This is a genomic window from Flavobacterium sp. SP2, assembly GCF_057626655.1.
In genome coordinates this window covers 1-57,671 of the sequence record NZ_JBVHBT010000003.1, presented here as the reverse complement: position 1 = coordinate 57,671, position 57,671 = coordinate 1, and the positions used below count along the sequence as shown (strand labels likewise).

The window sequence follows — 57,671 nt, the reverse complement described above, 5'->3', positions numbered from 1 at the left end:
TATATTGATTTCTAATGTTTTATTTTATTAATGAATGATGTTTTTATATATTTGTCGAGAATTGAATCTTTTAAAAATACTATGCAGACACCCAAATCTATTTTTATAATCTGCTTACTTCTAATTACTTCAGTAAATAAAGTAATTGCTCAATTTGGATTTTCTCATGAAATTGGGGCAATTGTTGGTCCAGTTGCATTTCAATCGGATTATGGTGAGCGGTATGATTTTTCTACCAATTCTGGCAATACCGGTTTTGGAATTGGATTAATACACTACTTGAATTTTTCTTACAAAGCCGAATGTAATTGTTATACTCCAGAAACCTACTTTAACGATCACTTTAAATTGCGAAGTGAAATTTCTTATAACAAAACCAATTTACAACATTTTGGAAAATGGGTTGAACCACAAAGAACTTCACTAACAGCTAGACAGCTTAGAGCAATGAGAGGAAGCACTGCCGTTACAGATATCGGTATGCAACTTGAATTTTTCCCGTTAAGCATTAGAGATTTCACGGCAACAATAGGAAGTTGGGCACCATTCATCAGTTTAGGAGGACATTTTAGCTCTTACAAACCAAAATCATATTCAGAACTTGGTCCAGGATTAGGTGATTTGCCAACTGTAACTCCAATTAAATATATTGATGCTTTTGATAGAAAAGGTGGAACAACCTGGTCTGTAGTATCGAGTGTTGGAACACGATATAAATTGACCGAGCTTTCAGATTTGATGGTAGATTTACGATTTCAATATTATTTCTCTAACTGGGTAGATGGTTTAAATCCCGACCCACGAGTTTATACCGAAAACAAAGCTAACGATTGGAATGTTTGGTTGAACTTTGGATATATTTATTACCTTCAATAAAATGAAATAGTAAACATAAAAAACCCGATTCATAATTTTTGAATCGGGTTTTTATTTTTTATTTAAAAGCTTGTTCTAAATCAGAAAGTAAGTCGTCAATATCTTCGACACCTACGCTTAACCGTACTAAATCGTCGGTAATTCCGACTTCCAAACGCTTGTCTTCTGGAATGGATGCATGAGTCATTAAAGCCGGATGATTGGCTAAACTTTCAACACCACCAAGAGATTCTGCCAATGTAAAAACTTTTAGACTTTCGAGGAATTTAATAGCGTCTGCTTTTAAAGTTGATTTGAAAGTGAACGAAACCATTCCGCCAAAACCACTCATTTGCTTTTTAGCAATTTCATGAAACGGATGACTTGGTAAACCTGGATAATAAACTCGTTCAACCAATGGATGATTACTTAAAAATTCAGCAACTTTCATTCCGTTTTCGCAATGTCTTTGCACACGTAAATGCAAGGTTTTTATTCCTCTAAGCACCAAGAAACTGTCCATTGGCCCGAGTGTTGCGCCAGTTGCAAATTGCTTGAAATGCAATTCGTCACCAAGTGCAGCGTCTTTCATAACCAAAGCTCCAGCAATAACATCGGAATGTCCGCCAAGGTATTTTGTAGCCGAATGCATTACAATGTCAGCACCTAAATCTAATGGTTTTTGTAAATACGGTGTTGCAAAGGTATTATCAACAGCAAAAAGAATTTTTTTAGCTTTTGTGATTTTCGCGATTTCTGCAATATCTGCCAATTTCATTAATGGATTGGTTGGTGTTTCTACCCAAACCAATTTGGTATTTTCATTGATTAAAGATTGAAATTTCTCCAAATCATTCATGTCAACAAAATGAAATTTGATGCCTGAATCTTTATATAATCTTGTAAACAAACGATACGTTCCACCATATAAATCGTCCATTGCTATAATTTCGTCACCGGCTTTGAACAATCTTAGCAAACAATCGGTTGCAGCTAATCCTGATGAAAATGCTAATCCGCGCGCACCGTTTTCGATACTTGCTAAGGCATTTTCTAATGCTGAACGTGTTGGGTTTGCCGCACGTGAATATTCGTAATCAGGATTTACTGGTTGTCCTGGACTGTTTTGTACAAAAGTTGACGTTTGGTAAACTGGTGGCATAACCGCTCCTGTACTTGGATCGTGATGTTGCCCACCGTGTATGGTTTTGGTATTGAATTTCATTTTTTTTATTTTTTGCAAAGATATAAAGATTGTTTTTAGCCTCGAAGAAGGTAAGTCACAAAGTTGTTTTAAAATTGAACATGAATTGAACTACAAAAAACCTAGCCCAGAAAGTAATGAAAAGCTTTGTGCAAGAAAATTACAATTTTTCTTGACTGAAAATTGCGACCAACGGAAGCGCATTTTTAGTCGTAGAAAAATGTAATTTTCCTGTACAAACTTGCAATGGATAGCTGGAAATAGCTTCTAATTACAATTGCGTAAAATCGTCTGATTTTGGCATTAAATTCATAACATCAATGGCAATTTGCGGAGTTGGATTGGCAATTTTTCTTAGTTTGGTATCCATCCAAGCGCCATCAACAGTGATGGTTGCGAGCAATTCGTCTTTGTCGTTTTTAAATTCGTGAATTAGAGTCCAACGTGAAGCATCTTCTTTAATTTTGCCCACTTTTGTAGATATAAAAACTTGTTGATTCATTCGCATTTCTCTTCTAAAAACACATTCTTCGCGAAACAATATTGGTCCAAAATGTTGTTCTTGCATGATGCGCATTGTCATTCCTAATTGTTCGAGAATTTCGACACGATGTTGCGCTCCAAAATCGTAATATGCCGAATGACGGACGTGAAAATTTGGGTCTAAATCGGCCCAACGAATGTGTATTTCTTTGGTAAAAGTGCTCATTTATTATAATTTTTTTACAAAAATAGCGAGTTTTTTGTTTTTTAAACCATTAAGAAAGTTAAGTTCATTAAGAAAAATTGTAAAACTTAATTTTCTTAAATATCTTAATGGTTAACATCTTTGAAATGAATTGAAAATCTTACTTTTGCAAAAAGAAAAAATTATGACTGATACCATATACTATTTAGCGAGTTGCGATACGTGTAGAAAAATTATAAAATCGTTGCCGAAAAGTGCGAATTTGAAGTATCACGACATAAAGCAAGACCCAATTACGGTTGAAGAATTGGAATACATGCGCTCACTTTCTGGAAGTTATGAAGCTTTATTTAGCAAAAAAGCACAGTTGTATAAGTCGATGGATTTGAAAAATAAAAACTTGACAGAAGACGATTATCGCAAGTACATTTTAGAACATTATACGTTTATTAGTCGACCAGTTTTTATAATTCAAGACCAAATTTATATTGGAAACACGCAACAAAACATTTTGCAAGTAATGAAAGCGCTTGAAAATGTCTAAAAGAACTTGGGCGTTAATCGCCGCGACATTTGTTTCCATCATTTACGGATTGACTTTTACCATTGCCAAAGACGTAATGCCAAAGTACATTGAACCGTTTGGGTTTATTGTAATTCGGGTTTTTGGTGCTACCCTATTATTTTGGTTGGTTTCTTTTTTTGGTCCAAAAGAAAAAATTGCACTTGGTGACTTTCCTAGAATTATTGCAGCTGCTTTTTTTGGTGTGGCGTTGAATATGCTTACGTTTTTCAAAGGATTGAGTTATACATCGCCAATAATGGGTGCGGTTTTAATGGTAACAACCCCAATGATTGTGCTGGTTCTTTCGGCAATAATCATGAAAGAACGCATGCTAAAACGTAAAGTTTTCGGATTAATTCTAGGGCTTATCGGAACTGGAACTTTAATTCTCTATGGAAAATCGATGGTGAATGCTCCAAATGCAACTTTAGGAAATTTATTAGTTTTTATAAACGCCGTTTCTTATGCTTTTTATCTAATTATCGTTAAAAAATTAATGGATAAATACAACGCTTTTACCTTTGTAAAATGGATTTATACCTTCGGATTTATTATGGTTTTACCTTTCGGATGGAATGAATTTCAAGCTATAAATTGTGCAATAGTTCCAACTGATATTTACTGGAAAATTGGATTTGTTATTTTGTTTTCAACCTTTTTTACATATTTGTTGAATTTACTTTCTATGCGCGAATTGAAACCAACAACTGTTGCTGTTTTCATTTACTTGCAACCATTATTTGCTACGATTTTTGCAATCAGCTTGGGGAAAGATGAACTTACTTGGATCAAAATAATTTCGGCAGTTTTAATATTTGTTGGAGTTTATTTGGTGACGCAGAAAAAGAGTACTTAGATTTTTAGTGCTTAGTCCTTAGCTCTTACTTCGCATTTCTTGATTCTTTAGTTTGTAGTAGAAAATAGTCCTTTTGTAAAGACTAATTCCTATTGATTAGGCTTTAAAAACTAAGGACTAAAAAACTAAGGACTAAGAACTAAAAAGCAAACTACTAAAAACATTTTCATATATTTGAAGTCTATAAAATAAAAGAATGATACAATCCATGACTGGTTTTGGGAAAGCCTCTTTGCAATTACCTACCAAAAAAATTACCGTAGAAATAAAATCGCTAAACAGTAAAGGTTTAGATTTAAATACTAGAATGCCATCTGTTTTTAGAGAAATGGAATTGGGTTTGCGCAACCAGCTTTCGCAAAAATTGGAACGTGGAAAGATTGATTTTTCGTTGTATATCGAAATTACTGGCGAAGAAACATCGTCTAAAATCAATGTGCCAATTGTAAAAGGTTACATCAACCAAATGAAAGAAGTCGTTCCAAATGCAGATGAAACTGAATTGATGAAAATGGCAGTACGAATGCCTGATGCCTTAAAAACCGAACGCGACGAGATTGACGAAAACGATTGGAAGGAAATTCAATCGGTTATTGATCAATCGCTAGAAAACATGATGCAATTTCGTAGAGACGAAGGTGTTGCATTAGAAAAAGAATTTCTACATCGAATTGCCAATATCATGACGCTAATGAACAATGCAGTTGCGTATGATGCCGAACGAATTGAAACGGTAAAAACCAGATTAAAAACTGCGCTTGATGAACTTCAGGCGAATGTAGATCAGAATCGTTTTGAGCAAGAATTGATATTTTATCTAGAAAAATACGACATTACGGAAGAGAAAGTTCGTCTGGAAAATCATTTAAATTATTTCATAGAAACTCTTGCAGGAACAGAAGCCAACGGAAGAAAGCTTGGTTTCATTACGCAAGAAATGGGAAGAGAAATCAACACCATGGGTTCCAAATCTAACCATTCTGAAATGCAGAAATTGGTGGTGATGATGAAAGATGAATTGGAGAAAATTAAGGAACAAGTTTTGAATGTTTTGTAAGTAAATAGATTTTAGTCCTTAGTTTTTTAGTCCTTAGTACAAAGTTCTAAACACTAAGGACTAAGCACTAAAAACTAAGGACTAAAAAGTTTAAGAATGAACAAAGGAAAATTATTAGTGTTCTCAGCGCCATCAGGTTCGGGAAAAACCACTATAGTACGGCATTTATTGGCTCAGGAAGATTTGAATTTAGAGTTTTCAATATCTTGTGCAACACGCGAACCACGAGGTGAAGAAGTAGATGGAAAAGATTACTATTTCATCACTTGGGAAGAGTTTAAAAAACACATCAAAGCCGAAGAATTTGTTGAATGGGAAGAAGTGTATACCAATAATTATTACGGAACTTTAAAAAGTGAAGTCGAACGCATTTGGGCAAAAGGCAAGAACGTAATTTTCGACATTGATGTTTCGGGTGGTTTGCGCATCAAACACAAATTTCCTCAAGAAACCTTAGCTGTTTTTGTAAAACCACCAAGTGTTGACGAACTCAAACGAAGACTAAAAGAACGTTCCACCGAAAGTGAGGAAAAAATTAATATGCGTATCGCAAAAGCACACGTTGAATTAGCAACAGCACCACAATTTGACACGATTATCAAGAATTATGATCTGGATGTGGCTAAGGACGATGCCTATCAGTTGGTGAAAGAATTTATTTCAAGATAAAATTATTGCACAAAGTCTCACAAAGTTTACACGAAGAAACACAAAACTTGGTGATACTTTGTGAAAAACTTGGTGAAACTCTGTGATAAAAAAATGAATATAGGACTTTACTTCGGAACCTTCAACCCAATTCACATTGGACATTTAATCATCGCCAATCACATGGCAGAACATTCCGATTTGGAGCAAATTTGGATGGTGGTTACGCCACACAATCCGTTGAAACAGAAGAATACTTTATTGGATGATTACCATCGATTGCATTTGGTGAATTTGGCTACTGAAGAGTATCCCAAAATTAAACCTTCGGATATTGAATTCAAATTACCTCAGCCTAATTATACGGTGAATACTTTGGCACATTTGAAAGATAAATTCCCACAACACGAGTTTTCTTTGATTATGGGTGAAGACAATTTGAAATCGCTTCATAAATGGAAAAACTACGAGTATATACTTGAAAACCATGACATTTATATCTACCCAAGAATTTCAGAAGAATTAGAAAATTTAGATTTAAAAAATCACCCAAGAATTCATAAAATTGAGGCTCCAATTGTAGAAATATCGTCTACTTTTATTCGCAACGGCATCAAAAACAAACAAAATATTCGTCCGTTACTATCTGAAAAAGTTTGGCACTATGTCGATGATAATAATTTTTACAGGAAGTAAATGAACTATTTAAAAGAAAATTGGATTTCATCGATTGTAGCAATTATTGTGTGCGTGGCAATTATTTTAAATTTGCAATTTTCAAAACTAATAGAACCTTCTTTACTTCAATATTCTATAATTTATATTCCATTCGTTAGTATCATTTTATTAATAGTATACGGTGAAATTTTGTATGGAATTGAAGAAAATTTATGGGATGAATTTAAAAAAGGAAAGGATTTTCATATTGATAGAATGATGAACAATCTAAAAAGAACAATTATTTTGATTTTATTTTTTAACTTAATTTATGTAGCAGTTCATTTATACGCTAGTTTTTATTTAATTCAGAAAAATAATTTTTACGCTTGTTTCCTACTACTTTTATTTCCTTTGGCTACATTATTATACTTGTCAATTCATTACATAAAATTGAAAAGAGACTACGAGGAATAACTCCTTTTATTATCAAAAACCCTATTACAACTCATTATAATAGGGTTATTTAAATAAATATTTTTAGTTTGATAGACAACTAAATAATATTTTTTCGAATAGCTGCCAACGAATGTTCTATCAGCAATTTTCCATCTCTAAAAACTTCTTTCAGTTCGCCTTGTTGTTCTTCTTCCCAAGAAACTTCGTCAATAAGTTTATAACGTCCGTTTTCGAGTTCGATTTTCATCAAACCTTTGGCTGATTTTTTAGTTCCATCATCGGTAATTGGATCTTTAAAAATGGCTCTTCCTTCGCCGTTTACTTCGCCATAAGTGGCTTTCATTGCAAATCCGAACGTGTCGCGTGTATTGTATTGATAGGTAAATGAACCAATTCCTAACACAATATTAGTTGATGCAAATCCTTTTAATTTTAGTCGTTCACAAATTTGCGTAGCTCTTTCAACTGTAATGCTATCGCCATAAATCGCGCCAATTTGCGGAATCAATTCTTTGTAACCTTTTGCATTGGTGCTTCCGCCAAAAACATCCCAAAGTAATTCAATAACACCTTTTTGTTCCTCACTAGTTTTTCCGTTTGGATTTCCGCAGATGATGTCCACTGGATCACCACTGTCTGGACGCACTACCACTTTTCCTTCGCGAGCAACAATTTCGTTTTTCAATCGTGGTAAATAATCAGTTAATACTTTCCACAAATCCCACGTATCAGAAACTATTGACACAATTCCTTTTGGATAAACCTCGGTTATCAATCGTTTGAAAGTTTGGTATTCGCCTTCAGTTGTTCCCATACACATCACTGAGTGTTCTGTTGCAGCAACTGAACCGCCAATTAATTCTGTATCGGAATTAGCATTATAATAATCTTCAAAAAACTCAATTGCCGGGATTGTATCTGTTCCCGTGAAGCTCAATAAATGCCCGGCTGCCGATGTTACCGCAGCTTCAATTCCGCCCATTCCTCGCATCGAGAAATCGTGTCCTTGCCAATTTACAAATTCAGGAATTGAAGAAGTTTCTAAAGCATATTTATCTAAAACTTTTCGGTATTGTTTTGCAATTGTAGCCGAATTACAAGGCAACCAGATTACCGCCGAAAGTAAGGTTTCAAAATAATTGGTCAACCAAAAAAACTCAGGTTTGGTATTGTACATCGTAAACATCGGAACACGGATTGGAACCGAAACGCCTTCTGGCAAAGCCTTGAAAACCATCGGAATGTATCCTAAATCGTGTAAGTCTTCAATGTGTTTTGTACCAACCAGATTTTCACCTAAATAATTATTGATTCTTCTGGAATATTGAGCTACAACTTCGGCTTTTGGTCGTTTGAAAAAGTATTCTTCAAAATCGTGGATGATGTATTTTTTTAAGAAATATTGTAATCCGAAGAACACGACTTCTTCTACGCCATCAATTCTTGATTTTCTTGGTGTCCAGTTTGAATAAACTAGTGTTGTATTGTCTGGATATTGACGTCTGTGGTCAACTTTGTAACCGTCGGTTAATAATAGTGGGTTCATGGTTTTATTTTATGATGTTTTTATATAAATCGTAATTTTCATCATCAAAGCAAACAAAAACAACTTCGTCAATTTTATCTTTTTGATTAAAATTAGAAACAGTTTCAATTGCGATTTTCGCAGCTTTATCCTTTGGAAAATGATAAATTCCAGTACTAATGTTCGGAAATGCGATTGTTTTAATTTGGTTTCTCACTGCCAATTCTAAACAATTTTGATAACAATTTTTTAGTAATTTTTTCTTTTCTTCTTTGTCTCCATTCCAAACTGGACCAACGGTATGAATAACATATTTAGAAGGTAAATTTCCAGCAGAAGTTATCACAGCTTCGCCCACATTACAACCGCCTTGTCTGTTTCGAATGTCATTACATTCTTCTAGAATTTTAGCGCCTCCTTTTCTATGAATTGCACCGTCAACACCGCCGCCACCAAGTAAAGAAGTATTTGCAGCGTTTACAATTGCATCGGTTTCGATTGTGGTTATGTCTCCTTTTATGACTTGAATTTTCATTAAACTGTTTTTTACTTTCTTAATTCATCTCGAACTTCCATCAATGCGAAACCTAATAAATTTAGCCCACGCCATCTTTTCGGATTATTTATATCTTGATGACCGCTTGCCATTCCGATTCCCCAAATAGCATCAACTGGACTCGCTTCAACTAAAATTCTCTCTTTGGTATTTAGCAGAAATTCTTTTAAATCCTGATGCTGACTGAATTTGTGGAGGTTACCTTCTTTTACAATTTCATACCGGTTTTTCAACCAGATTTCATCATTGTAATTTTGAACTTCTCGCCCTAATTTCTTTGCTTCCGCTGGAGATTTTACTTCTATTATTATCTTAAAAATAGTTTCATCGTTGAATAAAAGTGCTTTTTTGGCCATCATCCAATGTTCGGCTGTTTTATATTCGAGCCCATCAACTGTAAAAGAACTTTCCCTCCATTGACTTAAACAGGTTTTTGTTACCGTTCCATCTTTTGAAGGTTGATGACCCCAAAAAAATAGAAATTTGTTGCTTGGATTTATATTTTCAATATTATATTTCATAAGCTTTGCTAAATCTATTGCACAAATCTTCAATAGAATTTTTTCTAACTAAAACATTCAACCAATCATTCGGAATAGCATCAATTCCATAAATTATTCCAGCTAATCCGCCAGAAATAGCAGCAGTTGTATCAGTATCTTCCCCAAGATTTACAGCTTTCAAAACCGTTTCTTGATAAGACTCTGAAGTTAAAACACACCAAAAGCTAGCTTCAAGACTGTGCAAAACATATCCTGATGAATAAATTTCTTCTTCTGCTAACTCATTAATAGAACCTTTTAAAATCCTATCAAATAATTGAATTTCCTTTTTGTTGAAATCATTTTTTGAAATAAAATCTAAAATAATACTTTTAGCTTTATTGTAAGCTTCAAATTTATTTTCGCCTTTAATCAATTCAATTGCATAAATTATATAGATAAAACAAGCGAAAACAGAGCGAAAATGAGCATGGGTAATTGATGAAACTTCTTTTACTTTATCAAAAATGACAGTTGTGTCTTGCTCATTTTTAAGATAAAAAGCTAGCGGTAAAATGCGCATCAAAGAACCATTTCCATTATCTTGCTCTGAAATACCGCCGCACAATATGGGTTGTTCTCCTTTAGAAATATTGTTAATAGCAAAGTGAGTGGCAATTCCAATGTCAAAAACGCGTCCGTGTGGCGTCCAGATTTCTTCATTTTTCCATTGAAGGAATTTTGCAGCAATATTTTCTAAATTATAACCATTGCAAAGGCTGTCTGCTAAGCAAAATGTAAGCGAACTATCGTCACTCCAAGTTCCAATTGGTTGTCTGTGCGTGCCATTTTCCTGCATACTTTTTACTGGGAAACGTTTTAAAGTTTCTCTACTTTCAAATTCAACCGGAACTCCTAAAGCATCACCAACTGCTAATCCGAAAAGTGCGCTATGTATTAATTTATCGTTCATGTTGCAATTCCATATTATATTTCATAAACTTTATATTATTGTAAATTCTCAACAAAAGCATTATAAGTTTGCTTTTTTTCTGAAGTATCGTAAACTGCAAAAACTATTTTTTTAAAGGCTTTTGAATACTTTTTTTCAATAACTTTTTTAAACAACTTTGCAACATTTGCGGGCTCATTTCTGAATACACCACAACCCCAAGCTCCGAGAATTAAACACTCAATATTTTGCTGATTTGCCAAATGTAGTACATACTCTATCCTTTTTAAAAACTCGGTTTCAATTTTATTGATTTCGTAGTCTCTATTATGTTGCATCATTGCTCCTTTATTTGGTGCTGGAGCAGTTATAACATCAACAGTTACAAAATTTTGTAATGTATTGCCAGTGTCATCAAACCAAAAAACAGTATTTGGACTAAAAATCATATAATCTGAATATAGAAAAGTACTAATCTCTCTATTAAAATCATACATCTTTTTATCTTTAATAAGTGATGAATATAAACTTGATGAACGCGCCAAACTTTCTTCTTGCGCTGATGCACCACCAAGAAATCCGCCACCAGGATTCTTTGCCGAAGCAAAATTCAAAACTCCAACTTTCAAGTAACTTTCAGAAACAATAGCCTCAATCGACGAACAATTTTTTACTTCAATTACACTTTGGTCATCGTTTTCTTTAATGGATTTTGATACAATATCAGTCCAATCATTGGGTGAAATTGTAAAAGTGTTATCAATATTATTTTTTATTTCTTGACTGACATCAATCTTGTTCTCATTAACAAAATAATATCCGTTTTCTATAATTTTTAGTGTTTCCTGTGCTATTTCTAGCCTGTTATTCTTGTTCATCCTACAACTCAATTTTAATCACTTCCACCTTCTCTTCATCAAAATCCTTAAACGAATTTGTAGTAAATATTCGTTCGAAAATGGCATTCATTTCGTTAAATCCTTTGTTGAAAATTCCGTGGCTAACGGCCAAATATAATTTTCCTGCATTTTTATTTTTCAATTCTTCGGCCAAGCCAATAAATGTTCCTCCGCCATCGCAAATATCATCTACAATTAGGCAATCCATTCCTTTTAAATCGTCGATATATACTTTAAATCCTGATAATTTTCCCGTTTTTACATCACGACTTTTACTGCATTCTACCACATCAATTCCGCCAAGATATTCAGAAACTTTATAGATTTTTTTCAATGCACCACCATCAGGAGAAATTAATTTGATGTTTTTTCCAATGATTTTCAGAACCTTTGAAATAAATTCATGATTGTAAATTACTTCTACGTTATTCAATAAGGCAGGTGTAACTTCGCTGTGCGGATCAAAAACAGTTATTTTATTTAATTGCAATGCATTGATAATATCAGCATAAACTTTTACTGAAAGTGGTTCGCCAGCAATCATCAATCGGTCTTGTCGCGCAGCCGGAAAATAAGGAATAAATGCATTAATTACTTTTACATTCATTCGTTTTAACGCATCTACTGCCAAAATTAAAAGTCCGAAATCATTGAACGAATTTAATCGATGCGTAATTGTAACCTCTTGATTTACATCAAAATTGGAATTGATTTTAATGTGTGGTTCACCTCCAGAAAATGTAAAACTTTGAAATTCGATCTCTTGTTCTGATGCAAACGGTTTGAAATTTTTATCTAAATTAAGTACCATAGTTTTTTAGTTTGTGTTATTATTACGCAAATATAGAATGTTATTTTTATTCTGCAAAATATTTTGCGTAAAATTTACGCTAATTTGATTTCAAAATGAAAACCGTTGTCAAGAAATGCTTTATATTTTATAGAATTAAATCGAAATAATTTCGCTGGACGTCCTGTTTTTATTGGTGAAAATTGATTGGTTTCTTCGATAATTCCGAAACTTAAAATCTTTTTTCTAAAATTTCTTCGGTCAATCTCTTTCCCTAAAATGATGCAATATAAATTTTCTAATTCTGAAAAAAGAAATTCCTTTGGCAATAAGTCAAACCCAACAGGTTGATACGATAGTTTGGCTTTTAATCTATCTACAGCATTTTTAATCATTACATTGTGATCAAATGCCAATTTTGGAATTTCATCAACAGCAAACCATTGTACGTTTTCGGCATCAGAATCGGCTTTGATTTTAAATTTCGATGAATCAACTAAAGCAAAATAAGCCACCGAAATGACACGATTTCTTGGGTCACGATTTACAACATCGCCAAAGGTGTACAATTGTTCTAGATAATTTACTGAAACGTTGGTTTCTTCTTTCAATTCGCGTTGTACCGCGTCTTGAAGCGATTCGTTGTTGTGAACCAAACCGCCAGGCAAAGCCCAATAGGAGGTTGCGCTTCCAAATTTTTGTTCAATTAATAAAACGTATAATTTTCCGTTTTGATATCCAAAAACTATGGCATCAACTGCAACTTTTATATTTTGATTTTCAGTCATTTTAAAATGCGTATATGTTACACAAATATAAAAGATTTCTATTAATAAAAGCTATCTGTTATCTTTGTAAAACAAATACTAAAAAATGCATATTCTCCGTCAACAAATAGAAGAAATAACATCCTTAACCGATGAAGAATTTGAGTACGTCTTGTCTCATTTTGAAACCAAAAAACTCAAAAAACACCAATTTCTTATTCAGGAAAATGACCTTGTAAAAAATGACTATTTTGTTCTGAATGGTTGTTTAAAGTCCTATCATGTTGATTCCAATGGAAAGGAACACATCCTTCAATTTGCTACTCAAAATTGGTGGATTACTGATTTTCAGGCCTATTTTAATAAAACCAATGCTACACTTTTTATTGATTGTATTGAAGATTGTGAGTTACTGGCATTGTCACTAGAAAACCGAGAAAAACTATGTTCAGAAATGCATAAAATTGAACATTTTTTTAGAAGGAAATCCAATTCAGGTTATGTCGCTTTGCAACAGCGAATTTTATCAATGCTTAATAATAATCCGCAAGAACGTTACGACAAATTATTGCTTTCAAATCCTATACTTTTTCAAAAAGTACCCAAAAAATTCATTGCTTCTTATCTTGGTGTGTCACGCGAAACATTGAGTAGATTCAATTCTGGCTCAAAAAAGTGAGTTGCATCACACTAAATTTGTGCGTTGCATCATTTCTAAACACTACAAAACAAAGTAATTTTGTAACAAATAATTGAAGATATGAAATATATAAAACTCTTGGTATTACTACCTTTGTTATTCTCTAGTTGCAAAAACCAATCGGAAGATAACAACACATCACAAATTAAAAATCAAAAAGAAAAAGTTATGAAAAAAGTATTATTCGTGGTTACATCTCACGACAAATTAGGAAATACAGGTGAAAAAACAGGATTTTGGACCGAAGAATTGGCTGCGCCATATTACGAATTATTAGATCAAGGAATCGAAATTACAATTGCAACTCCACTTGGCGGACAACCTCCAATTGATCCAAAAAGTGAAGATCCATCGGCTGCGACAGAAGATACAAAACGCTTTGATAAAGATACCGAATTGCAATCAAAATTAAAAAACACCTTAAAATTAGCCGATATAAATCAGGCAGATTATGATGCTGTTTTTTATCCTGGTGGACACGGACCATTGTGGGATTTAGCTACAGACAAAAACTCCATTGCTTTGATTGAAGCATTTTATACCAACAACAAACCTGTCGGATTTGTATGTCACGCACCAGCAGTTTTGAAAGATGTAAAAGTTAACGGCGAATTTTTGGTAAAAGGAAAAAAAGTTACTGGTTTTTCAAACGATGAAGAAGAAGCTGTTGGATTGACAAAAGTAGTTCCGTTTTTATTGGAAGATGCGTTAAAACAAAATGGTGCAAGTTATTCTAAAGTAGAAAACTGGCAACCTTACGCCGTTGAAGATGGTTTATTAATTACTGGACAAAATCCGGCTTCATCTAAACTTGTAGCGCAAAAATTATTAAATCAATTAAAATAATACAATGTTAAACTTTGAATTATACAATCCTGTCAATTATGTTTTTGGCAAAGGACAAACAGAAAAATTAGCTACATTAGTTCCAAAAGATGCTAAAATTCTATTGGCTTATGGTGGCGGAAGTATCTTTAAAAACGGAGTTCACGAAGCGGTAACTGCAGCTTTACAAGGATTTAAAATTGTTGAATTTGGTGGCATCGAACCCAATCCAAGATTTGAAACGTTGATGAAAGCGGTACAAATTATTCGCGAGCAAAAAATCGATTTTATTTTGGCAGTTGGTGGCGGAAGCGTAATTGATGGTGTGAAATTCATTTCGGCAGCTGTCAATTTTGAAGGCGATGCAGTTGACATTCTTAAAAAGAAAATTTTATTCACCGATTTGTCAAAAGTGATTCCTTTTGGAACCGTTTTAACATTACCAGCAACAGGTTCTGAAATGAATTCTGGCGCCGTAGTAACCATTGAGGCAACGCAAGAAAAACTGACACTTGGCGGAAGCGCTTTGTTTCCAAAGTTCTCAATTGTTGACCCAACTGTAATTACTTCTTTACCAAAAAGACAGTTACAAAATGGCGTTGTTGATGCCTTTACTCACGTAATGGAACAATATTTAACTTATCCTCACGATGCATTATTGCAAGACAGATTTGCCGAAAGCATTTTGAAAACTCTAATCGAAGTTGGTCCAAGTGTAGTTGAAAATCCAAGTGATTACAAATTAGCTTCTAACTTTGTTTGGAGCGCAACAATGGCGTTAAACGGATTGATTCAAAAAGGAGTTCCGAGCGACTGGGCAACGCACATGATTGGTCACGAATTAACGGCTTTATATGAAATTGACCACGCAAGAACCTTAGCTATTATTGGTCCAAACTTATACAAAGTAATGTTTGAAACCAAAAAAGACAAACTAGCACAATATGGCGAAAGAGTTTGGAACATCACAGGAACTTCTGTAGAAGAGAAAGCTGAAAAAGCGATCGAAAAAACAGTCGAATTTTTTCATACGATGGGAATGAAAACCAAAATCTCAGAAAACGCTGAAAACATAGAAAAAACAGCCGATTTTATTGTAAATCGTTTCGAAGAAAGAGGTTGGAAAGCTATGGGTGAAAAACAAAATATCACTTTAGAGAAAGTAAGAGAAATTGTAGAAATGAGTTACTAGAAGTACAAGTAATTATATTAAATCAAAAAGCGTTCAAGAAGTAGTTCTTGAACGCTTTTTTTCAACCCCAAAACAAAAATTTAACTCAATATATTTTCTAACTAACTCTATTATAAACGTCGATAAAATCACATTATTACATTGAAAATCATAAAATTAAGTTAAATACTTTACAGCTAGTCCAGCCCTACATTGCAAGTTTTTTACCAACCAATCTGTTTTTCTAAAACCAAAAACGTGCTTCCGCTGGTCGCAGTTTTTGGTTAAGAAAAACTAGACCGTTTGGCAAAAAAGCTTGCCATTTCGGTCTGGGCTAAACCATCAATAAAGGTCATTTCTAAATTTAATGTATTGGCAAACCCATAAATTATCGTTATTTTTGGACAATCAAACGATATAGTAATGACAAAATATCCAAAATTTGCAGTAATTGGTGGCGGTAGCTGGGCAACAGCAATAGCCAAAATGCTGTGTGTAAACCTTCCCGAAATTTCGTGGTACATGCGCAACGAATCTGCAATAGAACACCTACAAACACAGCACCACAATCCCAACTACCTAAGTTCGGTTGAGTTCGATATAAAAAAACTAAAACTTACCAGCAACATCAACGAAGCAATTGATTATGCTGATTATATAATATTCGCAATACCGTCAGCATTTCTTGGCGCCGAACTACAAAAACTAACAACTAGTTTGACTGGAAAAGTTATTTTCTCAGCCATAAAAGGTATTGTACCCGAAACAAGCTTAATAGTGGGTGAACATTTTAATAAAATCTACAATATTCCATTCGAAGATATTGGCGTTATAACTGGACCATGCCATGCCGAAGAAGTGGCACTTGAACGACTTTCCTACTTAACTATTGCCTGCGGTGATGCATCAAAAGCCAGAATTGTAGCCAAATGTTTATCAGGTAATTACATTAAAGCCAAAATCTCTGATGATATTATCGGAACCGAATATGCTGCCATGCTCAAAAACATTTACGCTATTGCAGCAGGAATGGCTCACGGCTTGGGTTATGGCGATAACTTTCAATCGGTGTTAATGAGTAACGGAATTCGTGAGATGAAAAAATTCATTCGAAAAGTACACAAAATGAAGCGTAATATCAATAATTCTGCCTACTTGGGTGATTTATTGGTTACAGGATATTCTGTTTTTTCTAGAAACCGAATGTTTGGCAACATGATTGGTAAAGGTTATACTGTAAAAAGTGCCATGATGGAAATGAGTATGGTTGCCGAAGGATATTATGCCACCAAAAGCGCTTGGGAACTTAACCAAAATTATGGTGCTAAAACACCTATTATTGATGCCGTTTACGAAATTCTTTATGAAGGAAAAAATGCTAAAACCGTATTTAAAAAACTTACCGATAAACTAGATTAGATATGAGTGAAAGATGGAAATATCAAATAAAAATGGGAGGTTTTTGGGGCATATTTATGACTATATTCATGACATTGTTCGAACTTAAAGAAAAGCCTTTTTTAGAGCAAATTTCAAGTTTCAATTTCTACTTTCGGGCGGCAGTATATCTAATTACTGGAATTTTTATATTAGGCTATTTTAATTGGAAAGGAAAACAATCCCGAGAAAAAATTGACAAACAATAGAGGTTTACCTAACCACAAATCCATCAACAAATAAAAGTGGTACTTCTTCTATTTCCATCGAAGTATCAAAATGCTTTTTGAAAATAAATTTTTTATCATACAACGTGTTACCAATAAAATAAGTAACCATAAACTCATTGTTTAATTGTACGACACTTTTTTCTATCATTTCTACCTTAACGAAAGAAATTGGCGGTATTTCGATAAAGGCATGGCGTAATAATGATGTTTTCTTCATTTCGCCATCTAAAGTTCCAGATGCTTGAGAAACTACCATTACGGATTCTATTTTAAAGTCAGAATCGTTTATTAAATATACATTCCAAATTTTTTCCATGAAGTCATCGCTCCATTCGTGGATTGCTGCTAGGAATACGTTTTCTACTTCTGGTATGGTGATGTCTGCTTTCATTTTTGAGTGAATAGAGGATAGACTAAAAGATAATAGACAAGCAGATGAATCTATCATCTATCTGTCAATTATCTATTGGTCTTTTATATATGTGATTTGAATTGCTCTAAGAAACGAACGTCGTTTTCATAAAACATTCTGATATCGCCAATTTGATAAAGTAACATTGCAATACGCTCAACTCCCATTCCGAAAGCGAATCCTGAGAACTCGTCTGGATTGATTCCGCAATTTTTTAGAACATTTGGATCTACCATTCCGCAACCTCCTATTTCCAACCAACCGGTTCCTTTAGTGATTCTATAATCGGTTTCGGTTTTTAAACCCCAATAAATATCAATTTCGGCACTTGGTTCGGTGAACGGAAAGTAACTTGGTCGTAATCGTATTTTAGATTTTCCGAACATTTCTTTGGTGAAATATAACAAGGTTTGTTTTAAATCGGCAAACGAAACGTCTTTGTCAATATACAAACCTTCTACTTGGTGGAAAATACAATGTGATCGTGACGAAATGGCTTCGTTACGAAAAACTCTTCCTGGAGAAATGGTACGAATTGGCGGTTTATTGTTTTCCATGTAACGCACTTGAACCGATGAGGTGTGTGTACGCAATAAAACATCGGGATTGGTTTGGATGAAAAACGTATCTTGCATGTCTCTTGCAGGATGATATTCTGGCAAATTTAATGCAGTGAAATTGTGCCAATCGTCTTCTATTTCTGGACCTTCAGAAACATTGAATCCTACGGTTGAAAAAATATCGATTATTTGGTTTTTTACAATAGATATTGGATGACGTGAACCGATTACCAATGGTTCGCCTGGACGCGATAGATCGCCATAAATGCCTTTTACTTCTTCTTTGCTCTCTAGTTCCTCCTGAATGGTTTTTACGCGTTCTTCAGCAACCGTTTTTAGCAAATTAATTACTTGTCCGAAATCTTTTTTCTGCTCGTTAGGAATAGTTTTAAATTCGTTGAAAAAGTCTTTCAAAAGTCCTTTACTTCCTAAATATTTAATACGGAAATGCTCTAAAGCTTCTTTGTTTTTGGTGTTGAATGCTTTCGCTTCTTCGATATGTTGTTTAATCTTATCTATCATCGGTCTTTTTGTAAAGGTGCAAAATTAATTAAAAGTTGCGAGTTTCGTGTTGCGAGTTGAAGGTTTTTCTAAAAAAACAAAGCTAATCTATAAATTCTTTTTCAAGAAAATAGTTCACTATAGCGTCTTTCATTAAGATAGTTTGTTCCCCAGCTTTTAAAGGTGGTAACTCTTCTTTTATTTTGTAATGAGGCCAACCGTCTTTATCTACAAAATCGAATTCGTAATATCCGTAGGGTTCTAATAATCGGCAAATGGCAATGTGCATTAGATTGACCTTTTCATCTTTCTTAAAAAGCTGTTTGAATTTACCTAATTCTTGAACTCCAATTAGATAAATTATGGCATCTAAATCAAGATTTTCTCCTTGCGAAAACTGATCTGATAATAGGTTAACGAGCTTTTCCCATCGCTCTTTTAGTTGTATATCTCTTGACATGTGATTTTTGATTTCAGATTAACGATTTTGAAAATGTGATTTTGTTAAAATCGAAAATGATTTGCAAAGATAGCGTATCGAAATTGAATTTTTGGAATTTGGAATTTGTCTTTTGGATTTTCGACTATATTTGTAATTTGAAAAATATTCTATGGATTTTATTGATATTGTATTTGCTGTTTTACTTGGTTTTAGCGTTTTTAAAGGTTTAAAAAACGGTCTTTTTGTAGAATTTGCTTCGCTGGTTTCCTTTTTTATCGGAATTTATATTGCCGTAAAATTCTCTTACATTGTTGGAAATGCTATTGGCGATGGAACTTCCAAATCGGTGAAAGTTTTCGCTTTCGTACTAACTTTAATTATCGTAATTATCGCCATTTACTTTTTTGCAAAAGTGCTTTCTAAAGTTGCCAGTTTTGTGTTTTTAGGTTGGTTGAACAAGCTTGGTGGTGCCGTTTTCGCGGTATTAAAAATGATTTTACTACTCGGGATTATTCTGAGTTTATTTCAAAAAGTGAATTTTGACAATGTATTAATTAGTAAAGAAACTCAAGAAAAATCCCTGTTTTTTAATCCGATTTTAAAAACGTCTGAATTTATGTTGCCTGTTTTGACGAATTGGTTTAAAGACTTGAGAGCGAAGTCTTAAAGGTTACACTTTCGCTTTTTGATAGTTCCTTTTTGTAAAAAAATAAATTAAGGAACCCAAAAAAGGAAGTGCAAATATTATGAAATAATAATTTGTTTTGTGTTTGACAGCTAAATATTTATTGTTGTATAGTTCATATACTGAGTAGAGTATAAACAATAAATATATTCCTAAGATAATGTAAGCGATAGCATCCATATTGAAAGTTTTTTTGGTTTTGAGAAATCTAAATTACACAAAATATGCAAAATATGGTAAAACTTATTTCAATTCTCGAATAGCATCGCTTTCAACCCAACCAATAGTCTCGTCGGAAAGTTGTACTTTTTTCCATGTAGCTCTGCTTTCTAAGACTTGAACTTTCGTTCCTTCATGCAACGTAAATCGGGTTTTTCCTGAAATTTTAGGTTCACTTTTTAGCAACGTAATTTCAGCAAATACAATGGCTGGTTTATCATTATAATAGCTATTCTTTTCAAATATTCCTGCCGAAACTGTTGCAATAATTCCAAGTAATACAACAAACATTCCTGTGAAAAAAGTTCTTTTTACAATGGCTTTGGGCGAGAAATAATAACCAATAAAAAACAGTAGAAAAACAAACGCTAAAGCTACAGCAGTCCAAGCCCAAGCATCATAACTATAGCTTGAGGTAAAATCTTGAATAAGTTTGCTAAATCCAACTTTTGGAACTTCTTTTATTTCATCTATTTTTAATTTCTTGGCGTATTCTAAATTGGTTTTAGCATCCGCATACTCAGGATTAATCAGCAATGCTTTTTCAAAATTGTAAATAGCTGGCGCAACTTGATGCAACTTGTAATAACTATTTCCTAGATTAAAATACAATTCTGCCGATTGTTTTCCAGTTGCCAAAACACTTTCGTAATTGACAATTGCTTCCTGAAAATTGCCGTTTTTGTACAATTGATTTCCTTTATCAAATGCTGTTTGAGCAAATGAAAGTTGGAAAAGGAATAGTAAAACAATTATTTTTTTCATATTTAAAAATTTAACCACAAAGTTCTCAAAGAAGGCACAAAGGTCACTAATTTATATTGTTCCATTTATAACTCTTCTAACTCCATTTTTTAATAATTTTACATTGAAATTGATAAGTAAACCTAATTTACAATTTGTTAGTCTTAAATAAGTTAAAAGTTGTGCTAAATGAACATCATTTAAAACCTCAACAGATTTAATTTCAACAATAAATTTATCTTCAATAATTATATCAATACAGTAACCTATTTCTAATCTAACTTCTTCATATACAAGCTGAAGTGGTTTTTGCTTTTCGACTTTTAAATTAGATTTTTTTAATTCATAAAATAAACATTCTTCATAGGCACTTTCTAATAAACCTGGACCGAGAACTTTATGCACTTTTAAAGCTGCTTCAAAAACAATTCTAGAAATACCGTCTTCTGTCATACTGTTTATTTAGTGAACTTTGTGCCTACTTTGTGTACTTAGTGGTTAAGCTATCTGTTTTTCTAATTCAGAAATTATACTTATCGCTTTTTCAAAATCTTGCTGAATACTAACACTAGTTGCTGGTGCATATCGTGCAATTTCGCAGTTTTCTGTAAGATTTATAAATTCGGTTACCGTTTCTGGATTTGCTTTGCGCGAAAGCAGAATATCAGTGATTTTTTCCTTACTCATTTCGGTAGTTTCAATACGCAACTTGGCTTTTAAGAAATTGTGCATCGCTCGTTCCAATGCAATGTAAAACGCTTCTTTATTTTTAAGTTGCTTCTTGGCTTCTGATAAATATTTCTTAACCAATCGGTTGGAATTCTTAATTCTATTTCCAACAATATCGGCGTCATTAGCTTCTTTTATTCTTCGAATAATTACGATTACAGGAATTAATACAAAGGGTAGAAACAATAACATGTAAAACAATTTAGACCCTAAAAAATCGTCTCTTTTAGTTGCTACAAAAACAGTTTTTGCTTTAATAGTTGCAAATGGTTTAGAAACTTCTTGTTTACCTTTTGCATTTTTCAAAGTATCTTTTTGTGCTGAAGCAAAATCTGGTCCGTCTAAAACATTAATCACAATTTGTGGTGAAGTTATCGTTTTATAGGATTTAGTTTTTAAATCAAAATAGCTAAAACGCATTGGTTTTATCGGATAGTTTCCTTTATACTGCGGCACTATCGAGTATTTATCACTTATAGAACCTATCATTCCCGAAAGTGGCGTTTGCACATTTTCGTCGTGTTTAGGATCGTACAATTCCAATGCTGCGGGAACAATTGGTTTTGGAAGACTGAATAATTTTAGATTTCCGTTTCCAGATACTGAAACATCCAAATCTAATGATTCGCCACTTTTTAATGTAGTTTTTGAAGGCGTAACATCAAAACTGAAACTTCCCACAGCACCCGAAAAATCATCAGGTTTACCAGCAGTTGGCAATGCTTTTACGTTTAATAATTGTGTTCCAGATGACAATCTTTTTCGAGTTTTGGCATACACTGGATTTCCTATTATATCCCGTTCATTTGTTGGATATTCTATTTCAGCTTCAAACGAAAAAGGTTCAATGGGTTTACTTCCAGATTCTAATGGATACAAAATTGAACTTCCCAGAATTGACATTCCATATATTTTTCCTTTATAATTGGCTTGAACTGCTGGACGATTAAAATCATAAAACTGACTCCAAAAACCGTTGTACTTTGGTTTTTTTACATCACTAACATTGCCAATTTGAACTCGTGGATCGAAATATATTTTGTAAACTACTTTTATAGGTTCGTTTACGTACGGATTTTTATTAGAAACCTCAGCGACAAGAAATACACCTTCGCCATAATTAGTTTGTGCTTGTTGCTGGTTTTGACCTTGATTAAAAAACGGGTCGTCAAACGGGTCGTAATACTGATTGTTTTGGTTGTTCTGATTCGGATTTTTAGGCATTGGAATTGCCTTGGTAATCTTAATTTTTATGGGATTTGTGGTGAAGGTTTTACCGCCGTATTCAATTTGAGCTTCCTTGATTACAAACTCACCTTGTTTCTTCGCGGTTAAAAAATATTTGTACGTTTTAAGAAATCCGCGACGCCCATTAATGTTATAATTTTGCATCACTAAAAATGGTCCTTCAACTTTAAAAGCGTCCATTTTAGGCAATCTAAAATTATCGGCATCCACATTCATTTCGAATGCTATTTGGATGGTTTCGTTTAGTGCATAGGAATTTCTGTCAGTTTCGGCAGTAAATTTTACCTGTGCTGAAACAGAAAATGTAATGATTGTAAAAAACAATAAAAGTGCCTTCTTCATTTTCAATTAATTTTACCAGTCTTTTTCGTTCTTAACTGGCGCTTTTACTTTTTGTGCTTTTACTTTATCTTGAACTTTCTTTTCTTCATTATTTACGGCATTCAACAAGTTTTCGATTTTTTGTTTCGAAACATCATTGGGTTTAGGTTGCGGATTTTGACCTTGATCTTGGTTATCTTTCTTGTCGCCTTGGTCTTTTTTATCGTCTTTCTTGTCTTTCTTAGGATCGTCTTTTTTGTCTTCTTTCTTATCCTCTTTTTTGTCTTTATCCTTATTTTTATCTTTTTTATCGTCCTTCTTGTCGTCTTTTTTAGGCGGATTTTCTTTTAGCATTTTCTTAGCTAAAGCATAATTATATCGTGTTTCTTCGTCTGCTGGATTATTACGCAACGCATTTTTATAAGCTTCAACCGCGCCGTCATATTTTTTTTCATTCATTAAAGTATTTCCAAAATTATGAAATGCTTTGTGTTTTTCTGGTCGTGTTTTGGCATCGACAATCGCTTTTTGAAATTGATACTTCGCTTCCGAAGATTGTTTTTGTTTGTAAATTGTAGTTCCTAAATTATAAGATGATTGTGCTTTTTTGGCAAATTTTGCCTGAGACAACCTGTATTCAGTTTCAGCATCAGCATACTTTTTTGCCTGAAATTCTTCGTTACCTTTTGGCAAATTTTTATCTTTCTCTTGCGCGTTTGCTGCAAAAGTTATTAGAAATAGTATGTAAAGTATTTTTCTCATTTTCTTGCCACGAATTACACTAATTTTCACAAATTATTGGTGTTTAATTTATTTCGTTAATTTTTAAAATATTTTATTTTTTTACCACAAATTACACAAATTGTTTAAATCTTTAAATTTCTATAATCTGTCATCTTTATTCTTTTCTCTCTATACGATTATCTCTTTTCCTCGTTGAATAAATTCATCTTTTTAACCCATTTTGTCTTGCGTTCTAAGAAGAAAATATCTAAAAACAGAAGTATAAATCCGAAACCCAAGAACCATTGAAACTGTGACTTATAGTCGGCCATTTGAGTTCCTTCGAAATCAGTTTTTTGCGTTTTATCCAACAAATCTTTTATTTTTTCGAGAACGACTTTGGTAGTATTACCATCGATGTAAATTCCGCCGGTACTTTTGGCAACTTTATCAAGAACATCAGCATTTCGCTTAGTTACCACTACATTTCCGTCTTGATCTTTTTGCAATTCGCTTCCTTGTCCTAAACTTTTTAACGGAATTGTTCCTCCTTTTTCTAACCCAACACCAATTGTAACAATTTTTATACCATCTGCTTTGGCATCCTCGGCAGCGTCAACAGCTTGCTCTGAATGGTCTTCACCATCCGAAATAATAATTAAGAGCTTGCTGGTTTTTTCTTTTTTTACGAAGAATTTTTCTCGTGCTAGATTTATGGCATCGTCAATCATTGTTCCTTGCGATGATATCATTCCGGGATTCATACTCTGCATAAACATTTTGGCAACGCTATAATCTGACGTCATTGGCAAAACTGGAAAAGCACTTCCTGAATAAGCAATGATTCCTATTTTATCACTTCCCAACTGGTTTATTAATTGCGAAACCAATTGCTTACTTTTCTCCAATCGATTGGGTGCTACATCTTCGGCAAGCATACTTTTAGAAACGTCTACAGCAAAAACAATATCAATTCCTTGTCGTTTTACTGTTTCAATTTTTGTACCCATTTTTGGATTAACCAATGCTACTATCAAAAAAGCAAATGCGAGAAGTATAACCGAAATTTTTAAAACTGGCTTGAACACCGATTTTTCTGGACTCAACTTTTCAAGTAAAGCCAAATCACCAAATTCTTTTTGTTTTTTGCGTTTCCAAACTTGTACATATAGAAATAGTACGACCAAAATTGGAATTACTAACAGTAAATAAAAATATCCTTTTTCTTCTAATTCGTACATAATTTTTCAATTAAAAGCTAAAAATTAAAAATTAAGAATGATTACTAATTCTTAATTCCCAATTTTTAATTTTCTTTAAATAAAACTTCTAAAAATAGTATTTCGCAAACCAACTTCTACAAGTAGCAAAATTCCTGCAATCCATACAAATGGTCGGAATTTTTCATCGTAGTCGTAAAATTTAAGTTCTTCTATTTCAGTTGTTTCCAGTTTATTAATTTCGTTATAAATACTTTCTAGTTTGCTGTTGCTGCTTGCTCTAAAGTATTTTCCGCCAGTATTAGTAGCAATATTTTTCATGAGTTGCTCGTCGATTTCAACTTTCATGTTTTTATATAAAAAATCTCCATTTGGTGCCAAAGCATATGGAAATAAGGCCATTCCATTACTTCCTATTCCAACGGTGTACACTTTTATTCCAAATTCTTTTGCAATTTGAGAAGCCATTTCTGGTTCAATAAAACCCGAATTATTTACTCCATCGGTTAGTAAAATAATAACTTTACTTTTAGCTTTACTGTCTTTTAATCGGTTTACAGCTGTTGACAATCCCATACCAATTGCAGTTCCATCTTGTAAAACATTGTCAAATTTTATGTCTTTTATGGCTTCTTGAACAATAGCTTTGTCACTTGTAACTGGCGTTTTAGTATACGCTTCACCTGCATATGCTACAATTCCTATTCTATCGTTTGGTCTGTTTTCAACAAATTTTGAAGCTACGTCTTTCAACGCTTCCATACGATTTGGCTTTAAATCTTTGGCCAACATACTACTAGAAAGGTCGATTGCCATTACAATATCAACACCTTTGGTAGTTTTGGTTTGACTGCTTATATCTACAGTTCTTGGTCGTGCCAAAGCTATAATTATAGAACTTAAAGCAATTAATCTTAAAACAAAAAGATACGGTTTTAAGGTAGCTAAAAGTGATTTTGATGTTTTAAAACCTTTTACCGAACTTATTTTCAAGGTTGCCGATTGTTCTTTACGTTTCCAGAAAAGCCACGCTATTGCTACTGGAATTAACAGAAACAACCAAAAGAATTCTGGATTTAAAAATGATATTGTTCCCATTATTCTTGCGCGTATTTAAGTTCTACTGAATTCAAAATTCTTCCCGAAACTTCAGCTCCATATTTATCACCTTCTTTGTAGGTAATGGTTATTTGTTGAATGCCGCCATCTTGTTTGAAGAACAGCATTTCATAATATAATTTCTCACTCGATTTATTTCCTTTATCAATCATTACAAAGGTTCCAAACGCTTTTTTACCTTCAACGCCTTGATTGGTTTTAAAATCTTCTTGTTTCAAAATAATATTCGACGCGCCTTGCGACTCCATGACTTTGATACTTTCATCGGCCAATTGTTCTAAATTGATTTCAACTGGTTTTTTAAGTTTTTTAGTAGCTAGTGTTATTGAAAAATCAGAATTTAAACTTCCATAACCAAACAGTTGCATTTCTTTAATTAATGCCATTGCGTTTTTAGGAAGTACTTTTTCGGCATCCAATCGTTTTAAAACTTGTGGAGTTTCTATTTTAATTCCTGGATTTCCATAATCGCTGTAAAGCCATTCACCTTCTAATAACTCTTTGGTCGGATTTCCTAAAACTAAATCTTTGGTATAATCGAAACCTTTAACTAAAATTGATATAGTTGTTGAAACAAAAAGAACTGCAAAGAAAATTCCAAAGGCGGTAATAATTCTTTTTTTCCTTCTATCGGCTAACTTTTTTAAACGCAAGATTTCAAGTTGTTTCTCGTTAAAAGCAATAAGTTCGTCTTTTTCTTCAACAACTACAGGAATAGAATCGTGGATTTTTACAACTGCAGATGTGATGCGTTTTTTATCTTCTTCAATTTCAAAATCCAAAGGCTTTACTTTCGCAAATTTTACTAAATCGGCTTGTTTTAAAACCTTTTCCAAATTCTTCAACGTTTCAGGAGAAAGTTTCATTTTCTTTTGTGAAGCCGTTTTTTTCAAACTTAAAATTAACTCCGACGTTGTACTTTCCATTGCTGGAATTTGAATTTCTTCTTCGATGTACGTTCTAACGATATCGGTTAACTGAGAATAGTACTCTTTCACTTCACCTTGTTGCCAAAGCTCTTTACTTTCTAATGATTGTAGTAATGAGGTGGCTTTTTCTATTGGCGATTTATAAACTACTACTTCTTGTTTTGGACGATTTTTATATTTCTTATACAACCAAATTCCCAATAGAATCAAGCCAATGAAAACTAAGGCTACAAGAACGTAAATCCACCAAGTACTTTGTTCCTTAACTGTTTCGATACTTTTAATATCAAACATTTTTTGACGTAAAGTATCTACTTTTACATTGCTAACCTCAACTTTTATACTGTCTGAAAAAACAGGTTTTCCGTTGATTAACACTCTAATTCTTGGTATGGTATATGTTCCTGAATCAAATTGTGTTAATCCGTATTTTTTGACCAATTCGTAGCTGTCGTTGTTTTTGATAGTATCAATTTTATACGATTGAATAACTTCTAATGCTCCGAAATTTTTGGCGTCAGGAAATTTTACCTTTTCAGATTGATTTACCGATGTTTTTAAGGTTAGCTTGAATTCGGCACCAATTTTATTTTTAGTTGTATCAACAGAAGTAGTCACTTTTTGAGCAAAAAGCGAAGTTGATATCAGGAAGAATAGTATATATATTTTGAACTTCATTTTATTTTTGATTGAAGATTAACGATTTTTGATTTCAGAAGTGAGACGAACAACCTTGATTATTTTTTACTTCTGGAACTTTGTCGCTCTTCATTTTTTATTTTTTGTCATTATTGTTTTTAGCAGTTTTAATACTTGAAACAAATATTGAAATTAATTCATTAACCTCTATTTTGGCAGCATTAATTTGTTCTGTTTTAGAAGTTAATTTTGCCTTTTCAATAATTTTTAAACAATTAAAAGTTTCTCTTAATTCTTTTAAGCATATTCCCATTTTATGAATAAAATCTCTTTTACTTTCTGCACTTTGAGCTTCACCATAATTTAATGCAGGAGATGTTGATGAACGAATAATTTGACCCATTAAATGATTTCCTGCATAACACTTTTCAATATCTTTTGTAAACAAAATAATCAAAGCTGCAAAGTCAATTAATCGTTCTACCAATTCTTGTTTATTCATTTTTATTTTTTGATTCTTGATCAACGAATTTTAATTGCAGAAGTAGTACAATCGACAATGATTAATTTTATGTTCTGGTATTGTATCGTTTTTCAGTCACTTTTTAATCTTTTTTACTTTTTAAAATCCATTTGCTATTAAAATTCCCAAAACTCAAAATTAATCACGAACGACGCCAAAAATCTTAAATCTAAAATCGTTAATCATCAATCTAAAATCATTATCTAGATTTAAAATATCCTAATAATTTGGTTACATAACTTTCGTCAACTCTTGTATTAATGACACCCGAACCACATTTTGAAAATAAATCTTTAAACTGATTTACTTTTTGTTGATAGTGCTTCTCGTAGTTCAATCGGTTTTGTTTGGAACTCGTGTCTACTATCATAATTTCACCAGATTCGGCATCTTCCATTTCGACAATACCAATATTTGGCATTTTCTCTTCTCGGATATCGTAAACCCGAACTCCGGTTATATCGTGTTTTTTACTAGCAATTTTCAGTGTTTTCTCGTAATCATCATCCACAATAAAATCGGAAATCAAGAATACAATAGCTTTCTTTTTTTGTGTTCCAGATAAAAATTTTAATGCTTGCGATAAATCGGTGTTTTTACTTTTAGGCTGAAACTCTATTAATTCTCGAATAATTCTTAATACGTGCGATTTTCCTTTTTTAGGCGGAATGTACAATTCGATTTGGTCTGAGAACAAAATCAATCCAATTTTATCATTGTTTTGGGTTGCCGAAAATGCCATTGTTGCTGCAATTTCAGTTACGATTTCGCTTTTCATTTGGTTTTGGGTTCCAAAAGTTTCAGAGCCAGAAATATCAACCATCAGCATCATGGTAAGTTCTCGTTCTTCTTCGAAAACCTTTACATGCGCTTCGTTATATCGTGCAGTTACATTCCAATCGATATTTCGAATATCATCTCCATATTGGTACTGTCGCACTTCAGAAAAAGTCATACCGCGACCTTTAAAAGACGTGTGGTATTCGCCCGAAAAAATATGATCGCTCAATCTTCGGGTTTTAATTTCTATTTTACGAACTTTTTTTAATAGGTCTTTTGTTTCCATTTTTTTCAGATTGCAGAACGCAGAACGCAGATTTCAGATTAAACGTATTGTAATCTGAAATCTGCCATCTGATTTAAGGTACTTCGATTTCGTTTACAATTTTATTGATAATATCCATTGAAGTCACGTTTTCAGCTTCGGCTTCGTAAGTAACACCAATTCGATGACGCAATACATCATGCACTACGGCGCGAACATCTTCAGGAATTACATATCCGCGACGTTTTATGAAAGCGTAACATTTGGCAGCTGTTGCCAAATTGATACTTCCACGAGGTGATGAACCAAAACTGATTAATGGTTTTAAAGATTCTAATTTATATTTTTCTGGATAACGCGTTGCAAAAATAATATCCAAGATGTATTTTTCTATTTTTTCATCCATATATACTTCGCGAACAGCTTCTTGCGCTCTTAGAATTTGCTCTACCGAAACAACTGGATTTACTTTTTCATAACTTCCTTTTAAATTCTGACGAATTACCAATCGCTCTTCATCCATTTTAGGATAATCGATAACCGTTTTTAGCATAAAACGATCTACTTGTGCTTCTGGCAAAGGATATGTACCTTCTTGCTCAATTGGATTTTGAGTGGCTAGAACTAAAAATGGTTTGTCTAATTTAAAAGTAGTATCGCCAATGGTAACTTGCTTTTCTTGCATCGCTTCAAGCAAAGCCGATTGTACTTTTGCTGGCGCACGATTGATCTCATCTGCCAAAACGAAATTGGCGAAGATTGGACCTTTTTTTATAGAAAATTCGTTGGCTTTGATGTTGTAAATCATGGTTCCAACAACGTCTGCAGGCAATAAATCGGGTGTAAACTGAATACGGCTAAAACTTCCTTGAACGGCTTGTGATAGTGTATTAATTGCTAAAGTTTTTGCCAATCCTGGAACACCTTCAAGCAAAATATGACCTTGACCTAAAAGCCCGATAAGTAATCGTTCTATCATGTGCTTTTGACCTACAATCACCTTGTTCATTTCCATGGTCAATAGATCAATAAATGCACTTTCTCTTTCTATTTTTTCATTGATTGCTCTAATGTCTAAAGCCGCAATATTCTCTTCCATATTTCTTTTTTTAAAGGCTGCAATTAAGTGTAAAATTTTAACATTTCAAAATTGATTATTTTATTATAAAAGAGATGTTAAGAATGCGTTAAAACTTATGCAGTTAAGCGCTTTTTAAGGATGATTTATGATTTTGTTTTAGTAATTTTAGAGTTTTAAATCAAATCGCTCTTCATTACACTATTTAAATATTTTTACATTGACAACTACAAAACTTTCACCTATTGTTGCCGGAACCATGAATTGGGGAATCTGGGACAAAAAATTATCTACTCAAGAAATGAGTCATTTAATGCATATTTGCATTGAAAACAAAATCACCTCATTCGATCATGCCGATATTTACGGCGATTATACAACCGAAGCCGAGTTTGGAAAAGCATTTGCAGAAAGTAATATTGATCGAAATAAAATTCAGTTTATTTCAAAATGCGGAATTCAAATGGTTTCGAAGAACCGAACTACCAAAATTAAGCATTACGATTATTCTAAAAAACACATTATTTGGAGTGTTGAAAATTCGCTAAAAAATCTTCAAACCGATTTTCTTGATGTGCTTTTATTGCACAGACCAAGTCCGTTGATGCAGGCTGATGAAATTGCCGAAGCGATTGAAAAACTCAAATCAGAAGGAAAAATTATTGATTTTGGACTTTCTAATTTTACACCATCGCAATCGGAATTGATTCGTCAAAAAACCGAAATTGGATTCAATCAAATTCAGTTTTCGGCAACACATTTGGAGCCAATGTTAGACGGAAGTTTAGATTATATGCAGCTTCACAACATCAGACCGATGAGTTGGAATCCGCTTGGAACTGTTTTTAGAGAAGATTCGGAACAAACTAGAAGACTGAAAAAACTGCTGGCATCTTTGGTTGATAAATACCATGTTGGCTCCGACACTATTTTGCTTTCGTGGATTTTGCAACATCCGTCAAAAGTGATTCCTGTTGCTGGAACTGTAAATGTGGCACGAATTCAATTATTGCAGAAAGCAACCGATTTACAATTAGACCAAGAAGATTGGTTTGCCATTTGGACGGAAAGTATTGGGAACAGAGTACCTTAACGATTTATGAATGATGATTAGCGATTTTGGATTTTAGATTTGCAACCGTGATTAATTAGAAATTTTGAATTTTAAATTAACGTAACTATAAAAAAAACAGAATAATGAAAATATTTTAGAAGTAAAAGTTAATCACAGACTCTAAACATCTGAAATCAGCAATCGTTAATCTACTATCTTAAATAATTTTGATAAACAAGCGTCTTTTGATTAAAAACCTTTTAGCTCACAACGATGAGTGCAGTTTTTATGATAAAAAGCGTCAGTTGAACTTGCATTCTCGCGAAGGAAAAGCCAAGTTTTTAAAACACATTTGCGCTTTGTCCAATTCTAATCCAACTAATAATTCCTATATTGTTGTAGGTGTTGAAGATCAAGACAATGAAATAGTAGGCGATGATTTTTTTGACGACAGTCGCATACAAAATCTAGTGAATGCTTTTTTGGAAAATCCGCCTAAAATTCAGTACGAAAATGTACCTTTTCCTAATTTGCCCAAAGATAAAGTAGTCGGATTAGTAACTATAAAACCTAAATCTAAAGTTTCCTATTTCAAAAAAAACATTCATACCATTTTCGCCAATCAGAAATTTATTAGAATTGGCAGCAACTCCATTCCATTAGAAACTGAGATTGAAACCAATTATCAAAATACGTCTTCAGTAATTGATATTGAAAACAATTCTAGAAATAGTATTGAGTATACCTTGGATGGCGTAATTGATTTTATGAATTTTAGACATAAAGACATTTCGCCAAAATATAAAGTTTTTAAAGAATTATTTGTCATCTGTTGGGCTGGAAATCCAAAACGGATTCGAAACACCAATTACCTTTCACGCGTTGATATTGAATTGATAAACGAGCAAATTAAACTTTTTTATTCGGCTTTGGATGTGGTTACGATTACGTTCGACGATGACAGTTTTACCATTGTAGAGCACGTTCCGCTTGGGCTGAATGACAAAACTAGTTATTATCCTCTGGAGAAAGTAACCATTCGCTTTTATGATAACGGTTATTATAAAATGGAAAATCAATTACTGTTTGAACCACCTGAATACAACCGGAAAATGTTGTATCACATTTATAATTCTAATTTGGTATTGCTTTCTAAACTATCGAAAGGACAACCATTATCCGACCGAGAAGAAAAAGATTTGGAAAATTTACCTTCTACCTTAATGATTTGTTACCTCAACGGATTTGGTGATGCGCGGCAATTATTAATTGATGCAAAACCGTTATTAAAAAATCATCCGAAAAGTGTTGTTTATTTGAGTTTTAAAGAAGTTATGCGTATTTTGCGAAAGATGAAATATGGAAAAAATGAATAGAACATTAGTAATTGGAGACATTCACGGAGGTTTACGAGCAGTACATCAAATAATAGAACGAGCCAAAGTTACCACCAACGATACTTTAATATTCCTTGGCGATTATGTTGACGGCTGGAGCCAATCGCCACAAGTAATTGATTATTTAATTGATTTAGGCAAAAAGCAAAACTGCATTTTCGTTCGTGGCAATCATGATGAATTGTTGCTGAATTGGTTAAATGAAAGCAGCGATAATTTGCAATGGTACAATCATGGTGGTGAAGCAACAGTTAACGCATATGCCAGCGTTTCTGAAGCCAAAAAAAAAGAACATATTGAATTCTTAAAATCATTAGTAAACTATCATTTGGACGACCAAAACCGATTATTTGTACATGCAGGTTTTACCAACATGAATGGCGTAGAATACGAATATTATCCAAGATTTTTTAGTTGGGACAGAACCCTGTGGGAAACCGCACTATCATTAGACGAAAATCTTGATAAATCGAGCGACTTTTATCCAAAGCGGCTTACTTTGTATAAAGAAATTTATATTGGCCATACGCCAACTACAAGAATTGGAGTGACACTACCAGTGCAAAAAGCCTGCATTTGGAATGTAGATACAGGCGCAGCTTTTAAAGGCCCATTAACGATTATGGATGTAGACACCAAACAATTTTGGCAAAGCGAACCACTACATACTTTGTATTTTGACGAAAAAGGAAGGAATTAAAAAAAACAGAACTTTTAGAATCTGAATTTCATTAATTTTTTTTAAAATCAATAAGATTGATACTTTACAAATACTGCTATTTATATAACAAAGATTTGAAATTATGATACTAATTTTTGTACTGAATTGCTATATTTGTTACCTATTTATAAATTTAATATCATGAAAAAACAAATAACTACATTCCTTTTATTACTATCCGTAGGGTTTTCTTTTGGACAAGCGTTTACAGGAAAAGGTGATGCCAAGTTTCAAATTGGAGCGACAATGCAAGAAAATGCAACTGGAATTGGAGCCACATTAGACTTTGGTGTTGGCGAAAATATTTCCTATGGTTTTGCAACGTCCTATTTACTAAACACAACTAAAGCAGCTGGAACTCCAAAATTTGAAGATCGATTCGATATCAAAGCACGTTTTAATGCTAATATTGGAAACGTTTTAGACATTAGCGATAAATTTGACTTTTATCCAGGTTTGGACATAGGGTTGCGTAATTTTGGAGCACACGTTGGCGCAAGATATTTCTTTACCAATGGATTCGGTTTATATTCTGAAGCTGGAATTCCGTTAGCTAAATTCAATCCAGATGCAATTGGATATGAGCGTTTTAATAATCAATTTGTATTTCAAATTGGTGCCTCTTTCAACTTATAAAGATGAGTATAGTAACCGAAAAAAGATTAAAAGACAGAAGTGGTTCTAAATGTGAAATCAGCGGAAGCGACGAAAATTTAGTTGTGTATTTAGTAGAACCAAAAACCGAAGACATTCCAGAAAACTGTATTTTAATAACCAAAACATTAAAAGATCAAATAGAAAATCCCGAAACTACCAATGCTAACGATTGGCGTGGTTTGGGTGATAGTATGTGGAACGAAAATCTTCCGGTTCAAATTGTTTCTTGGCGTATGCACGCACGATTGAAAAACAACGACATGTTAGAAATGATGTATCTTGATGAAGATGCTCTAGAATGGGCAAAAGCAACAGGAGAAGCCGATGATGACGAAGGGAAAATTATGCACAAAGATTCTAACGGAAATATTTTAAAAGATGGCGACTCTGTAGTTTTGGTGAAAGATCTAGATGTAAAAGGCGCAACATTCACTGCAAAACGTGGCGCTGCTGTGCACAATATAAAACTAGTTTGGGACGATGCCAACCTTATTGAAGGACGTGTGGAAAACCAGAGTATATTTATTTTAACTCAATATGTAAAGAAAACAAAGTAGTTTTTACACAAATATTTCGAGTTGAAATTACACAAATAAAAAAGCGTCCCAATAATTTCGGGACGCTTTTACATTATATATAAGCAATTGAATTTAATTAGCCACTAAAACTACATGAATTTGTTCCGGAATCACATGACACTCGTCTCTTGTTATGGAAATAATTTCAGAAGTGTAGGTTTGATAACCCTCTTTTGAAACCGTAATGGTATAATTTCCTTGTCGTTCATAAGCGCCGACAAAGATGGGATTGTTAACATCATTTACAATTAATGTTTCTGAATAATTACCATCGGTTGCAACAACAGTTACACCATCACTAGTAATCGCACTAGATGCTCCTAAACTTACAGATACATTTAATGCAGCAACTGCTTCTGTAGTACAAAAAATTTCCTCTTCATTTTCATCTTCACAAGTCGATGCCAAAAGTAAAGGCATGCAAAATAACAGTACAATAATTTTTTTCATATAAGTAAATTTGTTTGTTTAATTGTAAGATGCAAATTTCTAAAAATAGTTGCGTTTTAAATCAAAAAAAACGCCCTAAAATGATTTTCAGGACGCTTTTTCAATATTATGTTCTTATTAATTTATCAAAATTACAAGTCAAATTTAATTCCTTGTGCCAATGGCAAACTTGTTGTATAATTGATGGTATTGGTTTGTCTTCTCATGTAGATTTTCCAAGCATCAGAACCTGATTCTCTTCCGCCGCCAGTTTCTTTTTCACCACCAAAAGCACCACCAATTTCTGCTCCAGAAGTTCCTATGTTTACGTTAGCAATTCCACAATCGGAACCAGCAACAGATAAAAAGGCTTCTGCTTCTCGCAAATTGTTGGTCATAATTGCCGATGATAATCCTTGAGCCACTCCGTTTTGAACTTCAATAGCACTGTGTACATCACCAGAATATTTTAACAAATATAAAACTGGAGCAAAAGTTTCGTGCTGTACAATTTCGAATGAATTATCTGCTTCTGCAATAGCAGGTTTTACGTAACAACCACTTTCGTAACCTTCGCCAGAAAGAACACCACCTTCAACAAGTATTTTTCCACCTTCAGCAACTACTTTTTCTAATGCTTTGTTGTACATTTCTACGGCATGTGTGTCTATAAGCGGTCCAACGTGGTTTTTCTCGTCCAATGGATTTCCAATTTTTAACTGTCCGTAAGCCGAAACAATAGCATCTTTTACTTTATCATAAATACTTTCGTGGATAATCAATCTTCGAGTTGAAGTACAACGTTGACCTGCGGTTCCAACAGCTCCAAAAACTGCTCCGATTACCGTCATTTTAATATCTGCATCTGGAGTTACAATAATGGCATTGTTTCCGCCTAATTCTAATAATGATTTTCCTAAACGAGCAGCAACAGTTTGCGCCACAATTTTACCCATTCTAGTAGAACCAGTAGCCGAAATTAAAGGAACTCTTTTATCTGAAGTTAGTAATTCTCCAATTTTATAATCGCCATTGATAAGACACGAAATTCCTTCTGGAAGGTTGTTTTCTTTGATAACTTCTGCGATGATATTTTGACAAGCGATTCCACAAAGTGGCGTTTTTTCTGATGGTTTCCAAACGCAAACGTCACCACAAATCCATGCTAACGCTGTGTTCCAAGCCCAAACTGCTACTGGAAAGTTGAATGCCGAAATGATTCCGACAATTCCTAGCGGATGGTATTGCTCGTACATTCTATGACCTGGACGCTCTGAGTGCATTGTTAATCCGTGTAATTGACGAGAAAGTCCAACTGCAAAGTCACAGATGTCGATCATTTCTTGTACTTCACCATAACCTTCTTGTAATGATTTACCCATTTCATAAGAAACTAGTTTACCTAGAGCTTCTTTGTTTTTGCGAAGTTTTTCTCCAAACTGACGTACAATTTCTCCACGTTGTGGCGCTGGCATTAGTTTGAATGTTTTGAAAGCCTCAATTGCAGATTGCATTACTTTTTCGTAATCCGCAGGAGTTGAAGTTTTTACTGATGCTATTAATTGTCCGTCAACTGGTGAATAACTTTCTAAGATTTCTCCGTTAGAAAAATTCTTTTGTCCTGTTGATGTACCTTCGTTGATGGCTTTTACGCCTAGTTGAGCCAAGGCTTCGGTCATTCCGAATTGTTGTGCAATTGATGCCATTTGTATGTTTTTATTAGTAATTTATAATTTTTTGGTAAAAATAGTGGATTTTACACAAATTTCACGAATTAACACGAATTAAAATTCCTTCAAAATTTCACTAATTGTCAAATTTTGTGTGCTTTTAATTATGATTTATATGATTTTGATAGAAAAAAGATTGTTTTTATAGGAGTTTTACGAATTAGCCCAGATTACCTCACTGGAAATTATTTTCATTTATATCAGTTGAACTTCATTTGAAATGGAAAGCCCAGAACAATGAAAAAGTTACCGTTTCCAGTTTTATAAAAGCGACCAACCGAAGCTCTTTTTAAAGCAATAGATATGGAACTTTTTTGTGAGGACTTGAAATGTATAACTGGAATAGCTTCAGAAAAAACTTAAAACATTAAGGAAAGTAAGGACGTTACCATTTTAAACTTATGATTCGTAGTCTTTGTCTTTATCGATAAATCTTGGGTCGGATTCCATTGTTGTTCCGCAATTTTCGCAAGTTCTTAATTTTTTAGAATTGTAAAACTGCTTGAAATGGGGTAGGAAATCTTTTTCGATGTCGTGCAGTTCAAAATAGACTTCATGCAATTTGTGGTTGCAATTCTCGCAATGCCAAAGTAATCCATCGGTGAAGCCTTTTCCGGCGCGTTTTCTTTCAATTACCAATCCTATTGAACCTTCGGATCGTACAGGCGAATGTGGTGTTTTGGCTGGATTGAGATACATATCGCCTTTAGTCATACTCATTTCTTTGCGTTCGCCGTCTTCTTGAATGATGACTTTTATGTCGCCTTCGAGTTGGTAAAAAAGTTCTTCAGTTTCGTTATAGTGATAATCTTTTCGGGCATTTGGACCAGCAACAATCATAACAATGTAATCGCCAGAATCGACATAAATATTTTTATTTCCAACTGGTGGTTTTAGTAAATGGCGGTTTTCTTCTATCCATTTATTGAGGTTGAACGGTTTTGCAATTGCCATGAGAAATTTGTTTATACGAAGTTACGTTTTTTTGCCATAAAGACGCAAAGGCACAAAGGTTTTTTGTCTTTTTAAAATAAAAAAAGGTTAGCGTGAACTAACCTTTACAACTATTATTTAATTTCAATTTCGAGTGGATTGAAAATTTGTGGAATCTTTTTTGGATCTTTTTCATAGACTGAAATTGTTCCTTTCACGGTTATTTCTTTTCCAACGGAATTGGAAATGTCTAATTTATGCTCTTCAAGATATTTATTGGTAAGTACAACTGTGAAAATATTGTCTGGATACGCTTTATCTATGTTTATATAATTGGTAGTTCTTCCTTCTGCTGCTAATTTGATGGAAGCAACTTTTCCTTTCAGGATAACTTCTTTACCTAAATTTTCTTTTGCTTGTGAAGTCGTTATCTTTTCTTGTGAAAATGATAATGAAGTAATCAGTACTAAGGCAAGGCTTAAAATTGTTTTCATTTTGTTAAAATTTATAGTTTTTTTGGCAAGAAAAAAGGTTAGCGTTAACTAACCTTTTGTACTATTAATTCAATTCTTTAATCAAATACAAATATACCGGAAAGTGGTCACTAAAACCTACTTCGTTAGACTGATGACGTAACGGATATCCTTTATATTGTCCTGTAGTTTGAATTAGATAAGGTTTATTATAAATTCCAGCTTTCCAATATTTAAATGACTTGGTTTCTGGGTTTACAAATTGTTGTGATACCATTATTTGATCGAAAATATCTCCTGAATCTCTATAAAAAAGAGTGGCATTACCTTCTTTAGCCATTTGTTCAAATGGGTTGTAAATATCACGAGGTTCTTTTAATTCGGCTTTTTTAAGTTTAGCACCAAGCTCTACTTTGACACTTTTATTATACGAACCATCGTTCAAATCACCCATTGTGATAACCTTTGCAAGCGGATTCACTTTGATTAATGAATCGATAATTTTTCGGTTTAATGCTCCAGCTGCTTCTCTAAAAGGAGAACTTTTCTTTTCACCACCAGAACGTGACGGCCAGTGATTTACAATAATATTAATCTCTTCACCATCAAGAAAACCTGTAACTAATAGTTGGTCCCTTGTATAAACACGCTTCGACGATTTATCTTCTACTATTTGATCATCGGTTATTTCTTCTTTATCTTTTTTGGAAGTTTCTTTTTGATCATCTCTATATATTAATAAAGGAATATTAGAATAGCTTGTTACTTTAAAATGACTTTTTTGGTACAACAATCCAACATCAATACCTCTTTTATCTGGCGAGTCAAAATGAACTACACCATAATCACGATTGATCAATTTAGGTTGCTTCACTAAGTCTTCCAAAACTCTTCGGTTTTCAACCTCGCAAACACCTAAAAATGTAGGCGAATTGTTAGGGTTTTCACCGGTTCCAATCTCAGAAATTACGCGCGACATATTTTCCAGTTTTTTCTTATATTTTTTTGATGTCCAATTTTGAGCACCATTTGGCAACCACTCTTCATCATTATTTGTTCCGTTGATGGTATCAAACAAATTTTCCAAATTGTAAAAAGCCACAGTATGCACAATGTATTTTTTTGCTTGTGCATTTGCGCCATTTACTGCGAATAAAACAATGAAAACAGCAATTAAATTTTTAATTTTCATAAAACGTATATTAATTTAAAATTAAGTTTTTACAAACTTCGAGCCAAAAGTAGTAATATTATTAAAATAATGTACATTTGCAGGCTGTTAAGTTTTTATTAAGACTTAACGAATAGAAAATTAACTTAATTATTTTATGAAAAAACTTGTCTTTAGTATTTTATTTGTAATGCAGACTGTTTTTGTATTTGCTCAAGCTGGTACTGGATTCTCTGGTAAAGTGATTGATTCAAAAACACAAAAACCATTACAAAATGTTGTTGCCTCAATTCAAAACACAAATTTTTCTGAGGTTACAGATCTTGAAGGAAAATTTACGTTTAAAAATGCAACTGTTGGAACGCAATTGGTACGAATTAAAAGTAGTGGTTATAAAGACCAATTACTATCAGTTGATGTAGAAGAAGGAAAAATTTTAGATTTAGGCACCATTGTTTTAGATGAGGACATTACTCAAGAACAACAATTAAGCCTTATAACCATAACCGAAAATGATTTGGGTGATGACAACAGTGGTTCTGAAAGTACCGCAGGATTGTTACAAGCTTCTCGCGACGTTTTCCAACAAGCTGCTGCCTTTAATTGGGGATTGGCAAGATTTAGAATTCGTGGACTAGACAACGAAAACGGAACCACAATGATTAACGGTGTGGTGATGAATAAAATATATGATGGAAGACCGCAATGGGGAAATTGGGGTGGATTGAATGACGCTACAAGAAATCAGGAATTTACATCTGGTACTGCTCCGTCTGATTACACTTTTGGAGGAATTCTTGGAACACAAGAAATCAATACACGTGCTTCTATTTACAGACCAGGTACAAGAATTTCGTTCTCAGGAACAAATACTAATTACAGCTGGAGAACTATGGCAACGCATGCTTCGGGAATGCAAACTAACGGATGGGCATTTGTAGTTTCAGGTTCAAGAAGATGGGCTCAAGAAGGTTACTTTGAAGGTACCGATTATTCTGCGAACTCGCTTTTTGCAAGTGTTGAAAAGAAATTTAATGAAAAACACTCTATAAACTTCACTTCAATTTATGCTGAAAATAGCCGTGGAAGAAACTCTCCAAATACCGATGAAGTTTCAAAATTAGCTGGATTCAAATACAACTCATATTGGGGTTATCAAGACGGTAAGAAAAGAAACGCTAGAGATAGAGATGTAAACGAGCCTATCCTGATGTTGAACCACTTCTGGAAAATTTCTGATAAAACTAATTTAAATACGAGTATTACACACCAATATGGTAAAATAGGAAGTAGTAGAATTGAAAACCAAGGTTCTGATAATCCAGATCCAACGTATTACAGAAATCTTCCAAGTTTTTACACTTCGCAATACAATCTTGATGACTATACCGATTTTATTGGAGATTCTCCTGAAAATGTTGCAAATGGTATCGCTGCGAGAAATAATTTCCTGGCAAACAGACAAATTGATTGGAATGCACTTTACCAAGCCAACCAAACGTCTGATGGACACAGTGCTTATATCTTGTACGAAGACAGAACAGACGATAAATTATGGACCGCAAACTCTATTTTAAGTTCACAATTGGCAGATAACATCGTTGTAAATGCTGGAGCTACATTTAGAAAATTGAAATCAAATAATTTTGCAAATGTTTTAGATCTTTTAGGAGGTCAATTTTACAGAGATTACGATAACTTTCAATCGGGTTCTGAACAACAATCAGATTTGAATAATCCTAACAGACAAGTTGTTGTTGGAGATAAATTTGGTTATAACTACAATTTGTTAGCAAACACTGTTGATGCCTTCACACAATTTAAATTTACTTACAACAAAGTTGATTTCTATTTGGCTCAAATGTTCAACAGAACACAATACCAAAGAGAAGGATTATACAGAAACGGATTATATCCAACCAACTCTTTCGGAAAAGGAGACAAATACATCTATGAAAACTTTGGTTTTAAAGGTGGTTTAACCTACAAACTTTCTGGTAGACATTTCTTTAATGTAAATGCAGCTTACTTAACTAAAGCGCCTACACTTAGAAATGTATTTCCAAATGCACGTTTAAATAATAATTCAATCGAAGGTTTAACTGGAGAGCAAATTACAAGTGGAGATGTTAGCTACATTGTAAGAATGCCAAAATTCAAATCAAGATTAACTGCTTATTACTCTAACACTAAAAATGCTACCGAAACTTCATTTTTCTACGGAGAAGGAATCTTTGGTGATGATGGTGGAGACGGTGGAGATGCGTTTGTTGCAGAAACGGTTACCAATATCGAAAAACAAAACATTGGTGCAGAGTTGGGTATGGAATACCAAGTAACTTCTACTATCAAAGTTAGTGCTTCAGCAGCATACGGAGAATACACTTACAACAACAATCCTACTGTTTCATTAAATAATGACAACTTAGCAAGTCCAACTAATACTAATCCTACTACCGAATTTGGTACTGCAAAATTGAAAGGATATAGATTGTCTGGCGGACCACAAACTGCTGCTTCAATTGGTTTAGAATATAGAGATCCTAAATTCTGGTGGATTGGCGCTAACGCAAATTACCTTGCTGATAATTATTTAGACGTTTCTTCGTTATTAAGAACTGATAATTTCTTTAATAATCCAAATGATCCTTACGGATTACCATTGCCAGAAGCTACCAACGAAAGAGCAAAAGAATTATTGAAACAAGAAAAATTCAATAATTTTACTCTAGTTAACTTAACTGGTGGTAAATCTTGGAGAGTAAATGGAAATACTTTTGGTTTCTTTGCAACTGTAAACAACGTTTTTGACGTAATTTATAAAACAGGTGGTTTTGAACAAACAAGAAATGCAAACTTTAGAGAAGTAAATCAAGATGTATCTAGTGGCACGCCTGCATTTGCTCCTAAATATTTTTATGGATATGGAAGAACCTACTTCTTAAACCTATACATCAACTTTTAATTAAAAGCTATGAAAACAAATAAAATACTTTCAATCTTAGGATTTGCTGCAATAGTATCCTTAACTGGATGTTCGCCAGAAGATGATATTAAAAATCCTGATTTTACGCCACTTATTTTTACTGAAGATTTTGCCGTAGGTGCCGTTGACAATACAATCCTTGATAATACAGGCTGGGAAAATATTGCTGAAGTTGGAACTATGAAATGGAAAGAGCAAATTTTTAGCGGAAATCCGTATGCAGAATTCAGTTCGTTTCAGTCTAACGAAGCAGTTAATATTGGTTGGTTGGTTTCGCCAGATATCAATCTAGACGCAACCGAAAACGAAATTTTACAATTTCAATCTTCTCAAAGTTTTGTAACATCATCTTCAAATTCATTAGAAGTACTTATTGCAACTGATTATGATGGAACCAATTTAACAAGTGCTAATTGGGAGCCGTTACCAGCAACTTTACCTACAACTACAAGTACCTATTTTGCATTTATTAAATCAGGAGAAATTGATTTATCAGGATACACTGGTACTGTAAACATCGCTTTTAAAGTTAAAGGTTCAGGAACTAATACAGCGTTAGACGGTTCCTACCAAGTAGATGCAATTAGAGTTTACACTAAACAATAAATCATAAATACTATGAAAAAAATAATTTTAAAATCAGTATTATTACTTACCCTATCTTTAGGGATATCAAGTTGTGTAAATGACGATTCATACGCTACACCGAATGAAACCTTAAATACAACAGAATTAGCTACAACTACTACAGTTGCAGCTGTGAATGCCGCTGCTACGAACTCACCTGTAGAATATACTGCAGACGATGTTATAGAAGCGTATGTTACATCTAGCGATGAGAGTGGTACTTTTTACAAGTCAATTTCATTCCAATCGATTACAACAGATGGTTCGGCTCCAATCGGATTCAGTGTGCCAATCGACGTTACAACGCTATACGGAAAGGGTTTTACACCTGGAAGAAAAGTGTATATAAAATTGAAAGGTTTATACACTGCTAGAGTTTTTGGTTCATTACAAATAGGATCTTTATTTGAAGGTGGTATTGGTAGAATTTCAGTTTTCGAATGGAAGAACTTTTTGTTCCCATCGGCAACTAAAGTAGCTGAAAACACAATAGTTAGAACGCTTACACTTGCTCAAGCTTATACTGATACAAATCAAAACACTTTAGTTGAATTGGACGCTGTACAGTTCGCAGATGGTTCAATCAACAGAACGTATTATGATGTAGATTCTGGTGGAGGCGCAACAAATCATTTGTTGACTGCTTTAACTGGTGGAACGCAAAGAATTATTCGTTTCAGTAGTTTTGCACCTTTTACAGGAAATCAAGTACCAACAGGAAGTGGAAAAATTCGTGGTGTTTTATCTAAATTTAACACTGATTTCCAATTTATAGTACGTTACGAAAGTGACATTAAACTTACTGCTCCAAGAGCAGATATTTACCCACCAATAGTTGGAAATAATATTCAGTTTTCAGGTGCTTTTACAGAAAACTTTGAGAGCTATACTGCAGGTTCGGCTACTACAGGTCAAAACAATTTTCCAAAATATGTAAACGATCCGGTATTAGGTTCAAAAACATGGAGAACTAGAACATTAAGTAATAATAAATACATCGAGATGTCTTCTTTTGGAACGCCATCAGAAGTAAATAGAACCTTATTTATTGTACCTGTTGACATGACTGCTGCTAATAATTTTTCTTTCCAAACAAGAACAAATTTTTACGTAGGTGAAACATTAAAAGTATATTACAGCACCAACTACACACCAGGTGCAGACATTTCGACCGCAACTTTAGTAAATATTACTTCTAACTTTGTGTTCTCTACTGCAAATACATCAACAGCTACTTTTACCAACAGCGGCGTGTTTGCAATTCCAGCAAATGTTACTGGAAACGGTTTCTTTATTTTTGAATACAAAGGTTCAGGATTGTCAACACCAGCATTAACAACAAATATGCAAATTGATAATATTGTCGTAAATTAATTTACAATAGCTCAATAACCTTAAAAAGGCTTCCGAATGGAAGCCTTTTTTGTTTTTAAAACAATTTTAATATGAATCTAGTAAAAATTGTAAAATTGAATTAGCGAGTTTTTGGTTATTTTGGAAAAATTAACTTTTTAATATTTTCGAAATTAAAGATAACTGTATCTTTGTTATTAATCAATAACATTTAAAATGAAGATTTGTATTGCTTTGACTTTTCTTATAATGTCTTCACTTGTTTTCTGTCAAAAAAAACAAATATTAAATGATTCAGAATACTTAATTCTAGAAGAGAAATCAAGAATATACTTAAATAATGATATTGACAGTTCTTATAAATACTCAGAAGTTATTGAAAAATCAAACAATCACCTTCACAAATCATTTGCAAATGCGCTAAAAGCCTACATAAGCCAAATAAAAGGGAAAAATAAACTGGCTGATAAATACTTTTTAAACAGTCTGAATAATTTAAATAAGGTTCCAACGAATAGAGAAAAGACACGAATTCATGCACTTATAAAAAATTATGCTGGACTTATAAGTTGGAAAAGGCACGATTTAAAAAAAGCCTACCGAGAATTTTTGAATGGAAAAAAATTATCAGAAAGTATATCGGATAGAAAACAAGTTATAATATTTAATAATAATATTTCATTAATTCAAAACGAAATAGGTAACTATAAAAAAGCAATTGAAATTCTACATGAGTCTAAAAAATTAATTTCAAAGTCAGAATACTCATTTTCAAAAGAAAAATTATCAACAACGCTAAGTAATATTAACTTACAACTTGGAGTTACATTTGAAAACGCCTACTATAATGATACTTCCAAAAAAAAGCTAATAGATTCTGCTTTATATTATTACAAAAAAAGTCTGAATTATTCTAACAATCTTTTAGATAACAAACTTACAGCACAAAGTAACATGGCAACAATCTATAAAGTTAAAAAAGACTTTGTCAATGCCGAAAAACTCTATATTAATTTATTGGAATTAACAAATAATTATAAATATGAAAGTAAGCACTATAATATAGCTTACAATCTTGGCGATCTTTACTTTGAACAGAAAAAATTTGATAAAGCCCTAATTTTTTTTAATAAAGTAGATTCTATTTACAAGCTAAATCCTTTAAATGACTTAGAATTTATAAATACTAATTACTATTTAGCTAAAATTTATGAAAATTATAATAATGAAGAAAAAGCTTTAGAGTATTCTAAACTGTATTTGGTAAATTTTGAAAAATATGAATCAGAAATGAGTGAAGCGCAAAAAGAAGTAAACTACTTATCACAAAATAATAAGTTTAAAAAAAATATGAAAGCTATTCAAAAAAAGTATAAATATTCTAAAACACTTCAATATTCAAGTATTTCAGGTCTCTTTTTTATAATTTTTATTTTAATTTTTTTACTTATGAAAAACATAAATGAAAAAAGAGAAATAACTAATAAAATTGAAGACGTAATTAAACAGTTTGAATTTAAAAAAGAAATAATAACTTCTTCTTCAAAAAATTCAACTACGTTAAATATAGACTCTGATAAAGAAACCGAAATAATTCAAAAATTAATACTTCTTGAAAAAAAAATGTTTTATCTAACACAAGACTTTACTTTACAAAACACAGCAAAAAAAATAAAAACCAATACAACATACCTGTCTTATGTAGTAAACAAACATTATAATAAAACTTTTAGCGAGTATGCTAATGAATTAAAAATTAGTCATGTCATAAATCAACTAATAAATAATCCAACATATCGTAAGTATTCTACGCAAGCAATCGCTGAAAGTGTTGGATTTAAAAATGCAATTTCATTTACTAAATCTTTTAGTAAAAGGGTAGGCATGTCGCCTACCCAATTTATAAAAGGCATAAATTCCGAATCAAAATAAAACAATTTTAAAATTACCCACCACCATTTCCTTTGCTAGGAACTGGATTTCCATGTTCATCATATTCAATTAATGGTGGTAGTTGTGGTGATGAAGTTTCACCACCTAAAATTTTAATTTGTTCTTTAGGCGCCAAAACAAATTTTACGAATTTTGCGAATTTTTCCGTACGATTTTCCATTTAATTTAATTTAAGTTAATGATTAAATTCAAATATAGCGTTAAAGAAAATCGACATTGAAATTATAATAAATGAAAACGTATATTCAGTGTAAAGTATTGTTTTACAGATACTTAAAACATGATATTGCCTTAATAATTTATAAATTATTAAGGCATATTAATTAAATATATTACCCGAATCGATGAAATTAATTCTTTTTTTTTGAGATTTGATAAAAAAAATCATGCTTACACAAGTATTAAAATATTTAGAAAAGAATGGTTATGGACATAAATTAGAAGACTACAAGGAAACTTTTATGTCACATCCCGATTATCCAAGTCTTTTTGCAATTACAGATGCAATGACATTTGTTGGAATTGATAGTGTAGCAGCAAAAGTTTCAAACGATAATTATTCTAAATTACCTGACATCTTTTTAACATTCATAAATTCATCATCTGGAACTTCAGAATTAATTATTGCTACAAAAGATGATGAAAAAATATATATACAATCTGATACATACCGAAAAAGAATAAATCAGATAGAATTTCTAAATAATTGGAAAAATATTGTTATTGCAATTGACAAAAATGAGAACACAAATTATAATAATAACAAAATAAATTTACTGTATTACATACCTTTAGGAATATTGCTTTTAGCTGCGATATTTAGTTTTACATCAGCACTACATTTGGCTTTTTTATGTATATCATTTGTTGGCTTAATTTTAAGCATCCTTATACTTCGCGAAAAGTACGAGGATAGTTCAGAAATATCTTCCAGTGTATGTAATTTTAATGAAAATATTTCATGTAGTTCTGTTATAAATTCAAAATTTGGCAAAATAAACTCGTGGTTAGGTATATCAGACTTACCCATACTATTTTTTACAATAAACTATTTTTCACTACTACTCATTCCTGCGTCAATCCAAATTTCTGGAATACTAAGTGTTTGTTCTATACCTTTAATTTTATATCTAATTTGGATACAAAAAGCAAAAGTTAAAAAAATATGTGTCTTATGTATTTTAACTTCTTCCCTATTGACAATTCAAGCAATATTATGGATTGCTACACTAGATGTTTTAGAAATTGGATTGGTTATTAGTATCAAATACATATTTATTTTTACAGTGTTTTTAAGTATTTGGGTTTTTATTAAAAGCTTTATTGAAAAAAACAAAGATTTAAAGTCAGAAAACATAAAAATGAAAAAGTTTAAAAGAAATTTTTCAGTTTTTAAAAAACTTCAATCAGAGCTAAGTAATTCAATTAATATTTCATTAGTAAGTCCAATAATAATAGGAAACATAAGTGCGCCAATAAATATATCTATGTTCTTAAGCCCTAGTTGTGGTCATTGTCATGAAGCTTTTGAAAAAGGATTTCTATTAGCTAAAAAATTTCCAAATGATATTAAATTACAAATTCTGTTTAATGTTAATACAGATAATGACAATAATCCATTCCTAACAATTGTAGAAAACATACAAACTATAAAAGAATTAAATCCAAAAATGGTAGAGGAAGCATTGTCTGACTGGCATTTAAAAAAGATGAAAGTCACTGATTGGTTATCAAAATGGCAACAAAAAACAATTCCAATTAAAGTAAAACAGACAATTAAACAACAATATGAATGGTGTATTGAGAATAATTTAAAATTTACACCAATAAAAATTTTGAATAACAAAATTTATCCTAATGAATACGATATTGAAGAAATCTCATACTTCATTGAAGATATAAAGGAACAGCAAATGACAGCATAAATAAAATAGAAAAAGTCAGAAACCCAACTGACTAAAAATGCTTGGGTAATTAACTATTAACAATTTATAATCATGAAAAAATCAATCTTGAACTTAGAAGGAACATCAGAACTTTCTAAAAAAGAACAACAAACTATTGTAGGAGGTGGTCCAGGTAGACCAACAATATGTAATGATCCTGGCGACACAAACCAGCCAATTGTAATCTGTTATGCACCACAACGCTGCATGGGAACAAATGAAAATCCATACTGCGGTTAATTTTAAAAAATCCAAGAAACCAGTTTCTAAAAAAACTGGTTTCTTTATATCATTTCAATTTTTTCGCAAAATTTAAGAACTATTTAGCGAAATAAAAGCAACTTATTTAATTGAACGTTTTTCATCTTAAAAAAATAATTTTAAATTTAAAAAGTAATCCCGCTCACGGAATAGAATGGGCAATAGGAAATGGAAAGGAGGTAAATATGAATATTTTACTAACATAATACATGAAGTGCAGTATATAAAGCGAATGCTACTAGGAACTCTTGTTTAGACTTATACCACACTGCTTTGAAAGAACCTATTGTTTATTATTAACAACATACATTTTATAAAATAGTAGTTAAAAATGAAAATTGTTTATACGCACATAAAACGATAATACAAAAAGAAATTAAAAATCAAGAGGGAAAATTAATTTTAAGTCGAACTTTTGAGAATCACCAAAAACAAGGCACCTACTATTACAATCAATTTGTGAATTTATAGCATTTAATTCCGACTATTACAAAAACCGAATACAAATTTGATACTAGTCGACTTGATGGACTATGTTATCAATACAAGCACGACACTAGAAACTGTTTGGTAAAAAAATACTGGTAAACAATTGGAATTTATTGTTTATAATTCGCAAGATATAGTTTTACAACTAGTTCAAACATCTCACCTTTTAATGCATTAGAAACAGGATGCCTTCTTATTAAATACGATATTTTCGGTCGTATCGAATATACCGCTTAGTTTTAGGTTCAAAAACATGGAGAACTAGAACATTAAGTAATAATAAATACATCGAGATGTCTTCTTTTGGAACGCCATCAGAAGTAAATAGAACCTTATTTATTGTACCTGTTGACATGACTGCTGCTAATAATTTTTCTTTCCAAAGAAGAACGAATTTTTATGTAGGTGAAACATTAAAAGTATATTACAGCACCAACTACAAACCAGGTGCAGACATTTCGACCGCAACTTTAGTAAATATTACCTCTAACTTTGTGTTCTCAACTGCAAATACATCAACAGCTACTTTTACTAATAGCGGCGTGTTTGCAATTCCAGCAAATGTTACTGGAAACGGTTTCTTTATATTTGAATACAAAGGATCAGGATTATCAACACCAGCATTAACAACAAATATGCAAATTGATAATATTGTCGTAAATTAATTTACAATAGCTCAAATACCTTAAAAAGGCTTCCATTCGGAAGCCTTTTTTGATTTTAATTCAAAAAACTTGAGCCAATTTTCTATTCAAAATTCATTTAACTGAATGCATTACTATTTAAAATAACATAATTATATAACAGAAGGATAAATTAGGCTTGTAGAACAAAATAAAACAAGCATCTATAAAAGTATTTGTTATTTAGAGAATAATAGCCTAAAACGAGTCAAAAAGCATTATGAGCAATGTTTTTATTAAATAATACGAATGTATATTGAAAAACTCTTAGTACTGTAACACTTTATGTAATTAAATATTAGTTTTTTAAATTGATTTGTTAATTTTTGAACCAACTTTCTATTAAACTATTCTTTTCTTGACGTATTAAATAATGATTACTATCTAATACTCATTCGTTGTTATTAAAGATTTATCAAATTACAAATACATCTTGATTACCAACAAAAGTTTTTAACTAAAGTAATAGTAAATTATTGAATCCTTTCAAGAAGATAACGATATTATTTAAAACTTTAAAATCACTGTGGATGTAAAGATTAAGAATATAGAATGCATTAATGTGCAATGAATATTAAAAATAAATCTAATGCTTTCAAAATTGTATCTAACTAATAAAAAATGTAAGAAAAAAAAAGGCCGAGCAATGCTCGACCTTTTCTACTATTAATCTATAAAATTATTTAACGATCAAGAATTCTGAACGTCTGTTTTCAGCATGCTGCTCTTCAGTACAAGTTTCGCCACAAGCAACTTTAGGCTCACTTTCACCGTATCCTTTTCCAGAAATTCTAGAAGCAGAAATACCTTTTGAAATAATATATTGTACGGTAGATTTAGCTCTACGGTCAGACAAACTCATATTGTAAGAATCACTTCCTCTGTTATCAGTATGCGATTTAGCCAAAATAACCAACTCTTCGTTATTTTTCATAACCTGTACTAACTTATCCAACTCGAATGCACCTTCTTGCGTAATATTACTTTTATTAAACTCAAAGTAAATTGGTTTCAACACTATTTCAGTAGGTGTTACAATTACATCAATTGGCTGTAATGCTGCATCCACTTTAACTTGCTGACCTTTACTCTTAGCAACTGCAAAAGCATTACCTTCAAATCCATCTTTTGAAGCCTGAATTGAATACGTTTTATCACATTCTACGCTATAAGTAACTTCTCCTTTAGCATTGGAACGCTCAGTAGCAATAATGTTCTTTTTGTCATCCAAGATAGAAACTTTAGCATCTGATAAAATCGCACCGGTTTTAGCATTAGTAACAACTACAAATACTTCAACAGCACAAATTGGCGTAGCAGCATAAATATCATCATTTCCAGAACGGTTACTAGAATAGAATCCCAAATTTTTGGCTTTATTAAAGGTAAAAGCAAAATCATCTTTTTTACTGTTAATTGGTTCTCCCATATTTACAGCATCGGTACCTTTAGCCAAATTGATTTGATAAACATCCAATCCACCTAAACCTTGCTTGCCACTTGATGCAAAATACAAAGTAGTGTTGTCATCAGCAATAAATGGAAAGCTCTCATTACCTTCAGTGTTTACCTTATTTCCCAAATTTTCTGGCGCTCCATAAGTATCACCATTTATTGAAACTTTCCAAATATCAACACCACCTAAACTTCCAGGCATGTCAGATGAAAAATACAACGTTTTTCCATCAGCACTCAAACTTGGATTACTAGTAGAAAATTCTTTAGAATTAAAAGGTAATGACTTAATATTACCCCAAGAATCACCTGATTTAGTAGCAACATAAATATTATTTCTACCAAGTTTTAACTTGTTAACTTTATCTTTTTCAAAAGTACCTTCTCTAAAACTATCGCTAGAAAAATAGAGAGTTGTACCATCTGAAGACACAGTAACCGGTCCATCATGAAACTTAGAGTTCAATTCAGAAGCTGTAGTTGGCTCAGAAAAAGTACCACTATCACCTAAAGTAGATTTATAAATATCTAAAAAAGGTTCTTCGTTCCATCCGTAATTTCTTCTTGCACTGTTTCGCGCACTTGTAAAATACAAAGTGTTTTCAGACAATACAGCACCAAAATCCGACTTATCTCCATTGATATCCAAAGCTTTGGAAGTATATCCTGGTGTTTTACTAAGTATTTTTGGAACGTAATTAGGATTCTCTTTGAATGATTTAGCACGCAAATCATTTGGAGCCATAGAAGCAAACTTGTTCATTTGCTTATTAGCTTCCTCGTATTTGCCATCAGCTTTCAACATTTGAGCATATCTGAAATAAGTTTCAGCATCCTGATTGGTTTCAACAGCTTTAGCATACCATGTAGCAGCTTCTGCAGTATTAAACATATTGTAATAAGTATCGGCTAATTGTTTGTAAACATATCCGTCACCTTTACCATTATCTACGAGTTTTTTGTAAGCCTCGGCAGCATCAACATACTCGTAGCGATTATACAGCTTATCTGCTGCTTTAGTGTCTTTGTTTTGAGCAATGATAGAGGAACTTATTGCTAAAAAACTTAATGCTATATATAGGTTTTTCATTTTAATTGTCTTTTTAGATTAGAAATAACGTGGTGATTGTGAAACTTTTTTCGGGAAGTTCAAGTTGAACAACAAAATTACCTCGTGAGATGAAGGTGTTGTTATATCTAAATCAGACACAATATGATCGTAGGCATAACCCAATCTTATGTTTGGAGTAATAGCATAATTTACCATCGCACCAAAAGAATCTTCCAAACGGTAAGTACCACCTATTTCAAACTTGTCATTAAACATAAAGTTTGCAGAAAAATCAACCGAAGTTGGTGTGTTAAATGCCGACTTAATCATGGTAGACGGTTTGAATTTTACATTAGGATTCAAATCAAAAACATAACCTCCTGTTAAGAAATAGTGAAGTGTTTCAGTTCCAAATTGTCTTCCGTTGTAATCAAGATATTTACCTTTTAACATGTTAGGCACTGAAAATGCAACATAATATTTATTAGTGTAGTAAAACAATCCACTTCCTAAATTCAAGAAAGTACGACTTGAATTCTCTTGAAATGCTGGGTCATTCGGATCAGGAACGTTACCGTTCCCAATCTGACTGAATAAACCTACACTATGAAAAGTAGCTCCTGCTTTCAATCCGAAAGCAAGTCTTCGTTCACCACCTAAATTTAAAGTATAAGAGAAATCTGCATACACGTTGTTCTCTTCTACTGGTCCAATTTTATCGCTTATGGCAGACAATCCCAAACCAACATTTCTGCCTACAGGACTGTGCACAAAAAACGTTCCAGTAGTTGGTGCATCTTCTATTTCTACCCATTGCTTTCTATACAATAATCCTCCAGCCAAATTCTCTTTCGAACCTGCATACGCTGGATTTATAACACTCATATTATACATATACTGTGTATAATGAGGATCTTGCTGTGCATTTACTTCCGTAACGGCTAACAGAGCAACTAGGGCTATGAAATATAATTTCTTCATTTTAATATAATTTATCATTTTAATTTTAATTTTCTCTGTTAATGTATATCCATCCTGATTTTGTTTCTCCTTGAACTCGATCAATCACGAAATAGTAAGTTCCGTCTGGCAATTCATTTCCATTACTAGATTGACCAACCCACTGATTTGTATAACTAGTTTTAGAATAAACTTTGGTACCGTATCTATTATAAATACTCAACTCTTTAACACCTAAACCAGTTAGTTCAAAAGCATCATTAAGTCCGTCTCCATTAGGAGAAATACCTTTTTGAATAGTACAAGTTGTTTCATTTGCTGTAAAGCTTACTTCTTCAGAACATGACGTTTCAGAAGCAGTAACAACGCAAGTATAAACACCGTTTTGAGTAACATTAACTGTAGCTGAGTTACCTATAACTGCACCAATTTCATTACTCCACTCATAAGTAGCTGTAAGTGGATTGTAAGAAGCATTCAAAGGTGTTGCCTCTAATACATAAACTGTTCCTTCACATCCACCAGTAATTTCAAACTGAGGCAATGGAGATACCGTAACTGTTAACGTTCCAACGCTAGCACAAACTCCAGAAGCTGGTGTAAAAGTGAACGTAAAGGTACCACTTGTTGTAGTGCTTATTGATGTTGGACTCCATGTTCCTTGATTTCCTTGTAAAGAAGTTGTTGGCAACGATGGAGCATTTTCACCTTGGCAAATAGCAGCTATAGGTGCAAATGTAGTTGGTTGTAATGGATCAACTGTTACAGATAAAGTTCCTGTAGTAGCACAAACTCCTGCATTTGGTGTGAAAATGTAAGTTGTTGTTCCACTTGTAGCAGTACTAATACTTGTAGCATTCCAAGTTCCTTGAACACCTTCAAGTGAAGCGGCTGGGAATGCTGGTGATGCCGAACCTTGACAAATACCTACAATTGGATTGAAAGTAGGATTTACGACTGGTACAACACTAACCGTAGTACTTCCTGTAGCAGTACAACCAGAATTATTAACCGTGACTTCATAAACGCCAGCATCAGTAACCGAAATGGTTGCAGTGGTTGCAGCTATCGGTGTCCCATCTAATGTCCAAGAGTACGTTACAAGTGCTGGATCATAATTGGTACCAGTTACCGTAATAGTACCTGTTGAACCGGCACAAATAGAGAACGACGGAGTCACAGTAAACTGTGGAGTTAAGTCTTGAACAATCAAGTTAAATGGATTAATAGCAAAACAACCTGTTGTATTATTCTCAACTCTTACATAAATAGTCTGACTAAATTGAACGGTATTAGTATAAAACTGCGGTAATGGATTAACCTCTGCGGCAGCATCAGCAGCAGTTAAATAGTAAACTACTGAATAATCAGCTGGTGCTAAGGTTCCTAAAGCAGAAGCATTGTTAGAAAATAAGTCAAATTGAGCAAATCCTAAACTGTTACAAGCAATAAGATTGTTAGGAGTTCCTGCTGTAATGGCATCATAAAACTCAATGGTAACTGAATCACTTGAAGAACAAGTTGTATTGATATAAGAAGCGCTTAAACCATATTCTCCAGTTACACTTACAGTTAAGGTTGGTCCCGTTTGATTAGGAATAACATCTCCATTTAAAGTCCAAACAAAAGAGTACTGTGCTGGATTTAAACCGCTGTTTAAAGTAAATGTTTCTCCTGCACAAAGAGCAGTTCCATCCGCTTGCAAGAAATCTTGACCTAGTTCAATATTTCCAATATCAAAACTTCCTCCTTCTAAAAATACAGCAGAATCAAAAGCAGTATCAGAACGATCGGCAATAACCATTTTAATATGGTATTGAGCACCAGGGGTAACTGGTGATGTTGCAACCATAGGAACAGTAACACCATTAAAATTAATTGGTGCTCCTAATGGATTAACTCCTTGTGGCAATTGATAAAATTGACTGAAAAAAGCTGGATTAGCTGAAGCACATGCGGCATTGTAAAGTTGATTACGAATTGTAACAACTGAAACTGGTATTGTTGTACTAGGAATTACAGCTAAATTAGTAGTCACTCCAGTAGCTACGTTTGTTAGTAAGAATGCAAAAGCATCTGAGAAATCGCACTGAAAAGTTCCATATTCTTCTGAAGCGAATATAAAATTAAAACTAATTTGATCAGTTAATGGAACAAAATCAAATTCTAGTTTAGATGCATTTCTTGAGTTCATTGGTAATCCGGTAGCAGCTAAAATAATTGCTTCTAAATCAGTGTCTCCAACCCATGTTGTAGTTCCTTCACTCAAACCTGTAGTATTTGGTCCTGGTGTACTTGAAGCAGCACCTGAACTTAAAACAACTCCTTCCGCAAACGGAAATGAAGAGCCATTTTGATTAAAATAACCAATACCGTTTACACTGCCAAAATTATTTCCTGATGATGATGTTACGTTAGTAACATTCGCACAAGTTGTTCCTAATAAAACATTTTCAATTAATTGAACATTTGTATAACCTGCTGTCGTTGCCGAAATTGGTGGTGGTATTGTTCCAATACAAACGTTGAATGCAGAAGTCTGATTTGGTGTTGCAGTCCAAGTATAAACTCGTACATAATAAGTTTGACCAGGAGTCAATGTAGTGGCATTACTAGACTCTGCATCACTACAATAAATTTGGGTAAGGTTACCGCAAGTTCCTGAGTAAAGTACGTGATACAAATCCGTCGTACTTCCAGTAATATTGTTCAAAGATATAGAGTGAGCTGTTGTAGTTGCAGTAAATTGAAACCATACATCATCATCATCTGTTCCACCGCAAGTATTTGGTTCTGTTGAAGCGGTTGCTCCAATTACAGTACCACCAGTTACTAAAGTACAAGTAGTGTTTGGATTTACTGGAACGGTAACGGCATTAGCACATTCGTCATTTGTAATTAAAGTTGCAAAAACTACTCCTGGATTAGACCATAAACTAATATCTGTATCACTACAATGTGATCTTACATATACTACAAATTGTGTTCCTGATGCTAATCCTGTTAGAGGAAATGGATTTGTATTTGCAGTAACAAATCCTGTTGTAGTAGACGTTGGTACTGGTGAACCTGCTGGTAATACCAATACTTCCCATTGTGTTGCTGTTCCCATTTCGGTCCATCCAACTAGTGCACTAGTTTGTGTAACTGCTGTTACAGTCACTGCTGTAGGTCTTGGACATGTTGGTGGTGGTGCACACGTTACGTTGGCAACCCATCCTGGATTGTTCACCGAACCGTCACTTCTAAATCTAAAAGTCAAACATCCAGTTGCTGCATCACCTGTAAATGGTCCAGGTATTGCAGTACCCCAATATCCTCCAGCCAATCCTCCAGGAACATTCGCTGCTGGATTGGTACTTGGTATTTGTGGTGCTGCTATTGAATTTCCGTTGAATACGTATAAAGCATCCCAATTGGCTTCTGTGTTGAAAGCTGTAAAAGTTACAGTTACTTGCTGTCCTGGAATTGTTGGACAGATTGTTACAGTACTGTCTGTATTATTTGCATAGTTAGCTGTTGCTCCTCCTGGATCGGTATAAGTTCCGCCACAAGCTGGTGGTGCAATAGGTGTTGTTACGGTTCTTGGTCCTGTCCAAGCACTCACGTTTCCTACGCCACAAACACTTCTTACATAAATATTATAACAAGTATCGCCATTCAATCCTGTTAGTGTAAACGGATTGGTTGTTGCAGATACAAATCCTGTTGTAGCTGCTGTTGGAGCTGGAGCAGCACATGGTAAGGCAAGTACTTCCCAAGCTGTTGCTGTTCCTGTTTCTGTCCAAGCTAAGGTAACAGAATTAAAGGTAAGTGCAGAAGTTACTGGTGAGATTGGTTGCGGACATGCTGGTGCTGGTGCACAAGTTACGTTAGCAACCCATCCTGCAGCTACTGTTGCAGCACTAGTTCTAAAACGGAATGTCAAACATCCGTCTGGACTTGATGAAGTAAACGATCCTGGATTTACAGTTCCCCAATACGATCCTGCTAAACCTCCAGGAACAGTTCCTGCTGGGTTAGCACTCGCTATTTGTGGTGCTGCAATTGAATTTCCATTGAAAATATATAATCCATCGTTACTTGCTTGTGTATTGAATGATGTAAAAGTTACCGTAACGGCATCTCCTGGTGTAGTTGGACATACGGTTACTGTACTGTCTACGTTGTTAGCATAATTAGCATTTGCTCCTCCTGGATCTGTGAAAGTTCCTCCACATACTGGTGGTGCTACTTGAGTAGTTATTGTTCTTGGTCCTGTCCAGTTACTTGAACTAGTTGGAGAACATACTGCTCTTACATAA

General features: G+C 33.1%; 56 protein-coding genes. 25 read left to right on the top strand and 31 right to left on the bottom strand.

All coding sequences use genetic code 11. The features are described 5' to 3' along the window. The first annotated feature begins 81 nt into the window (after positions 1-81). A complete protein-coding gene (locus tag ACZ098_RS08195) occupies positions 82-876 on the top strand; it encodes a THC0290_0291 family protein (protein WP_487311271.1) in 795 nt (264 codons plus the stop codon). Positions 877-934: 58 nt separating this feature from the next. Here ACZ098_RS08195 and ACZ098_RS08190 read toward each other — a convergent pair whose 3' ends face one another. Together ACZ098_RS08190 and ACZ098_RS08185 are read right to left on the bottom strand one after the other, a co-directional pair. After that, entirely contained in the window at positions 935-2,098 is a 1,164-nt protein-coding gene (locus ACZ098_RS08190) for a cystathionine gamma-synthase (RefSeq protein ID WP_487311270.1), read from the bottom strand. Between the two features lie 232 nt (positions 2,099-2,330). Continuing rightward, positions 2,331-2,768, bottom strand: coding sequence for an acyl-CoA thioesterase (locus ACZ098_RS08185; RefSeq protein ID WP_487311269.1), 438 nt, complete (start codon positions 2,766-2,768; stop codon positions 2,331-2,333). A gap of 163 nt (positions 2,769-2,931) precedes the next feature. Between ACZ098_RS08185 and ACZ098_RS08180 the strand changes: the two genes are divergently transcribed. The 6 genes from ACZ098_RS08180 (at position 2,932) to ACZ098_RS08155 (ending at position 7,007) form a co-directional block, all read left to right on the top strand. Continuing rightward, the gene (locus ACZ098_RS08180; RefSeq protein WP_487311268.1) at positions 2,932-3,291 is read left to right on the top strand and encodes an arsenate reductase family protein; all 360 of its coding nucleotides are present in this window, start codon (positions 2,932-2,934) and stop codon (positions 3,289-3,291) included. Then, complete coding sequence (locus ACZ098_RS08175) at positions 3,284-4,168, top strand: DMT family transporter (protein WP_487311267.1); 885 nt, start codon at positions 3,284-3,286, stop codon at positions 4,166-4,168. Before ACZ098_RS08180 ends, ACZ098_RS08175 begins: the two co-directional genes overlap by 8 nt. Positions 4,169-4,364: 196 nt before the next feature. Beyond that, entirely contained in the window at positions 4,365-5,225 is an 861-nt protein-coding gene (locus tag ACZ098_RS08170) for a YicC/YloC family endoribonuclease (protein ID WP_487311266.1), read from the top strand. A gap of 96 nt (positions 5,226-5,321) precedes the next feature. Continuing rightward, positions 5,322-5,894, top strand: a complete 573-nt coding sequence (gene gmk / locus ACZ098_RS08165) for a guanylate kinase (protein ID WP_487311265.1) — start codon at positions 5,322-5,324, stop codon at positions 5,892-5,894. A gap of 93 nt (positions 5,895-5,987) precedes the next feature. Next, on the top strand, positions 5,988-6,569 hold the full coding sequence (gene nadD, locus ACZ098_RS08160) for a nicotinate (nicotinamide) nucleotide adenylyltransferase (RefSeq protein WP_487311264.1): 582 nt from the start codon (positions 5,988-5,990) through the stop codon (positions 6,567-6,569). Beyond that, positions 6,570-7,007 carry a hypothetical protein gene (locus ACZ098_RS08155; RefSeq protein WP_487311263.1) on the top strand — a complete coding sequence of 146 codons (438 nt, stop codon included), beginning with the start codon at positions 6,570-6,572 and terminating at the stop codon, positions 7,005-7,007. A gap of 79 nt (positions 7,008-7,086) precedes the next feature. Here the strand turns inward: ACZ098_RS08155 and ACZ098_RS08150 are convergent, their stop codons facing one another. From ACZ098_RS08150 to ACZ098_RS08120, 7 genes are all read right to left on the bottom strand, one after another. Next, complete coding sequence (locus ACZ098_RS08150; RefSeq protein ID WP_487311262.1) at positions 7,087-8,535, bottom strand: nicotinate phosphoribosyltransferase; 1,449 nt, start codon at positions 8,533-8,535, stop codon at positions 7,087-7,089. A 4-nt stretch (positions 8,536-8,539) separates the two neighbouring features. After that, on the bottom strand, positions 8,540-9,049 hold the full coding sequence (locus ACZ098_RS08145) for an O-acetyl-ADP-ribose deacetylase (protein WP_487311261.1): 510 nt from the start codon (positions 9,047-9,049) through the stop codon (positions 8,540-8,542). Positions 9,050-9,060: 11 nt separating this feature from the next. Further along, positions 9,061-9,591 (bottom strand): riboflavin biosynthesis intermediates N-glycosidase, encoded by a 531-nt coding sequence (gene ybiA, locus ACZ098_RS08140; protein WP_487311260.1) that lies wholly within the window; start codon positions 9,589-9,591, stop codon positions 9,061-9,063. Further along, entirely contained in the window at positions 9,581-10,525 is a 945-nt protein-coding gene (locus tag ACZ098_RS08135) for an ADP-ribosylglycohydrolase family protein (protein WP_487311259.1), read from the bottom strand. Before ACZ098_RS08135 ends, ybiA begins: the two co-directional genes overlap by 11 nt. A 35-nt stretch (positions 10,526-10,560) precedes the next feature. Next, on the bottom strand, positions 10,561-11,382 hold the full coding sequence (locus ACZ098_RS08130) for a TIGR02452 family protein (RefSeq protein WP_487311258.1): 822 nt from the start codon (positions 11,380-11,382) through the stop codon (positions 10,561-10,563). A gap of 1 nt (position 11,383) precedes the next feature. Beyond that, the gene (gene prs, locus ACZ098_RS08125; RefSeq protein WP_487311257.1) at positions 11,384-12,214 is read right to left on the bottom strand and encodes a ribose-phosphate diphosphokinase; all 831 of its coding nucleotides are present in this window, start codon (positions 12,212-12,214) and stop codon (positions 11,384-11,386) included. Between the two features lie 74 nt (positions 12,215-12,288). After that, positions 12,289-12,981, bottom strand: a complete 693-nt coding sequence (locus tag ACZ098_RS08120; RefSeq protein ID WP_487311256.1) for an NUDIX hydrolase — start codon at positions 12,979-12,981, stop codon at positions 12,289-12,291. Positions 12,982-13,066: 85 nt separating this feature from the next. Between ACZ098_RS08120 and ACZ098_RS08115 the strand changes: the two genes are divergently transcribed. From ACZ098_RS08115 to ACZ098_RS08095, 5 genes are all read left to right on the top strand, one after another. Then, the gene (locus ACZ098_RS08115) at positions 13,067-13,639 is read left to right on the top strand and encodes a Crp/Fnr family transcriptional regulator (RefSeq protein WP_487311255.1); all 573 of its coding nucleotides are present in this window, start codon (positions 13,067-13,069) and stop codon (positions 13,637-13,639) included. An 81-nt stretch (positions 13,640-13,720) separates the two neighbouring features. Then, positions 13,721-14,506: a type 1 glutamine amidotransferase domain-containing protein gene (locus ACZ098_RS08110; protein WP_487311254.1), complete on the top strand. Its 786-nt coding sequence runs from the start codon at positions 13,721-13,723 to the stop codon at positions 14,504-14,506. Between the two features lie 4 nt (positions 14,507-14,510). Further along, a complete protein-coding gene (locus tag ACZ098_RS08105) occupies positions 14,511-15,677 on the top strand; it encodes an iron-containing alcohol dehydrogenase (RefSeq protein WP_487311253.1) in 1,167 nt (388 codons plus the stop codon). Positions 15,678-16,079: 402 nt separating this feature from the next. Beyond that, a complete protein-coding gene (locus tag ACZ098_RS08100) occupies positions 16,080-17,075 on the top strand; it encodes an NAD(P)H-dependent glycerol-3-phosphate dehydrogenase (RefSeq protein ID WP_487311252.1) in 996 nt (331 codons plus the stop codon). Between the two features lie 2 nt (positions 17,076-17,077). Beyond that, positions 17,078-17,302: a hypothetical protein gene (locus tag ACZ098_RS08095; RefSeq protein ID WP_487311251.1), complete on the top strand. Its 225-nt coding sequence runs from the start codon at positions 17,078-17,080 to the stop codon at positions 17,300-17,302. Between the two features lie 4 nt (positions 17,303-17,306). Here the strand turns inward: ACZ098_RS08095 and ACZ098_RS08090 are convergent, their stop codons facing one another. The 3 genes from ACZ098_RS08090 to ACZ098_RS08080 form a co-directional block, all read right to left on the bottom strand. Continuing rightward, positions 17,307-17,714 carry a hypothetical protein gene (locus tag ACZ098_RS08090; protein WP_487311250.1) on the bottom strand — a complete coding sequence of 136 codons (408 nt, stop codon included), beginning with the start codon at positions 17,712-17,714 and terminating at the stop codon, positions 17,307-17,309. Between the two features lie 83 nt (positions 17,715-17,797). After that, entirely contained in the window at positions 17,798-18,817 is a 1,020-nt protein-coding gene (gene pheS / locus ACZ098_RS08085; RefSeq protein ID WP_487311249.1) for a phenylalanine--tRNA ligase subunit alpha, read from the bottom strand. A gap of 82 nt (positions 18,818-18,899) precedes the next feature. Next, positions 18,900-19,256, bottom strand: a complete 357-nt coding sequence (locus ACZ098_RS08080) for a hypothetical protein (RefSeq protein ID WP_487311248.1) — start codon at positions 19,254-19,256, stop codon at positions 18,900-18,902. 151 nt (positions 19,257-19,407) lie between these two features. Between ACZ098_RS08080 and ACZ098_RS08075 the strand changes: the two genes are divergently transcribed. Next, positions 19,408-19,905 (top strand): CvpA family protein, encoded by a 498-nt coding sequence (locus ACZ098_RS08075; RefSeq protein ID WP_487311247.1) that lies wholly within the window; start codon positions 19,408-19,410, stop codon positions 19,903-19,905. A gap of 261 nt (positions 19,906-20,166) precedes the next feature. On the opposite strand, the gene ACZ098_RS08070 is transcribed toward ACZ098_RS08075, so the two are convergent. The 10 genes from ACZ098_RS08070 to ACZ098_RS08025 all read right to left on the bottom strand — a co-directional run bounded on the left by ACZ098_RS08070 (position 20,167) and on the right by ACZ098_RS08025 (position 30,481). Further along, a complete protein-coding gene (locus ACZ098_RS08070; RefSeq protein ID WP_487311246.1) occupies positions 20,167-20,907 on the bottom strand; it encodes a tetratricopeptide repeat protein in 741 nt (246 codons plus the stop codon). A gap of 51 nt (positions 20,908-20,958) precedes the next feature. Beyond that, positions 20,959-21,339, bottom strand: a complete 381-nt coding sequence (locus ACZ098_RS08065) for a GxxExxY protein (RefSeq protein WP_487311245.1) — start codon at positions 21,337-21,339, stop codon at positions 20,959-20,961. A gap of 45 nt (positions 21,340-21,384) precedes the next feature. After that, positions 21,385-23,205, bottom strand: a complete 1,821-nt coding sequence (locus ACZ098_RS08060) for a BatD family protein (RefSeq protein ID WP_487311244.1) — start codon at positions 23,203-23,205, stop codon at positions 21,385-21,387. Between the two features lie 12 nt (positions 23,206-23,217). Further along, the gene (locus tag ACZ098_RS08055; RefSeq protein WP_487311243.1) at positions 23,218-23,946 is read right to left on the bottom strand and encodes a tetratricopeptide repeat protein; all 729 of its coding nucleotides are present in this window, start codon (positions 23,944-23,946) and stop codon (positions 23,218-23,220) included. A gap of 158 nt (positions 23,947-24,104) precedes the next feature. After that, a complete protein-coding gene (locus ACZ098_RS08050; RefSeq protein ID WP_487311242.1) occupies positions 24,105-25,148 on the bottom strand; it encodes a vWA domain-containing protein in 1,044 nt (347 codons plus the stop codon). Between the two features lie 75 nt (positions 25,149-25,223). Continuing rightward, a complete protein-coding gene (locus ACZ098_RS08045) occupies positions 25,224-26,225 on the bottom strand; it encodes a vWA domain-containing protein (RefSeq protein ID WP_487311241.1) in 1,002 nt (333 codons plus the stop codon). After that, complete coding sequence (locus ACZ098_RS08040) at positions 26,225-27,853, bottom strand: BatD family protein (protein WP_487311240.1); 1,629 nt, start codon at positions 27,851-27,853, stop codon at positions 26,225-26,227. Before ACZ098_RS08040 ends, ACZ098_RS08045 begins: the two co-directional genes overlap by 1 nt. A gap of 97 nt (positions 27,854-27,950) precedes the next feature. Then, positions 27,951-28,316 carry a four helix bundle protein gene (locus ACZ098_RS08035; protein ID WP_487311239.1) on the bottom strand — a complete coding sequence of 122 codons (366 nt, stop codon included), beginning with the start codon at positions 28,314-28,316 and terminating at the stop codon, positions 27,951-27,953. 220 nt (positions 28,317-28,536) lie between these two features. Next, positions 28,537-29,403: a DUF58 domain-containing protein gene (locus ACZ098_RS08030; RefSeq protein WP_487311238.1), complete on the bottom strand. Its 867-nt coding sequence runs from the start codon at positions 29,401-29,403 to the stop codon at positions 28,537-28,539. A gap of 73 nt (positions 29,404-29,476) precedes the next feature. Next, on the bottom strand, positions 29,477-30,481 hold the full coding sequence (locus ACZ098_RS08025) for an AAA family ATPase (RefSeq protein WP_487311237.1): 1,005 nt from the start codon (positions 30,479-30,481) through the stop codon (positions 29,477-29,479). A 199-nt stretch (positions 30,482-30,680) separates the two neighbouring features. Between ACZ098_RS08025 and ACZ098_RS08020 the strand changes: the two genes are divergently transcribed. The 5 genes from ACZ098_RS08020 (at position 30,681) to ACZ098_RS08000 (ending at position 34,846) form a co-directional block, all read left to right on the top strand. Then, positions 30,681-31,553 carry an aldo/keto reductase gene (locus ACZ098_RS08020; protein WP_487311236.1) on the top strand — a complete coding sequence of 291 codons (873 nt, stop codon included), beginning with the start codon at positions 30,681-30,683 and terminating at the stop codon, positions 31,551-31,553. Between the two features lie 188 nt (positions 31,554-31,741). Beyond that, complete coding sequence (locus ACZ098_RS08015) at positions 31,742-32,890, top strand: DUF5929 domain-containing protein (protein WP_487311235.1); 1,149 nt, start codon at positions 31,742-31,744, stop codon at positions 32,888-32,890. After that, complete coding sequence (locus ACZ098_RS08010; RefSeq protein WP_487311234.1) at positions 32,883-33,611, top strand: metallophosphoesterase family protein; 729 nt, start codon at positions 32,883-32,885, stop codon at positions 33,609-33,611. Before ACZ098_RS08015 ends, ACZ098_RS08010 begins: the two co-directional genes overlap by 8 nt. A gap of 162 nt (positions 33,612-33,773) precedes the next feature. Next, positions 33,774-34,268 carry a DUF6646 family protein gene (locus ACZ098_RS08005; RefSeq protein WP_487311233.1) on the top strand — a complete coding sequence of 165 codons (495 nt, stop codon included), beginning with the start codon at positions 33,774-33,776 and terminating at the stop codon, positions 34,266-34,268. A 2-nt stretch (positions 34,269-34,270) separates the two neighbouring features. Continuing rightward, the gene (locus ACZ098_RS08000) at positions 34,271-34,846 is read left to right on the top strand and encodes a PhnA domain-containing protein (protein ID WP_487311232.1); all 576 of its coding nucleotides are present in this window, start codon (positions 34,271-34,273) and stop codon (positions 34,844-34,846) included. 93 nt (positions 34,847-34,939) lie between these two features. Here ACZ098_RS08000 and ACZ098_RS07995 read toward each other — a convergent pair whose 3' ends face one another. The 5 genes from ACZ098_RS07995 to ACZ098_RS07975 form a co-directional block, all read right to left on the bottom strand. After that, positions 34,940-35,317: a peptidase associated/transthyretin-like domain-containing protein gene (locus tag ACZ098_RS07995; RefSeq protein ID WP_487311231.1), complete on the bottom strand. Its 378-nt coding sequence runs from the start codon at positions 35,315-35,317 to the stop codon at positions 34,940-34,942. A 131-nt stretch (positions 35,318-35,448) separates the two neighbouring features. After that, entirely contained in the window at positions 35,449-37,002 is a 1,554-nt protein-coding gene (gene amaB / locus ACZ098_RS07990; RefSeq protein WP_487311230.1) for an L-piperidine-6-carboxylate dehydrogenase, read from the bottom strand. Positions 37,003-37,425: 423 nt separating this feature from the next. After that, a complete protein-coding gene (locus tag ACZ098_RS07985) occupies positions 37,426-37,980 on the bottom strand; it encodes a 3-hydroxyanthranilate 3,4-dioxygenase (protein WP_487311229.1) in 555 nt (184 codons plus the stop codon). 113 nt (positions 37,981-38,093) lie between these two features. Beyond that, the gene (locus tag ACZ098_RS07980; protein ID WP_487311228.1) at positions 38,094-38,453 is read right to left on the bottom strand and encodes a hypothetical protein; all 360 of its coding nucleotides are present in this window, start codon (positions 38,451-38,453) and stop codon (positions 38,094-38,096) included. Positions 38,454-38,517: 64 nt separating this feature from the next. Beyond that, entirely contained in the window at positions 38,518-39,624 is a 1,107-nt protein-coding gene (locus ACZ098_RS07975; RefSeq protein ID WP_487311227.1) for an endonuclease/exonuclease/phosphatase family protein, read from the bottom strand. A gap of 136 nt (positions 39,625-39,760) precedes the next feature. Between ACZ098_RS07975 and ACZ098_RS07970 the strand changes: the two genes are divergently transcribed. The 4 genes from ACZ098_RS07970 to ACZ098_RS07955 all read left to right on the top strand — a co-directional run bounded on the left by ACZ098_RS07970 (position 39,761) and on the right by ACZ098_RS07955 (position 46,501). Next, the gene (locus ACZ098_RS07970; RefSeq protein WP_487311226.1) at positions 39,761-42,568 is read left to right on the top strand and encodes a carboxypeptidase-like regulatory domain-containing protein; all 2,808 of its coding nucleotides are present in this window, start codon (positions 39,761-39,763) and stop codon (positions 42,566-42,568) included. A gap of 9 nt (positions 42,569-42,577) precedes the next feature. Then, complete coding sequence (locus tag ACZ098_RS07965; RefSeq protein WP_487311225.1) at positions 42,578-43,195, top strand: hypothetical protein; 618 nt, start codon at positions 42,578-42,580, stop codon at positions 43,193-43,195. Between the two features lie 12 nt (positions 43,196-43,207). Next, complete coding sequence (locus ACZ098_RS07960; RefSeq protein ID WP_487311224.1) at positions 43,208-44,590, top strand: DUF5689 domain-containing protein; 1,383 nt, start codon at positions 43,208-43,210, stop codon at positions 44,588-44,590. Between the two features lie 588 nt (positions 44,591-45,178). Continuing rightward, entirely contained in the window at positions 45,179-46,501 is a 1,323-nt protein-coding gene (locus ACZ098_RS07955) for a helix-turn-helix domain-containing protein (protein WP_487311223.1), read from the top strand. A gap of 13 nt (positions 46,502-46,514) precedes the next feature. Here the strand turns inward: ACZ098_RS07955 and ACZ098_RS07950 are convergent, their stop codons facing one another. Continuing rightward, positions 46,515-46,682, bottom strand: coding sequence for a hypothetical protein (locus ACZ098_RS07950; RefSeq protein WP_487311222.1), 168 nt, complete (start codon positions 46,680-46,682; stop codon positions 46,515-46,517). Positions 46,683-46,908: 226 nt separating this feature from the next. On the opposite strand from ACZ098_RS07950, the gene ACZ098_RS07945 reads away from it, so the two are divergent. The 3 genes from ACZ098_RS07945 (at position 46,909) to ACZ098_RS07935 (ending at position 49,883) form a co-directional block, all read left to right on the top strand. Next, entirely contained in the window at positions 46,909-48,447 is a 1,539-nt protein-coding gene (locus ACZ098_RS07945; RefSeq protein ID WP_487311221.1) for a vitamin K epoxide reductase family protein, read from the top strand. A gap of 72 nt (positions 48,448-48,519) precedes the next feature. Further along, on the top strand, positions 48,520-48,708 hold the full coding sequence (locus ACZ098_RS07940) for a hypothetical protein (protein ID WP_487311220.1): 189 nt from the start codon (positions 48,520-48,522) through the stop codon (positions 48,706-48,708). 803 nt (positions 48,709-49,511) lie between these two features. After that, complete coding sequence (locus ACZ098_RS07935) at positions 49,512-49,883, top strand: hypothetical protein (protein ID WP_487311219.1); 372 nt, start codon at positions 49,512-49,514, stop codon at positions 49,881-49,883. Positions 49,884-50,580: 697 nt separating this feature from the next. On the opposite strand, the gene ACZ098_RS07930 is transcribed toward ACZ098_RS07935, so the two are convergent. The 3 genes from ACZ098_RS07930 to ACZ098_RS07920 form a co-directional block, all read right to left on the bottom strand. Next, on the bottom strand, positions 50,581-52,446 hold the full coding sequence (locus ACZ098_RS07930; RefSeq protein ID WP_487311218.1) for an OmpA family protein: 1,866 nt from the start codon (positions 52,444-52,446) through the stop codon (positions 50,581-50,583). An 18-nt stretch (positions 52,447-52,464) separates the two neighbouring features. Then, the gene (locus tag ACZ098_RS07925; protein ID WP_487311217.1) at positions 52,465-53,388 is read right to left on the bottom strand and encodes a PorP/SprF family type IX secretion system membrane protein; all 924 of its coding nucleotides are present in this window, start codon (positions 53,386-53,388) and stop codon (positions 52,465-52,467) included. Between the two features lie 25 nt (positions 53,389-53,413). Then, on the bottom strand, positions 53,414-57,671 hold a 4,258-nt coding region (locus ACZ098_RS07920), incomplete at its 5' end, for a choice-of-anchor L domain-containing protein (RefSeq protein WP_487311216.1).

Excerpts from the sequence above, each read along its gene's own strand:
- ACZ098_RS08195 (WP_487311271.1), top strand. The coding sequence starts at position 82 with ATGCAGACACCCAAATCTATTTTTATAATCTGCTTACTTCTAATTACT.
- ACZ098_RS08185 (WP_487311269.1), bottom strand. The coding sequence starts at position 2,768 with ATGAGCACTTTTACCAAAGAAATACACATTCGTTGGGCCGATTTAGAC.
- ACZ098_RS08180 (WP_487311268.1), top strand. The coding sequence starts at position 2,932 with ATGACTGATACCATATACTATTTAGCGAGTTGCGATACGTGTAGAAAA.
- ACZ098_RS08175 (WP_487311267.1), top strand. The coding sequence starts at position 3,284 with ATGTCTAAAAGAACTTGGGCGTTAATCGCCGCGACATTTGTTTCCATC.
- ACZ098_RS08170 (WP_487311266.1), top strand. The coding sequence starts at position 4,365 with ATGATACAATCCATGACTGGTTTTGGGAAAGCCTCTTTGCAATTACCT.
- gmk (WP_487311265.1), top strand. The coding sequence starts at position 5,322 with ATGAACAAAGGAAAATTATTAGTGTTCTCAGCGCCATCAGGTTCGGGA.
- nadD (WP_487311264.1), top strand. The coding sequence starts at position 5,988 with ATGAATATAGGACTTTACTTCGGAACCTTCAACCCAATTCACATTGGA.
- ACZ098_RS08155 (WP_487311263.1), top strand. The coding sequence starts at position 6,570 with ATGAACTATTTAAAAGAAAATTGGATTTCATCGATTGTAGCAATTATT.
- ACZ098_RS08150 (WP_487311262.1), bottom strand. The coding sequence starts at position 8,535 with ATGAACCCACTATTATTAACCGACGGTTACAAAGTTGACCACAGACGT.
- ACZ098_RS08145 (WP_487311261.1), bottom strand. The coding sequence starts at position 9,049 with ATGAAAATTCAAGTCATAAAAGGAGACATAACCACAATCGAAACCGAT.
- ybiA (WP_487311260.1), bottom strand. The coding sequence starts at position 9,591 with ATGAAATATAATATTGAAAATATAAATCCAAGCAACAAATTTCTATTT.
- ACZ098_RS08135 (WP_487311259.1), bottom strand. The coding sequence starts at position 10,525 with ATGAACGATAAATTAATACATAGCGCACTTTTCGGATTAGCAGTTGGT.
- ACZ098_RS08130 (WP_487311258.1), bottom strand. The coding sequence starts at position 11,382 with ATGAACAAGAATAACAGGCTAGAAATAGCACAGGAAACACTAAAAATT.
- prs (WP_487311257.1), bottom strand. The coding sequence starts at position 12,214 with ATGGTACTTAATTTAGATAAAAATTTCAAACCGTTTGCATCAGAACAA.
- ACZ098_RS08120 (WP_487311256.1), bottom strand. The coding sequence starts at position 12,981 with ATGACTGAAAATCAAAATATAAAAGTTGCAGTTGATGCCATAGTTTTT.
- ACZ098_RS08115 (WP_487311255.1), top strand. The coding sequence starts at position 13,067 with ATGCATATTCTCCGTCAACAAATAGAAGAAATAACATCCTTAACCGAT.
- ACZ098_RS08110 (WP_487311254.1), top strand. The coding sequence starts at position 13,721 with ATGAAATATATAAAACTCTTGGTATTACTACCTTTGTTATTCTCTAGT.
- ACZ098_RS08105 (WP_487311253.1), top strand. The coding sequence starts at position 14,511 with ATGTTAAACTTTGAATTATACAATCCTGTCAATTATGTTTTTGGCAAA.
- ACZ098_RS08100 (WP_487311252.1), top strand. The coding sequence starts at position 16,080 with ATGACAAAATATCCAAAATTTGCAGTAATTGGTGGCGGTAGCTGGGCA.
- ACZ098_RS08095 (WP_487311251.1), top strand. The coding sequence starts at position 17,078 with ATGAGTGAAAGATGGAAATATCAAATAAAAATGGGAGGTTTTTGGGGC.
- ACZ098_RS08090 (WP_487311250.1), bottom strand. The coding sequence starts at position 17,714 with ATGAAAGCAGACATCACCATACCAGAAGTAGAAAACGTATTCCTAGCA.
- pheS (WP_487311249.1), bottom strand. The coding sequence starts at position 18,817 with ATGATAGATAAGATTAAACAACATATCGAAGAAGCGAAAGCATTCAAC.
- ACZ098_RS08080 (WP_487311248.1), bottom strand. The coding sequence starts at position 19,256 with ATGTCAAGAGATATACAACTAAAAGAGCGATGGGAAAAGCTCGTTAAC.
- ACZ098_RS08075 (WP_487311247.1), top strand. The coding sequence starts at position 19,408 with ATGGATTTTATTGATATTGTATTTGCTGTTTTACTTGGTTTTAGCGTT.
- ACZ098_RS08070 (WP_487311246.1), bottom strand. The coding sequence starts at position 20,907 with ATGAAAAAAATAATTGTTTTACTATTCCTTTTCCAACTTTCATTTGCT.
- ACZ098_RS08065 (WP_487311245.1), bottom strand. The coding sequence starts at position 21,339 with ATGACAGAAGACGGTATTTCTAGAATTGTTTTTGAAGCAGCTTTAAAA.
- ACZ098_RS08060 (WP_487311244.1), bottom strand. The coding sequence starts at position 23,205 with ATGAAGAAGGCACTTTTATTGTTTTTTACAATCATTACATTTTCTGTT.
- ACZ098_RS08055 (WP_487311243.1), bottom strand. The coding sequence starts at position 23,946 with ATGAGAAAAATACTTTACATACTATTTCTAATAACTTTTGCAGCAAAC.
- ACZ098_RS08050 (WP_487311242.1), bottom strand. The coding sequence starts at position 25,148 with ATGTACGAATTAGAAGAAAAAGGATATTTTTATTTACTGTTAGTAATT.
- ACZ098_RS08045 (WP_487311241.1), bottom strand. The coding sequence starts at position 26,225 with ATGGGAACAATATCATTTTTAAATCCAGAATTCTTTTGGTTGTTTCTG.
- ACZ098_RS08040 (WP_487311240.1), bottom strand. The coding sequence starts at position 27,853 with ATGAAGTTCAAAATATATATACTATTCTTCCTGATATCAACTTCGCTT.
- ACZ098_RS08035 (WP_487311239.1), bottom strand. The coding sequence starts at position 28,316 with ATGAATAAACAAGAATTGGTAGAACGATTAATTGACTTTGCAGCTTTG.
- ACZ098_RS08030 (WP_487311238.1), bottom strand. The coding sequence starts at position 29,403 with ATGGAAACAAAAGACCTATTAAAAAAAGTTCGTAAAATAGAAATTAAA.
- ACZ098_RS08025 (WP_487311237.1), bottom strand. The coding sequence starts at position 30,481 with ATGGAAGAGAATATTGCGGCTTTAGACATTAGAGCAATCAATGAAAAA.
- ACZ098_RS08010 (WP_487311234.1), top strand. The coding sequence starts at position 32,883 with ATGAATAGAACATTAGTAATTGGAGACATTCACGGAGGTTTACGAGCA.
- ACZ098_RS08005 (WP_487311233.1), top strand. The coding sequence starts at position 33,774 with ATGAAAAAACAAATAACTACATTCCTTTTATTACTATCCGTAGGGTTT.
- ACZ098_RS08000 (WP_487311232.1), top strand. The coding sequence starts at position 34,271 with ATGAGTATAGTAACCGAAAAAAGATTAAAAGACAGAAGTGGTTCTAAA.
- ACZ098_RS07995 (WP_487311231.1), bottom strand. The coding sequence starts at position 35,317 with ATGAAAAAAATTATTGTACTGTTATTTTGCATGCCTTTACTTTTGGCA.
- amaB (WP_487311230.1), bottom strand. The coding sequence starts at position 37,002 with ATGGCATCAATTGCACAACAATTCGGAATGACCGAAGCCTTGGCTCAA.
- ACZ098_RS07985 (WP_487311229.1), bottom strand. The coding sequence starts at position 37,980 with ATGGCAATTGCAAAACCGTTCAACCTCAATAAATGGATAGAAGAAAAC.
- ACZ098_RS07980 (WP_487311228.1), bottom strand. The coding sequence starts at position 38,453 with ATGAAAACAATTTTAAGCCTTGCCTTAGTACTGATTACTTCATTATCA.
- ACZ098_RS07975 (WP_487311227.1), bottom strand. The coding sequence starts at position 39,624 with ATGAAAATTAAAAATTTAATTGCTGTTTTCATTGTTTTATTCGCAGTA.
- ACZ098_RS07970 (WP_487311226.1), top strand. The coding sequence starts at position 39,761 with ATGAAAAAACTTGTCTTTAGTATTTTATTTGTAATGCAGACTGTTTTT.
- ACZ098_RS07965 (WP_487311225.1), top strand. The coding sequence starts at position 42,578 with ATGAAAACAAATAAAATACTTTCAATCTTAGGATTTGCTGCAATAGTA.
- ACZ098_RS07960 (WP_487311224.1), top strand. The coding sequence starts at position 43,208 with ATGAAAAAAATAATTTTAAAATCAGTATTATTACTTACCCTATCTTTA.
- ACZ098_RS07950 (WP_487311222.1), bottom strand. The coding sequence starts at position 46,682 with ATGGAAAATCGTACGGAAAAATTCGCAAAATTCGTAAAATTTGTTTTG.
- ACZ098_RS07945 (WP_487311221.1), top strand. The coding sequence starts at position 46,909 with ATGCTTACACAAGTATTAAAATATTTAGAAAAGAATGGTTATGGACAT.
- ACZ098_RS07940 (WP_487311220.1), top strand. The coding sequence starts at position 48,520 with ATGAAAAAATCAATCTTGAACTTAGAAGGAACATCAGAACTTTCTAAA.
- ACZ098_RS07935 (WP_487311219.1), top strand. The coding sequence starts at position 49,512 with ATGTCTTCTTTTGGAACGCCATCAGAAGTAAATAGAACCTTATTTATT.
- ACZ098_RS07930 (WP_487311218.1), bottom strand. The coding sequence starts at position 52,446 with ATGAAAAACCTATATATAGCATTAAGTTTTTTAGCAATAAGTTCCTCT.
- ACZ098_RS07925 (WP_487311217.1), bottom strand. The coding sequence starts at position 53,388 with ATGAAGAAATTATATTTCATAGCCCTAGTTGCTCTGTTAGCCGTTACG.